The sequence below is a fragment of the Achromobacter spanius genome (assembly GCF_003994415.1).
Taxonomy (GTDB): Bacteria; Pseudomonadota; Gammaproteobacteria; order Burkholderiales; family Burkholderiaceae_B; genus Achromobacter; species Achromobacter spanius_C.
On the sequence record NZ_CP034689.1, the window covers coordinates 4,828,403 to 4,886,073 of the forward strand.

Genomic DNA, 57,671 nt, shown 5'->3' on the forward strand with positions numbered 1-57,671 from the left:
GGGGCGTGAACCGACTGCGTCGATGGTAGCGAAAGGCATGCGGGCAAGGAACGCCCGGCGTGAGCATTCCCGCCAAGCGGAATCAGCGATTTCGCCATTGGTTCGCTGCAAAGCCCCGCCTAGACTGGCTTTTGCCTTTGGCCAGCCGCCTCTTCGTATTTACCGGAGTCCCTCTTTGGATACGCCGAACACCGCTCCGCTTGCGGGCATCAGAGTCCTGGACCTGTCGCGCTTGCTGCCCGGCCCGCTGGGCGCGCAGTACCTGGCCGACCTGGGCGCGGACGTGATCAAGATCGAAGACACGCAGGCGGGCGATTACGCGCCCCCCGCACTGCGCGCCGTGTGCAACCGCAACAAGCGCGGCCTGCGGCTGAACCTGAAAGACCCCGATGGCCAGGCCGCGCTGGCGGCGCTGGCGCGGCAGGCCGACGTGGTGATCGAGAGCTTTCGCCCCGGCGTGGCCGCGCGCCTCAAGGCGGACTACCCCACCCTGTCGCAACACAACCCACGCCTGGTGTATTGCAGCATCACCGGCTATGGGCAGGACGGCCCGCTGCGTGATGCCGCGGGCCACGACCTGAATTATTCGGCCTACGCGGGCGTGGCCGACCAGATGGGATGCGGACCGGATCAGCCGGCGCTGTCCAACCTGCCGGTGGCGGACATTCTGGGCGGCTCGCTGACGGCGGTAATGGGCATACTGGCGGCGCTGGTGGACACACAACGCACGGGCCAGGGACGCTATGTGGACATCGCCATCACCGACGGCCTGCTGGCCGCCGCGGTCGTGCCGCTGGCCACGCTGAATGCGCAAGGCGACACCTGCCCGGCGGGCGCCGACACGCTCTCGGGCGCGCTGGCCTGCTACGGCCAGTACCGCGCGCAAGACGGACGCTACCTGGCGGTGGCGGCGCTGGAACCAAAATTCTGGGACACGCTGTGCCGGCGAATCGAACGGCCAGACCTGCTGCCGCTGCACCGCGATGGCAACGCCGAACGACAAGCCTGGCTGCGCTCAGAACTGCAAGCGCTGTTCGCCTCGCGACCGCTGGCGCATTGGCTGGACTTGCTGGATGGCGCGGACTGCTGCGTGTCGCCCGTGCTGAAGCTGTCTGAAAGCCTGGCGCATCCGCAGTTCACCGCGCGCGGCATGGTGCATGCGTCGCGGCACCCGGCCTGCTGGCCAGCCGCGCACGTCGCCAGCCCGGTGAAGATGTCCGGCTTTCAGTTCGCCATCCACCGCCAGGCGCCGTTGCCGGGCGAACACACCGCCCAGGTCCTGCGCGAAGCCGGCTATGACGACGCCGCCATCGCCAGCCTGGCGCAGCGTGGCATCGCGCTGTAAGGCCCTGCCCACTCTTGCCGTACCCATAACAAGCCTGTGCCCATCACAATCAGGACGGAGACAACCATGACGGATCACCCTTGCAGCATTGCCTTGCCCCGACGCCGCAGCCTGCTCAAGTTGGGGCTTGGGTTGGGCCTCACCCTGCCGGCCGCGCTGGCGCTCAGCCCCGCCGCGCGCGCCGCCACGTTTCCCGCGCGGCCCATCACTTTGATCGTGCCCTTTCCCGCTGGCGGCGCGACCGATACACAAATGCGCGCGCTGGCCGTGGCGGCCTCGCGCGAGTTGGGCCAAAGTGTCGTCATCGCCAACCGACCGGGCGCGGGCGGCACGCTGGGGCCGGCCGCCATGGCGCACAGCGCCGCGCCGGATGGCTACACGGTATCGGTGGTGGTGGGCACGCTGTTTCGTTACCCGTTCCTGCAGCAGGTAAATTACGACCCCGTCCAGGACTTCACTTACATCGCCTGCATGACGGCGTATTCCTACGGCATTGTGGTGCGCCAGGACGCACCCTGGAAAACGCTGGACGAACTGATCGCCGATGCGCGCGCTCATCCCCAGAAAATCAGCTACGGCGCCACGGGCGCGGGCGGGTCGGGCCGCATCGCCATCGAACGGCTGTCCAGGCTGACCGGCACGACATTCAATTTCATTCCGTACAAGGGCGCGGCGGAAGAAACCACGGCGCTGTTGGGCGGCCACATCCAGATGGTGGCGGACGCGGGCTGGGGACCGATGATCGACACCGGGCGGGCGCGGCTCTTGGCCATCATCGGCGATGCGCGCGCCAAGCGCGTGCCCGAGGTGCCCACCATGACCGAGCTGGGTTACCCCATCGTGGCGACCAACCCCGTGGGCATCGCCGGCCCCAAGGGCATGGACCCGAAGACGGTGGCCGTGTTGCAAAGGGCTTTTCATCGCGCCTCGCGCGACCCCGAGTACAACCGTGCCCTGGAAACGGCGGACCAGCCGCACATGCTGATGGACAGCGCCGCGTATACGGAATTCGCCGTCAAGCAGGTGGCGGAGGAAAAGCGCTTTGTGGCCGAGCTAGGCCTGAAAACGCAATAGCGCGCGGCGTTGCGGTGCTGCTGCACGCCGCACCCTGCGCTGCCGCGTGCCTGCCTTAGCGGCCCGCGGCCTTGGCGCTGATGCCGTTGGCCACGCCCATGTCCACCTTGGGCACGTCGCGGATCAGCACCCGCACGTCGTCGCCCGAGATGTCGATACTGGTGCAGACGGCCTGGTTCAGGGCGGCGATGAGCGCGGCCTTCTTGGCTTCGTCGCGCCCTTCGATCAGCGCGACGTCCACGCGCACCATGCGCTTGCCGATCTCGCCCGCCACGATCACGTTTTCGGCGGGCACCTCCTGCAAGACGATGCGCACGCTGGGCAGCGGCGCGGCAATGCTCTCAACCACCGCGTTGGACGCGGCCGTAAGCAAGGCGGCCTTCTGGGCGGCCGAGTGGCCTTGCAGGATCTGGACGTTCAAAATGGGCATGGGGCTTTCCGATGATTCGAATGGGGAACGCCGGGCCAACTGACCGGCCAGCCATCATAAAACGACTTTGCCCGCGTGCAAGCGATTGCACGCGGGCAAAGTTCAAATGCCGGACGCGGCGAAAAACGGGGCGCGCCATGCGTGGCGCGCCGCCGCGATCAGGCCGCTTCGCCCCGATGCTCGGGGGCGGGTTGGCCTTCAAGTTCGGCGGTGGCCGGCTCCGCCTGCGCGGTTTCCGTCAAGGCCGGGGTCACCAGCTCCACGACCTTCTTGCGCGACAGCATGCCCAGGAATTCGTCGTCCTCGCCGGTGACGGCCACCGGCTGGTCGCTATGCACCAACTGCGCCAGCACTTCGCCCAGGCCTGCCGTGGCGGGCACCGATGCCAAGTCTTCGACGAAGCGCGACACGTCGCGCACGCCTTCCTGGATGGCCTGCTCAGCCGCTTTGGCGGTCAACACGCCGGCCAGGCGCTTGCCGTCCAGCACCGGCGCGTATTCGTAGTCCATGGCGCGCATGCGGTCCAGCGCGTGCGCCGGACGCGAACGCATCGTCAGGGTCAGGCGCGCCGGGTTGACGGCGTGCGTGGCATTCAGGACCTTGGTGCGGTTCACGTCTTGCAGGAACGACTGCACGTAGTCGTTGGCCGGGTTCAGCAGAATGTCTTCCGGCGTGCCTTCCTGCACCAGTTCGCCGTCCTTCAGGATGGCGATGCGGTTGCCCAGGCGCAGCGCTTCGTCCAGATCATGCGTGATGAACACGATGGTCTTGTTCAGCTTGGCCTGCAATTGCAGCAACTGGTCTTGCATTTCGCGGCGGATAAGCGGGTCCAGCGCCGAAAACGCTTCATCCATCAGCAGGATTTCGGCATCGGTGGCCAGCGCGCGCGCCAAGCCCACGCGCTGCTGCATGCCGCCAGACAGTTGATGCGGATACTGGTTTTCGAAACCAGCCAGGCCCACTTGTTCCAGCCAGTCCTGCGCCCGCTTTTCGCGTTCGGCGCGGCCCACGCCCTGCACGGTCAGGCCGTAGGCGGCGTTGTCCAGCACGGTGCGGTGCGGAAACAGGCCAAAGCGCTGGAAAACCATGCTCATCTTCTTTTGACGGAAGACTTCAAGGTCGCGCTTATTCAGGCTGACGACATCCACGCCATCGACCAGGATGTGGCCGGCGCTGGGTTCGATCAGGCGGTTGAAATGGCGGATCAAGGTCGACTTGCCCGAGCCCGACAAACCCATGATGACGTAGATGCTGCCTTCTTCAATCGACAGGCTGATGTCGCGCAGGCCCAGCGTGTGGCCGCTTTCAGCCAGCAGCTGTTCCTTGCTCATGCCGCCCTGGGCGGCTTCCAGCCACTTCTTCGGGTGCGATCCAAAGACCTTGTAGATGTTCTTGACTTCGATCTTGCTCATCGCTGGCCTCCCATGCGCATGCGCTGTCCATACGATTGCGTGATCCGGTCGAACAGCACGGCCAGCACCACGATACCCAGGCCCGCCAACAGGCCACGCCCCACTTCCAGGCGGTTGATGCCCAGCAACACTTCATAGCCCAGGCCGCGCGCGCCGATCATCGAAGCGATCACCACCATGGACAGCGCCATCATCGTGGTCTGGTTGATGCCCGCCATGATGTTGGGCAGCGCCAGCGGCAACTGCACGCCAAAGAGCTGCTGGCGCGGGTTGGCGCCAAAGGCGCGCGACGCTTCCAGCACTTCGCGGTCAACCAGGCGGATGCCCAGGTCGGTCAGGCGGATCAGCGGCGGCACGGCGTAGATCACGGTGGCGATGATGGCGGGAATCTTGCCCAGGCCAAACAGCATCACGACCGGAATCAGGTACACGAAGCTAGGCATGGTCTGCATCACGTCCAGCACCGGCAGCATGATGGAACGCAGCCAGTTCACGCGGGCCATCAGCACGCCCAGCGGAATGCCGATGATCACCGACAGGCCGGCGGCCATGATCATCAGCGCCAGGGTCTGCATGCCGGCGTCCCACAGGCCCAGCACGCCAATCATGCACAGCAGCGCGCCCATGGCCAGGCTCAGGCCGATGCGGCGGCTGACGCCCCAGGCGATCGCGACGGTAACGGCCACCACGGCCCACCAGGGCGAACTGCGCAGCAATTGCTCCAGCCACACCAGGGCGTGGAGAACCGGCTGAGACAGGGTCTCTAGCGTGTCGGCGTAATTGGTGACCAGGTGATCGACGAAGCCGTCGATTGCCGCCCTGACCTGACGGGCGGGAATAATTTCAGGAAACATAGTTTCGACTCCATTCTTGGGCGCTTCCGGCGGCAGTGGCCACCACGCATTCCGGATTCCGGATGGGCATGCGGCCAGCGGGCTTTCTCGACGAAAGCAGGCTGCATGCGGTGCAACGCCTGTTGCTGGCGGCCGGGCGCAAGCGCCCTGCCAGCGGCCATCTCAGGGGAAAAAACCCTAGGCCTGAGTCCGCCATGGGGCTTTTTCCCTTAAGGGCATTTTCTCTTCTCTTAAGGACTTTTCCCTGAAGGACTTTCCCTGAAGGATTTTTCTCTTCAGCGGGCCCGGCCCACCAACGCGAGTGGCAAACCGGGCCGGCCCGCGCCATGACAGCGCGAGGCCAACTCCTGCGACGTTACAGCGCGCTTTGAACGCGGCTGGCGACGTCGGCGGGAACCCACTTGGTCCAGACGTCGGGCTTGTTCTTCAGGAACCACTTGGCCACGGCGCTGGAATCATCGCCAGACTCTTCCATGTGGGCCAGGGTTTCATTGATGACCGGCAGCGGCACCGAGACCTTGGACAGGAACGCGGTCAGCGTCGGCGCTTCTTCCGAGAACTTGGTGTTCACGGCGGTGAAGACGGGGTTGTCGGGGTAGGCGCTGGGCTGCGGGTTGGCGCACTTGGTCGACGTCAGGCACTTGTGCTTTTCGGCGTCATAGGGCGGCATTTCCAGCTTGACCAGGTCCATGGCGCCAACCAGCGGCGTGGGCGACCAGTAGTAGAAGACCACGTCCTGCTTACGCTTGTAGGCCGACATCAATGCGGCTTTCTGCGCGGCGCCCGTGCCAGGCGAATACAGCGTGTAGGTGTCGCCCAGCTTCAAGGCATGGAACAGGTTGTTGCTGGTGACTTCGCAACCCCAGCCCGCCGGGCAGCCATAGAAACGGCCCTTGTTGGGTTCTTCGGGGTCCTTGAACTTGTCCTTGAACTTCGGCAGGTCGGCGGCCGACTTCAGCTCGGGCAGGCGTTCCGCCGTGTAGCGCGGGATGTACCAGCCTTCGGCGCCCATGTAGAGATCACCGATGCGCTTGACCTTGCCGGTCTTTTGCGCGCGATCCCAGGGGTCGGCCACGCTGTTGAGCCAGATCTCGGTATTGATATCCAGGTCACCGCGCTCAAGCGCGGCCAGGGCGGGCAGGGTTTCCGTCGGCAGGGTTTCGGTCTTGCAACCGTAGCCCTTTTCCATGATGAAACGTTCGACATCAACCAGAACCAGGTTGGATTCCCAGTTCATGGCGCCGAAATTGACCGGGCGCTTGATTTCGCATTCAGGGGCGTCGGCGGCTTGGGCCGCTCCGGCAAATGCAAACAGGACGGCCGCGGCGGCCAGGGTCTTGACAGGGGTAAAACGCATTGGCTTTTTGCCTCCATAGGTTCAAGGACACACGCCAGGGCTGACCTGGAAGTGCCGTGGAGCTAAGGGGGTTGTGCGGAAGACGGGCAGAACCGCCAATACAAACCGACACTAGCGACAAGAGGAACCGCAAGGGCGCGGTGTCTTGCAAGACAGGAGTTTCAAAAAAGGTGATTCTTGAAAACCCACAGAAATTGAACAAACTGAACGAAGAAGGCAGCATCTTAAACGAAATTACTGCGCCACCCAAGCCCAAGGCTGAATAAAACCGATACATTCGGTCCGAAAAACCCTGGGGATTACCCTGAAATATCTGAATGGAACGGGCGATTTTCCCTAGGGAGAATTGGTTTCAAATAGATGATTCATTTAGTAAACATTTTTAGCGTATTTGTACATTCTGGCTGTTTCAAAGCGGCCTGAATGCAGCAAGCGGTCGAATCCAGGGCAGATTACCCGCGTCTCATTCAGCTTATATTCAGGAGTTATTCAGCTTTCGTTCAGAAAATGCCTTAACTGCGCCCACCTTGCGCGCCCTTCGCATACATGTAATCGCGCCGCCAGGGGTAAGACAGATCGGACGGATTATCCAGTTCGTCCCCCCGTCCCACCGCGGGCGTCTGGCCCAGAACCTGATGCAGGGCAATCCAGCCGTGCTCGAACGCCATGGCGCAGCCCGCCAGGTACAGGCGGTAGGCGCGCAAGGACCGCGCGCCCTGCTCACCGCTCAGTATTTGCGCCGCTTCGGGCAGGCGGGCCTCCAGCGCATCGCTCCAGGCCCACAGCGTGCGCGCGTAATGCGGCCGCAGGTTTTCAACGTCCACCTCTTCCAGCCCGCCGTTGGTCATGGCTTGCATGACCACGCTGATATGCGTTAATTCACCGCCGGGGAAGATGTATTTTTCGATGAATTCGCCCATGCCATTACCCAGCTCGCCGTTGTAGACGCCGGCAGCGGTAATGCCGTGGTTCATGATCAGCCCGCCCGGCCTGAGCAAGCGGCGCAGCTTGGCGAAGTAGCCTTCCAACTGGGCGCGGCCCACATGCTCGAACATGCCCACCGATGCAATCTTGTCGTAGGGCATGGACTCGTCCAGCTTGCGGTAATCCAGCAGTTCCATGCGAACCCGGCAGGCCAGACCCTTTTCCTGGATCAACCTCGTCACATGCGCGTGCTGGTTGCGCGACAGCGTGATGCCGGTGGCGTCCACGCCATAGTGCTCGGCGGCCCATAGCAGCAGGCCGCCCCAGCCCGCGCCCACATCCAGAAAACGCTCGCCAGCACGCAGGCGCAGCTTGCGGCAGATGAGGTCAAGCTTGGCTTCCTGGGCTTCTGCCAGCGTCATGTCCGGCGTGCGGAAATACGCGCAGGAATAGACACGGCGCGGGTCCAGCCACAGCGCATAGAAATCATCGGACAGGTCGTAATGGAATTCGATCTGCTTGGCGTCCCGCTCGATGGAATGGCGCCACACCGACATCACGCGGCGCACCAGTTCGGTCAGCCATCCGCCTTGCGCCGCCTCTACGGGCGACCCCGGCAACAGCGCCGATGCCGCCGCCATGACGTCGCGCATATTGCCTTCGATATTGATGCGCCCTTCCACGTAGTCCTGCCCCAGCACGCCCACGGCGCCTTCGGCCAAATGGGCGAGCGCCCCCTTGTCATGCGTGACGAAGCGCACGCGCGGGTCGGGCGGCCCCAGCACCGCGCCATCAGGCAGAACCAGTTGGACCGGCACCGGCAGGCCTTCAAGTTTGCGTTCCACGACAGACAACAAAGGATTCACGGCTTCTCCTCTGAACATGACCGGGTCGTCGGCGACTTTATCGGATAATTCCCGACACTTCGCTGTCAGGCGGACCGTGATAAAGTCGCTGGCTTGGCGCGCGACTGGCGGGTAACCGTTGGCGCGCCCTGTCCCCTGCGTTTTACCGCGACCACCATGTCCCCATCATCTGTTTCCCGTAGCGGCCTGCCCGGCTGGCTTATCCTCATGGGCGCGCTGACCGCGATCGGCCCGTTCGCCATCGACATGTACCTGCCCGCGTTCCCGACCATCGCGGCAAACCTGGGCGTGCCGCGCGGCGATGTCGAACGCACGCTGGCCGCCTACCTGATCGGTCTGGCGCTGGCGCAGGTGTTCTACGGGCCGATGGCCGACCGCTTCGGCCGCAAGCCGCCGCTGATGGTGGGGCTGGCGCTCTTCATGGTGGCGTCCCTGGGTTGCGCGCTGTCCAGTTCCGTCGAAGCGCTGACCGGCTGGCGCGTGGTGCAGGCCATGGGTGGGGCGGCGGGCATCGTGATCCCACGCGCAGTCATCCGCGACCACTACGAAACGCACGAGGCAGCGCGCGCCATGTCGCTGCTGATGCTGATCATGGGCCTGGCCCCGATCCTGGCGCCGCTGGCGGGCGGGCAATTGCTGGCCATTGCCTCGTGGCGCAGCCTGTTCTGGATCATGCTGGCTGGCGGCGCGATGCTGATGTTCGCGGTGGCCAAGATCATGAAGGAATCCCTGGCGCCCGAGCGCGTCGTGCCGCTGCGCTGGAGCACCATCCTGCGCAACTACCGCGACCTGTTCGCGCATCGCGGCTTCATGGCGCACAGCCTGGCGGGTGGATTCGGCCAGGCCGGCATGTTCGCCTACATCATTGGTTCGCCGCGCGTATTCATCGAACTTTATGGCGTCGCGCCCCAGTATTACGGCCTGCTGTTCGGCACCAACGCGCTGTCGCTCATCATCTGCTCGCAAATCAGCGCCCGCCTGTTGCGCACCTATACCCCCCGCCAGTTGCAGCACAAGGCGCTGATCTCGCTGGCCACGGCCAGCCTTGTGGCGGTGGCCCTGACATTGGCCGGCTGGATGACGCTGCCTCTCTTGATGATGTGTTTGATTGGCTACATGGGCAGCCAGGGCTTTGTGAACCCGAATTCGGCGGCGCTTGCGTTGTCGGAACAGGGTAAGCGCCTGGGGGCGGCGTCGGCATTATTGGGGACGCTGCAACTGTCCTGCGGCGCGCTGGCCGGATTCGCCGTCAGCGCCTGGCAAACGGACAGCGCCTTGCCCCTGACCACCACGCTGGCGGCCTGCGCCTGCCTGTCCTGGGTTTCTGGGCGTGTCGCGCAAACGCACACCGCGCAAGCTTGACCGCTTGATCTGCCAGCAATTTTCGTATTAGAATCTCGGTCTTCACATGAAGTTTCCCGTGCGGGACTACTATGCTTTGTAGTTCAGCACTCTGACCCCAACCGCGCATTTCGGTATTTTGGTGCATGCCTTGGTACATACCTCGGTAGACCTCAGTACAAGGCGGATGGCAGGCAGCGGGTATAAGCACGGGGCAGGTTTCACTTGCCCCTCATCCACTAAGACTGGGTGGCCGGCAACGCAGCGCAATACAACGCGCACCAATGCGAACTACACAGCCCGGCGGCTAAAACCCTGTCTACCTCCCCCAAGCGATGCGCGACAAGAACGACATAAAGAGGTGCATCCATGGCACGCGTATGCCAAGTGACCGGCAAAGGCCCGATGGTGGGCAACAATGTTTCGCACGCGAACAACAAGACCAAGCGTCGCTTCCTGCCGAACCTGCAATCGCGCCGGTTCTGGGTTGAAAGCGAAAACCGCTGGGTTCGCCTGCGTGTTTCGGCTAAGGCCATCCGCACGATCGACAAGAACGGCATCGAAGCCGTGCTGGCCGAAATGCGTGCCCGCGGCGAAATGGCCTAATCGGCCTCCCCGCCAATCTACATACTAGGAGCACGACATGGCCAAAGGTATCCGCGAAAAGATCAAGCTCGAGTCGACTGCCGGCACGGGTCATTTCTACACGACCACCAAGAACAAGCGCAACATGCCCGAGAAGATGCTGATCAAGAAATTTGATCCGGTCGCTCGCAAGCACGTGGACTACAAGGAAACCAAGCTGAAGTAATTCAGCCGGTTTCCGGTGAGTCGAAAAAGGCCCTGCCGCAACGCAGGGCCTTTTTCATTGCAGGATCATAAAAGAGCATGTTTCAATTGGCCGCTACCGGCTGCGCGCCGCGCGCCTGGCCCCGCTTGAAACCCCTACGCCTGCGATACCGCCATGCTCCCCTCCTGCCTTACCTTGCTGCGCCGCGCACTTGCGCCCGCACTCCTGGCCCTGGCGCTGACGCCCGTCGGCGCTGCCGTCGCCAAGGACAAGCAACCGCCAATACGCATTGGCGAGATCAACAGCTACAAGGCCATACCCGCCTTTCTGGGGCCGTATAAGAAAGGCTGGCAGTTGGCGGTGGAACAGGTCAATGCCGAAGGCGGCGTGCTGGGCAGGAAGCTGGAAGTCATCTCACGCGATGACAACGGCAACCCGGGCGATTCGGTGCGCGCCGCGCAAGAGCTGATTGCCCGCGAAAAAGTGGAACTGCTGTTCGGCGGCTTCCTCTCCAACACCGGCTTGGCGCTGACCGACTTCGCCAAACAGCAGAAAGTGTTCTTCCTGGCCGCCGAGCCGCTGACCGACAAGATCACCTGGCAAGAGGGCAACCGCTACACCTACCGCCTGCGCCCTTCCACCTGGATGCACGTGGCGGCGCTGGCGCCCAAGGCGCTGGCCTTGCGCAAGAAGCGCTGGGCCATCGTCTACCCCAATTACGAATACGGGCAATCCGCCGTGGCCACCTTCAAGGCCATGATGAAGTCGTTCCAGTCCGACGTGGAATTCGTGGCGGAACAAGCCGTGCCGCTGGGCAAGGTGGATGCCGGCGCGGTGGTGCAGGCCCTGGCCGACGCCAAGCCCGACGCCATCTTCAACGTGCTGTTCGCCGCCGACCTGACCCGCTTCGTGCGCGAGGGCAACACCCGTGGACTGTTCGAGAACATGCCCGTGGTGTCCGTGCTGTCGGGCGAACCGGAATACCTGGAACCGCTGGGCGCCGACACCCCCACGGGCTGGATCGTGACCGGCTACCCCTGGTATGCCATCGACACGCCCGCCAACACCGCCTTCGTCGAGGCCTACAAGAAGCGCTACAACGAAACGCCCAAAGTGGGGTCAGTGGTGGGCTATGCGTCGCTGATGTCCATCGCCCAAGGCCTGAAGGCCGCCGGCGCCGTGGACACCGAGAAGCTGGTGGACGCCTTTGCCGGCCTGAAGGTGGACACGCCCTATGGCCAGATCCAATACCGCAAGATCGACCATCAATCGACGATGGGCGTCTACGTGGGCGTGACGGCCCTGGAAGACGGCAAGGGCATCATGAAAGACTTCGCCTATATCGACGGCGCCCGCCTGCAGCCGCCCGATGAGCAAGTCCGCAAGATGCGTCCCGCGCACTGATGAGCCTGTCGGGGCTGCTGTCGCAGCTGCTTAACGGCCTGGCAGACGCCAGCGCCTTGTTCCTGGTGTCCGCGGGCCTGTCGCTGATATTCGGCGTGACCCGCGTGGTGAACTTCGCCCACGGCTCGTTCTACATGCTGGGCGTCTACCTGGCCTGGACATTCACCACCTGGTTCGGCAACGGCCCCGCGTATTGGGCGGGCCTGTTGCTGGCCGCGCTGGTGACCGGCCTGATCGGCGCCGCGGCCGAATGGCTGGTGCTCAAGCGCCTGTACCGGGCGCCTGAATTGTTCCAGTTACTGGCCACGTTTGCGCTGGTGCTCATCATCGGCGATGCGGCGCTGGCCATCTGGGGCCCCGAGGATCTGTTCGCCGCGCGCGCCCCCGGCCTGTCCGGCGCGGTCCAGATCCTGGGCCGCCGCTTTCCGCAGTACGACCTGCTGTTGATCGCCGCCGGCCCCATCGTGCTGGGCCTGTTGTGGCTGCTCTTGATGCGTACGCGCTGGGGCCGTTTGCTGCGCGCCGCCGCGGAAAACCGCAGCATGCTGGCCGCGCTGGGCGTGAACCAGGCCTGGCTGTTCACCTCCGCTTTTACCTTGGGCGCCTTCCTGGCCGGGCTGGGCGGCGCGCTTGCCGCCCCGCGTGTCCCCGCCACCCTGGGGCTGGACCTGGAGATCATCGCCAGCGCGTTCGTGGTGGTGGTGGTGGGCGGCCTGGGGTCGATACCCGGCGCCTTTCTGGCCGCGCTGCTGATCTGCTGCGTCAAAGCCGTGTTCGTTTTCCTGGGGCAGGTGCACATCGGCCCCTGGGTGTTCAACCTGTCGAAACTGACCTTGCTGGCCGAGTTTGCCGTGATGGCGGTAGTGCTGGTGGTGCGCCCTTGGGGCTTGCTGGGCAAGCCGCCTGCCCCCAGCGCCCACGCCAGTGCGCCCGAACGCCCCATTGCGCCCGCCGGCCGTCGGCTGCGGCTTGCCTATGGCCTGTTGCTGCTTCTGCTGGCGCTGGTGCCCGTCGCAACCTTGCAGTGGCCGTACCTGGGCATCTTGATGACCGAGATCCTCATTGCCGCCCTGTTCGCGGCCAGCCTGCACTTTTTGACCGGCCTGGCGGGCATGACCTCTTTTGGCCACGCCGCCTGGTTTGGCTTGGGCGCCTATGGCGCCGCGCTGCTGCTCAAGCTGGCGGCCGTTCCCATGGAGGCCGCCCTGCTGCTGGGCCCCTTTGCCGCCGCGTTCGGCGCGCTGCTGTTCGGCTGGTTCTGCGTGCGCCTGTCCGGCGTGTACCTGGCCATGCTGACGCTGGCCGTTGCGCAAATACTGTGGGCGCTTGCCTATCAGTGGGATGACGTCACGGGCGGCAGCAATGGCCTGATCGGGCTGTGGCCCGCGCCATGGCTGACGCAAGGCCCCTGGTTCTATTACGTGACGCTGGCCGTGTGCGCGGCCGGCATCGCCTGGCTGCGCCGTCTGGCTTTTTCACCACTGGGTTATGCGCTGCGCGGCGTGCGCGATTCGCCCTTGCGCGCCGAGGCGCTGGGCGTGGAGACCCGGCGCGTACAGTGGGCAGGCTTCGTCGCGGCGTCCTTCGCGGCGGGCATGGCGGGGTCGCTCTATGCGTTTTCCAAAGGCAGCATCGCCCCCGACGTGATGGCGGTGAGCCGCTCGGTGGACGGGCTGGTGATGGTCTTGCTGGGCGGCTTGCAGACGCTGGCGGGGCCGTTGGTGGGCGCGGCCGCCTACACCTGGCTGCAAGACGCCGCCGCGCGCAGCACCGAGTACTGGCACGCCGTGCTGGGCCTGGCCATCCTGGCGCTGGTCATGGTCTTTCCGGACGGCTTGGCGGGAGCCGCGGCGCGGCTACGCGGGAGGCGTGCATGACGTCCACCGGCGCCCTGCTGCAAGTGGAAGGCTTGCGCAAATCCTTTGGCGGCATCGACGCGCTGGCCGGCGTGTCCTTCACGCTTGAAGCGGGCCGGATGCTGGCCTTGATTGGCCCGAATGGCGCGGGCAAGTCCACCTGCTTCAACGTGCTGGGCGGCCAGCTACGGCCGGACGCCGGATCCGTACGGTTGGACGGCCGCGAACTGGTGGGCCTGTCGGCCGGCAAGATCTGCCGGCTGGGCGTGGGCCGCACTTTTCAGACCGCCGCCACGTTCCGGTCGATGACAGTGCGCGAAAACGTGCAGACCGCCCTGCTGGCGCGCGACCGCCTGCTGTTTCGCCCCTGGCGCCGCGCGGACCAACACGCGGCCGACGAAGCCATGGCCTTGTTGTCGCAAGTGCAAATGGCCGACAAGGCCGAGTCGCCCTGCGGCACCTTGGCCTATGGCGACGTCAAGCGGGTTGAGCTTGCCATGGCGCTGGCGCACCAACCGCGCCTGCTGCTGATGGACGAACCCACAGCCGGCATGGCCACCAACGAAAGGCACGCGCTGATGCGGCTGACGCGTCAACTGGCCGACACTCAGCGCATCGCGGTGCTGTTCACCGAACACAGCCTGGACGTGGTGTTCAAGCACGCCGACCACATCGCGGTACTGGTGCGCGGCGCGCTGCTGGCCGAAGGCGCCCCCGCCGTCATCGCGGCGGACGAACGAGTGCGCGCGGCCTACCTGGGCACCGAAGCGCCCTGAAGCCCGGCGCGGCAATCCGGCTTGAACTCGGGCTTCAACTCGAGCTTCAACCCGTGCGTTGACCCGTACCGCTTGACCCATGCGGATCAACCTCGTCCTGCGCATGGGGCGCTTGGCATTCCCAGAAAATCCTGGCCTGGCAGCCCGCGCATATATCGCGGTCCAGCCGGGCGTAGATCGAGCGCAGGGCCGTTGCCTTGTCGGGGTAGATATGGTCGGCGCCCAGCCGATCCAGAAAGCCCGTGCGCCGCCACATGTCCAGCACTTCAGGCCGGGGGCGGTGGAAATACAGGTCGCCTCCCATCGCACGCCGGGCCGCAAGCTCGTCTTCCCAGACCTGCGCGCCGGCCAGGTCAATGAAGTTCATGCTCTTGGCCATCACCAGCAGGTGGCGCGGCGCATCGGGTGCGGCACGCAGCTCGTGCAAACGTTGCGCCACATGGGCCGCCGCCCCAAAGTAGATAGAGCCTTCCATGCGCAACAGCTTCAGTTGCGGGCATTCGGGCAAAGCGTCTGGCTGATGCGCAAGTACGACAAAACGCCGATCCGGGCCACGCGAATCAAACCCCATCGTGCGCATCGCCGGGCGCGAGGTGCGATGCAGATACGCCATCAGCGACAGCACGGTGCCCAGCAGAATCGCCACTTCCATGCGAATGGTGACGGTGGCGGCCAGCGTGGCGGCGGCAATCGCGCATTCGCCGCGCTGCATGCCGATCAGTTGCCGCCAACGCGGAATATCCAGCAGCGTCCAGGCCACCAGCAACAGCAGCCCGGAAATGGCGGCGTTCGGAATCATGGCCAGCAAGGGGGCCGACAAGGCCACCAACACCACCAGCAGCACGGCGGAAAAAACCGCCGCCAGGGGCGTTCTGGCGCCCGCTTCGAAATTGGGAATGGACCGGTTCAACGACCCGCACGACAAGTAGCAGGAAAAGAAGCCGCCCACGATGTTGGACAGCCCCTGGCCCACGAATTCGCGATTGGCGTCGATGCGCTGACCTGATCGGGTAGCCACCGCCTTGGCGATGGAAATGGATTGCGCCAGCGCCACGATGGTCAGCGCGAACGCCAGGCTGAGCAGGTCAGGCAAGGCGCGCCAATCCACGCTCGGGACATGAAACGGCGGCCACGGTTGCGCGATGGCGCCCACCACCGACACCGGATCCCCGCCGTGCCTGGCGACCCACGAATTGAATGCCGCGGCCGCCAGCGCACCGGCCACCAGACCAAACAGCATGTAGGGCTTACGCTTGTCCAGCCGGCGCGTCAGCAAGGCCACGCCCAAGGTCACAAGCGTCACCATCACCGCGCCCGGGTGTATCTGGTCCAGATGCGTGCCCACGCTGACCAGCAAGGCGCCCGCGCCATGAGAGTCCGGCGACGGCACGCCCAGGCCGTCCTTCAAGGCATGCACCGCGATCAGAATGGCCGCGCCGCTGGTAAAGCCGAACAGGGCCGACGGTGAAATGAAGTGCGCCAGCGACCCCAGGCGCAGCGTGCCCACCAGCCACTGCATCAGGCCAACCAACACCGTGACCGCCAGCGCCAGCTCGATGTAGCCAGGGCTACCGGCCACAGCCAAGGGCGTCAGCACTGCGAACAAGGCCAGCGAATTGGCATTGGTGGGGCCCGACATGACATGGCGACTGGACCCGAACAGCGCCGCGACAATACAGGGGATGATGGCGGAATACAGGCCGTATTCGGCGGGCAGCCCGGCCAGCGTGGCAAAGGCCACGCCTTGCGGCAGCACCAGCAGCGCGCCCAACAGCCCGGCGGACAAATCCGCGCGCAAGGTCACGCGGCTGACGTCGTCCACCCACGAACCGAATAGGCGGCTCGCCAGTTTGCTTGCCCCACCCGTCATCTTGTCGCCTGCTCCCTCTTGTTGCCCGCGCCGTCTTCTCGTCGGCGGCTTGATGTGTGGAAAGCCGTCTAGCGTAATCCCTCACGGTGGCGCACGCAACGCAAACGGGCTGCGGACGGCTCAGGCCGCCCCGCCGCCGCGCCGCGCACGCATGGCGTGCCCGATGGCCATCAGCACGTCGTCGGACACCAGGCGCGCCGCCATGGGCAAGAGTTCATCTTCTTCACGCTGGATGTGGGCGGCATAGGCCTGCGTGAATGCCTGGACCTGCTCGGGCGGCAAGCTCGCCGGCCGGCCGGCCGCCACCTGGGCCAGGGTCTGGCGCAATGGCGCCCACAAGCGTTCCAAGCGGCGATGCTCGTCCATCAGGCCCTGCACCAGCGCGTGCAGGCAGCCCGCGTCCGACCCCGCCATGGATTCGATCAAGGCAGGAAACAGGTCTTGTTCTTCGTCTTCATGATGATGCGCGGCCGCGGTCTCGAAATAACGGGACACGCTGGCGGCGGCGGTTTGCGCGGCCTCGTCGCTGCCATGCTGCGGAAGGTGCGCGGCCAGCCGCGTCAGCGTGGCGCACTGACGCGCGATGCGCCCGTGACAGGCCGACAACAGCGCCAGCGGATCATCCGCCCCCGGCGCGGGCGCCGGACCACCAGGAAAGCTCACCGCCATCGCACACCTCCCAAGCATGCCCCTTAACCGGAATGGCCACGCCACCACATTCGGACCGAGTCCCAGGCGCGCCCCGCGAATCCCGCTTCGGCCACGGGTTCCAGCGCCACCACCGGAAACTGCATCGCCGGCTTGCCGTCCACCATCACGCGCAAGGCCCCCACCGTTTGCTGGGCCGCGATGGGCGCCACCAGCGGCTGCTGCGGCGTCCACACGGGTTCGACCTTGGCGCCAGCCGGCACGGTCACATAGGCATCCCGCGCGAAGCCCGCCTTCAAGCTGTCGCTTGCGCCTTTCCAGACTTCGGGCGTGGCCACCTCCTGGCCGCGCGCGTACAGCTTGATGGTATTGAAACCCTGGAATCCCCACTCCAGCAACTGCCGGCTTTCCTGCGTGCGCAGCTTGTCGGACGCCGTGCCCACCACCACCGTGATCAAGCGCCGCTGGTCGGCGCCATTGGGTCGGCGCGCGCTGGCAATGATGCAATAGCCGGCGGACTCGGTATGCCCCGTCTTCAACCCGTCCACGCTGGGGTCCAGCCACAGCAGACGGTTGCGGTTGGGCTGCGTGATCTTGTTGAACGTGAACTGCTTGGCCGAATCGTAGGTCTTGTACAACTGCGGGAAATCGCGGATGAAGCGCGTGGCCAGAATGGACAGGTCGCTGGCCGTGGAATAGGTGCCCGGGTCGGGCAAGCCATGCGGGCTGGCAAAGTGCGTGGCGTGCAGGCCCAGCCTTGCCGCCGTGTCGTTCATGCGCGCGACGAAGGCTTCCACGCTGCCGGAAACGGCTTCCGCCAAGGCAATGGCCGCGTCGTTGCCGGACTGGATCATCAAGCCGCGCAGCAAGTCATCCACCGTCACTTTCGAGCCAGGCTCCAGGAACATCTTCGAGCTGCCCGCGGGCACTTTCCAGGCCCGCGTCGAAATAAGCACCGTTTGGTCCGGCGTCAATTCCTTCTTGTTCAATGCCTCGAACACCACGTAGGCCGTCATGATCTTGGTCAGCGATGCCGGTTCAATCCGGGTGGTGGCCGCGTGCGACGCGATCACCTGTCCGCTGGTCTCATCCAGCAACAGCCAGGCCTTGGCCGACAACACCGGTTCGGGCATCGATTGCGCCATCGCGCTGGACAGGCATGCGGTTGCGACGAGCAAGCTCGCCGCCAGTTTCTTCATCAGCATAGGGGTACGTTGCATTCCTGCATTCTGGTTTTTCGCACGCAATTGGAACACGGCGGGCAGCATTGGTTCAGCGTCGCGCCGCGCTGCAAATACAGGGCTTTCCGACACGGCATTTCCGGCGGAACCCTTGCAGCAAGCACTTTTCTGCGTCAAAACAACAAACAGCGGCTTAAATCCCGGCGAAAAGCCGCTTAAACGACGCGTCTTCCGCTATCATCGGGCGCGTGGCGTTCAATGCCGATACCCGGCGCGCGCTGCCTCATGTCCTCAACTACGGATTTTGACCATGGCCACGAAAGCAAAAGCTCCTGCCAAGAAAGTCACCAAGCCCGCCGTCAAGGCGCCCGCAAAGAAGGCAACCGCCGCCAAGACTGCTGTGAAGCCCGCAGCAAAGAAGGCCGTCGCCGCCAAGAAGGTCGCTGCTGCACCCAAGGCCATCAAGGCTGCCCTGAACAAGACCCAACTGGTCGCTTACATCGTTGAGCAATCCGGCGTTGAAGCCAAGGCCGTCAAGGCCGTTCTGGCCAGCCTGGAAACCTCGGTGCTGGGTTCCGTGGACAAGAAGGGCGTCGGCGAATTCACGCTGCCCGGCCTGTTCAAGGTTGCCGTGCAGAAGGTTCCCGCCAAGGCCAAGCGCTTCGGCAAGGACCCGTTCACTGGCGTTGAGCGCTGGTTCCCCGCCAAGCCGGCTTCGGTCAAGGTGAAGGTTCGCCCGCTCAAGAAGCTGAAGGACGCCGCGCAGTAATTCGCGCGACCATCCGGTCAAGCCGGAAAGGCCCGCCTCGAAAGAGGCGGGCCTTTCTTTTTTTGCCGACCATTTTGCGTGACTCCGAATCGGCGGTTAGAATTTATCTTAACGTTAAGAAACTTCATATCAAAGTATTACACCATGCCTACGACTGACCTTGTCGATCTGGTGATCTCGCAATGGAGCACGGAATGTCCCACGCAGGACTTTGCCGCCATGGCCGTCATCACCCGCGTGTTCCGCTTGAACGCCTTCGCCACCCGCAACGTGAATCGCAGCTTTCGCCGCCACAACCTGCACCAGGGCGAATTCGATGTGCTGGCCACGCTTTACCGCACGGGCGCGCCGCACGCCATGAATCCGCAGAAGCTGGTTGACGCGCTGCTGCTTACCTCGGGCGCCATGACCAACCGGCTGGACCGCCTGGAGCAAGCCGGCCTGCTGGTGCGCAACCCCAACCCGGACGACCGCCGCGGCATCATCGTGTCGCTCACCGCGGAAGGCCTGCGCGTGATCAAGCTGGTGCTGAAGGACTATTTGAAGGACCTGGGCGAACTGCTCGACCCACTATCCCCCACGGAACGCAAGCAACTGGCCGGGCTGTTGAAAAAACTGCTGCTCAAACATGATCAGGAAACTCCGGGAGGCATCGGCGCCTGACACGCAGTACCCATCCGGCCGATTCGATTTCGCCGCCTGCCTTACCCGCCAGACTCTTACCCGCCCGACTCGCCTTACCTCTTATGACTTCCGCTTCCGCCCCCACCCCGATGCCGGTGCTGACCGCGCCCATCATCCTGTTGATGTCCGTGGCTACCGGCCTGGCCGTCGCCAGCAACTACTACGCGCAGCCTCTGTTGCACACGATCGGCCAGCAATTCGGGCTGTCAAACGCGGCGGCCGGCGCCATCGTCACCACCGCTCAACTCAGCTATGCGCTGGGGTTGATGCTGCTGGTGCCATTGGGCGACCTGTTCGAACGCCGCGGCCTGATTGTGCTGATGACGCTATTGTCCGCAGGCGGGCTGCTGATTTCGTCCTTTGCCAACAACATCATCGTGCTGCTGGTGGGCACCGCGCTGACGGGCCTGCTGTCCGTCGTCGCCCAGATTCTGGTGCCGTTCGCGGCGACCCTGGCCGCGCCGCATGAGCGAGGCAAGGCCGTGGGCACCGTCATGAGCGGCCTGTTGCTGGGTATTTTGCTGGCCCGCACCGTTGCCGGCGCGCTGGCCGACCTGGGCAGTTGGCGCACGGTGTACTGGGTGGCCGCCATCCTGATGCTGATCATGTCCGCCGTTCTTTGGCGCGTGCTGCCCCGCTATCAGAGTCCGACGTCGATGAGCTACCCCCGCCTGCTGGGTTCGATCCTGCGCATGTTCGTCGAAGAGCCGCTGTTTCGCGCCCGATCGCTGCTGGGCTTTCTGTTGTTCGCCGCGTTCAGCATGCTGTGGACGCCGCTGACCTTCCTGCTCGCCAGCCCCCCTTATGCGTTCAGCAATACCACCATCGGCCTGTTCGGGTTGGCGGGAGCGGCGGGCGCCTATGCCGCCAACCGGTTTGGCCGGCTGGCCGACCAGGGCCTGGGCAACCTGGCTACCCGCGTCGGGCTGCTGTTGTTGCTGGGTTCCTGGGGCTGTTGGCGTTTGGCCAGATGTCGATGCTGGCGCTGCTGGCGGGCATCGTGGTGCAGGACCTGGCGATCCAGGGCGTCCATGTCACCAATAGCAGTTCGCTGTATCGCCTGCGCCCCGAAGCCCGCAGCCGCCTGACCGCCGGCTACATGACCAGCTACTTCCTCGGCGGCGCCTCCGGTTCACTGGTATCGTCCTGGCTTTACGCCCATTTCGGCTGGCCCGGCGTGGTCATCGCGGGCGCTGTTCTGGGCGTGGTTACATTGGCCTATGGCGCCTTGGCGCCCAGTGCGCGCATCCCCGAAACAGCCCCGCCCCCGCGCCGCGTCTAGCACCTCCTATAATCAGGGGTTTTGACCGCCACCGCGTCAGGCCGCCCCCGCGTCCACGCGGCGGGGCGGCTCACCCTTTTTTGCCACCGTGCCCGAGCCCATGCAGGAACGTTACCTCCCCACTACCGTCGAAGCGGCCGCCCAACAAGACTGGCAGGCCCGCGACGCCTATCTGGTCCATGAACACGCGAAGAACGCCGACGGCTCCGAAAAGCCGAAGTTCTACGCCTGCTCGATGCTGCCCTACCCCAGCGGCAAGCTGCACATGGGCCACGTGCGCAACTACACCATCAACGACATGATGGCGCGCCAGTTGCGCATGCGTGGCTATAACGTCCTGATGCCCATGGGCTGGGACGCCTTCGGCATGCCGGCGGAAAACGCCGCCATCAAGTCCAAGGTGCCGCCGGCCAAATGGACCTACGACAACATCGCCTACATGAAGAAGCAGATGAAGGCGATGGGTCTGGCAATCGACTGGACGCGCGAAATGTGCGCCTGCGATCCCCAGTACTACAAGTGGAACCAGTGGCTGTTCCTGAAAATGCTGGAAAAAGGCGTGGCCTACCGCAAGACCCAGGTTGTGAACTGGGACCCGGTTGACCAAACCGTGCTGGCCAACGAACAGGTCATCGACGGCCGTGGCTGGCGCTCGGGCGCGCTGGTTGAAAAGCGCGAGATTCCTGGCTACTACCTGCGCATCACCGACTACGCCGACGAGCTGCTGGGCGCCGTCCAGAACGACCTGCCCGGTTGGCCCGAGCGCGTGCGCCTGATGCAGGAAAACTGGATCGGCAAGTCCGAGGGCCTGCGTTTCGCCTTCCCGCACAAGATCGCCGGCCAGGACGGCCAACTGATCCAGGACGGCAAGCTGTATGTCTTCACCACCCGCGCCGACACCATCATGGGCGTGACCTTCTGCGCCGTGGCGCCGGAACACCCGTTGGCCACGCACGCCGCGCGCAACAACCCCGAGCTGGCCGCCTTCATCGAACAGTGCAAGCTGGGCGGCACGACCGAGGCCGAGATGGCCACGCGCGAAAAGGAAGGCATGCGCACGGGCCTGACCGTCACGCACCCGATCACGGGCGCGGACGTCGAGGTCTGGGTGGGCAACTACGTGCTGATGACCTACGGCGACGGCGCCGTCATGGGCGTGCCCGCGCACGACGAACGCGATTTCGCCTTCGCCAAGAAATACGACCTGCCCATCGCGCAGGTCGTGGACGTGGCCGGCAAGGAATACTCCACCGCCGCCTGGCAGGAATGGTATGGCGACAAGCAGTCGGGCCGCACCATCAACTCCGGCAAATACGACGGCCTGTCGCACAAAGAAGCCGTGGACGCCATCGCCACCGACCTGGGCGCGCAAGGCCTGGGCGAAAAGCAGACCACCTGGCGCCTGCGCGACTGGGGCATCTCGCGCCAGCGCTACTGGGGCACCCCGATCCCGATCATCCACTGCGCCGATTGCGGCCCGGTGCCGGTTCCCGAAAAAGACCTGCCCGTTGTCCTGCCCGACGACCTGATCCCCGATGGCAGCGGCAACCCGCTAGCCAAGAACGAAGCCTTCCTGTCCTGCGCCTGCCCCAACTGCGGCAAGCCCGCGCGCCGCGAAACGGACACGATGGATACCTTCGTGGATTCGTCCTGGTACTTCATGCGCTATACCTCGCCGGGCAACGACAACGCCATGGTCGACGCGCGCAATGATTACTGGATGCCGATGGACCAGTACATCGGCGGCATCGAGCACGCCGTGCTGCACCTGCTGTATGCGCGCTTCTGGACCAAGGTCATGCGCGACATGGGCCTGCTCAATTTTGACGAGCCCTTCACCAAGCTGCTGTGCCAGGGCATGGTGCTGAACCACATCTATTCGCGCAAGACGGCCCAGGGCGGTATTGAATATTTCTGGCCTGAAGATGTTGAAAACGTCTACGACGAGCGTGGCGCCATCACCGGCGCCAAGCTGAAGTCGGACGGTTCGGCCATTACGTATGGCGGCGTGGGCACGATGTCCAAGTCCAAGAACAACGGCGTCGACCCGCAATCGCTGATCGACACGCTGGGCGCCGACACGGCTCGCCTGTTCGTCATGTTCGCCAGCCCGCCCGAGCAGACCCTTGAATGGTCGGATTCCGGCGTGGAAGGCTCCAACCGCTTCCTGCGCCGCCTGTGGTCCATCAGCTACGCGCGCCGCGACGCCGTGGCCCGTGGCCTGGCCAATGGCGCCGACTGGTCGCAAGCCACCGCCGCCGTCAAGGATCTGCGCCGCGAGGTCTACACGCTGCTCAAGCAGGCCGACTACGACTACCAGCGCATCCAGTACAACACCGTCGTGTCCGCCTGCATGAAGATGCTGAACGCCATCGACGACGCCAAGCTGCCCGAAGATGCCGCCGCCGATGCCGCTTATGCCGAAACGCTGGGCGTGCTGCTGCGCGTGCTGTACCCGGTGGTGCCGCACATCACCTGGCATCTGTGGCAAGACCTGGGCTACGCAAAAGAGCTGGGCGACCTGCTGGACGCACCGTGGCCGCATGTGGACGAAGCCGCCCTGATCGCGGACGAAATCGAGCTGATGCTCCAGGTCAACGGCAAGCTGCGCGGCTCCATCCGCGTGGCCGCCGGCGCCGCCAAGGAAGACATCGAAAAACTCGCAGCCAGCCAGGAAGAGGTTTCCCGCTTCCTGGAAGGCCGTCCGCCCAAGCGCGTCATCGTGGTGCCGGGCAAACTGGTCAACGTCGTAGGCTGATGAGGTCAAGCATGTACACCGCCGGGCAACTCTCGCACTCCCCCCGCCAATCCTGGCTGCTGCGCAGCGCCTGCCTGGCGCTGTTCATGCTGCTCTCCGCTTGCGGCTTCGCGCTACGCGGCGTCACCCCGATGCCGTTCGACACGATGTACATCGGCATGCCGGACAACACCCAGTTCGGCGCCGACGTGCGCCGCGCGCTGCGCGCGGCGTCGCCGAACACCAAGCTGGTGGATACGCCCAAGGAAGCTCAGGCCATCCTGCAACAGGTGAGCGATACCCGCACGCTGCGTGAAGTGTCCTTGAACGCACAAGGCCGGGTCGAGGAATACGAACTGGGCATCAACTACACGTTCCGCCTGATCGATAACCAGGGCCGCGCGCTGATCTCGGACACCACCTTGTCCATCTACCGCGAAATGCCGTATGACGACCAGGTCGTGCAGGCCAAGCAAGGCCAGATCGAAACCTTGTACAAAGCCATGCAGCGCGACCTGGTGTCGCGCCTGCTGCGCCGCTTGACCGCCCCCGACGTGCATCGCGCCTACGAAGAGGCGGCTGAGCGCGGTGAAAACGGCGAGATCCCGCTGTTCGACCCGAACGCTCCGCAGCAAAGAAGAACGCCCACGCCTTGGCAAACGCCGTCCACCACGGACCCGGCGATCCTGCGCTAGGCCATGGCACAGTCTCTGGACGCTGACCGGCTTGCCGAACATCTGCAGCGGCCCGGCAACCGGCTGGCCCCGCTGTATACGGTGTCGGGCGACGAGCCGTTGCTGGTGACGGAAGCGGTCGACACCTTGCGCGCGTCGGCGCGCAACGCGGGCTATACCGAACGGCTTTCCATGGTGATGGATGCCCGCAGCGACTGGAGCAGCGTTCTAGCCGCCACCCAGAGCGTGTCGTTGTTCGGCGACCGCCGCATCCTTGAAATCAAGATTCCCACCGGCAAGCCTGGCAAGTCAGGCGCCGACACCTTGACCAAGCTGGCCGAGCAAGCAGAAAAGCAGGCCGATGCCGACACGCTGATCCTGATTGCGCTGCCTCGGTTGGACAAAGCCACCCGAGAAAGCCGCTGGATGCAGGCGCTTGCCCGTGCCGGCATGATGGTGGACATCGCCAATATCGAACGCGGCAGGCTGCCTGCCTGGGTCGGCATGCGGCTGGCCCGCCAGAACCAGCGTGCAGACGGCGCCACCCTGCAATGGATGGCCGACAAGGTCGAAGGCAACCTGCTGGCCGCCCACCAGGAAATCCAGAAGCTGGGCCTGCTGTACCCGGAAGGCCAACTGGCCGCCGAAGACGTGGAACGCGCGGTGCTGAACGTGGCGCGCTACGACGTTTTCGGCCTGCGTGACGCCATGCTGGCCGGCGACATTGCGCGCACCATCCGCATGATCGATGGCCTGCGCGCCGAAGGCGAAGCCCTGCCGCTGGTGTTGTGGGCAGTGGGCGAAGAAATCCGCCTGCTGGCCCGCGTGGCCGAAGCGCGCGCGCTGGGCCAGGACGTCAATGGCCTGATGCGCAGGCTGCGCATCTTCGGCGCGCATGAACGCCTGGCGCTGCAGGCGCTGAACCGGGTGCAGCCCGGTGTCTGGCCTGCCGCGGTTCAACACGCCCATGATGTCGACCGCCTGATCAAGGGCCTGTCGGTTGCCGGCCGGCTATCGGACCCCTGGGAAGAAATGACCCGCCTGGCCCTGCGTGTCGCGGCCGCCGGCGGACGACCGTGAAGGCGGCAGCGCCGCCAACCTTCGCCTTGCTGTCCCTTTCGCCTTCCGTCTCTGGCTTTGCCCTTCTTGCTTTGCTCCCGATGTCCGGCCTCGCGGCCGGAGATACACTGAATCCCCTGGACCCCTGGCTTTCAGGTGGCCGCCACACCGCCACCCGAAGCTGCCCCCAAACACTCCATGATTGACGCCGCCATGTCCTCGTCCTCCATCGAACACGCCATGCTTACCTTGGGCGAAAACGCCCGGCGCGCCTCGCGCGCCATGATGCGCGCCAATAGCGCCGCGAAGAACAAGGCGCTGCTGGCAATGGCTGACGCCCTGGCCGCCAGCCACGACGAGCTGAAAGCCGCCAACGAAAAAGACGTGTCCGCCGCCCGCGCCAACGGCCTGGAACCGGCCCTGCTCGACCGCCTGACGCTGTCGGACAAAACGCTTGCCCACATGGCCGAAGGCTTGCGCCAGATCGCCGCCCTGCCCGACCCCATCGGCAGCATCACCGCCACCACCGTGCGCCCCAACGGCATGCGCGTGGCCCAGATGCGCGTGCCGCTGGGCGTCATCGGCATCATTTACGAATCGCGGCCCAACGTCACGATCGACGCGGCGGCGCTGTGCCTGAAATCGGGCAATGCCGCCATCCTGCGCGGCGGCAGCGAAGCGCTGCACTCGAACATTGCCTTGGGCCGCGTGGTCCAGACCGGCTTGGCAGCTGCCGGCTTGCCGCCGCAAGCCGTGCAGGTCGTGGCCACCGCCGACCGCGCTGCCGTTGGCAAGCTGATCACCATGACCGAGCATATCGACGTGATCGTGCCGCGCGGCGGCAAGGGCCTGATCGCGCGCCTGTCGCAAGAAGCCCGCGTGCCCCTGATCAAGCATCTGGACGGCAACTGCCACGTCTACATCGACGCGGCAGCCGACCCGGACAAGGCGCACACCATCGCGTTCAACGCCAAGACCTACCGCTATGGCATCTGCGGCGCCATGGAAACACTGTTGGTCGACGCGGTTGCGGCCGTTTCCATTTTGCCGACGCTTGCGGCGGCCTTGATCGAACACGGCGTGGAGCTGCGCGGCTGCCCGCGCACGCTGGCCTTGCTGCCCCACATTACGCCGGCCACCGAAGCCGACTGGGGCACCGAATACCTGGGCCCCATCCTGGCGGTACGCATCGTGGACACGCTGGACGACGCCATCGAGCACATCGCACGCTGGGGCTCGGGCCACACCGACGCCATCGTCACCGAAGACTTGTCGGCCGCGCAACGCTTCCAACGCGAAGTGGATTCCAGTTCGGTCTATGTCAACCTGCCGACCTGCTTCGCGGACGGCTTCGAATATGGGCTGGGCGCAGAAATCGGTATCTCCACCAACCGCCTGCACGCGCGCGGCCCCGTGGGCCTGGAAGGCTTGACCACGCTAAAGTGGGTACTGAACGGCGAAGGTCAGGTGCGCGGCTAAGCCCCACGGGGCGCGCTCCCCGCCGCGCACGCCAGGGCTGACGCAGCCCTGAACACGCGGCGGCGCCAAGCCTTCTACAATACGGCCTGCATTTTCTGCTCTGCCTTCTTATCATCCCAACGCGGCGCGCCGCGCAATCTTGAGATCCCCCCATGCATTCACCTGTCATGGCCATGGCCTTCAGCCTATTCGTGCTTTGCTTCATCACTTGCACGCTCAGCGGCATCGTCTTGTTCTTCTTCAAGTGCAAAGAAATCAACGCCACGCTGAAGCATCCGTACTTGCAGCATCGCCCATGGAAGCAGTACCCGCTGTCGATCCAGGCCGCCATCATGCTGGACTATTTTTTTCGGCTGATGTTTCCCGGCACGCGCTTCTGGCTGATCGGCAACGCCAACGACTTGCTGGGCCACGTCGATCCCAAAAAAACGCCGCTGTCGCTGAAGTGGCCCATTGTCGGTTTCTGGGGTTCGTGCTGGCTCGGGCTGATTGCAATGATCGTCCTGTGGATCATGCTGTTCCTGGGAAGCTGATCCCATGCAGATCCGCATTGAAGACTATCCCGGCAGCGAGCAAGCCGCCCGCATCCTGATCGCGGCGCGCGACGCCGGTGTGGCGGGCCCACGCTTGCCCGCCGACTGCCGGCCACAATCGCTGGCACAGGCCTTTGCCGTTCAGCAGCGCACCGCGCACTGGCTGCAAGCCACGCGGCAGGATCGCATTGCGGCCTGGAAGAGCGCGCTGCCGTCGCCAGAAAAAACCGTGGTGGCGCCCATTTATGCATCCGGCACTGCCTACACCGACGCGGGCCCGATTGCCACGCGCACGGACGTTGTGCGGGTAGAACCCGAAATTGCGTTTGAGCTTGCCCACGACCTGCCCGCCCGCGACACCCCTTACACCGACGCCGAGATAGATGCCGCCGTGGGCAGCGCCCGCTTGGCGCTTGAAGTGCTGGGCTGCCGCTACGCGGCGCCGGAACACGCCAGCCTGCCTGAATTGCTTGCCGACCATATGTTCAATGACGGCCTGGTGCTGGGCCCCCGCCTAGCCTCGCCGGATGCCGCCCCGGCCAGCATGACACTGACCTTGTCGATCAACGGCCGCGAGGTCGAGCAACACCCCGGCCTCCATCCCAACGACCATCCCAAGGCAGGGCTGTACTGGCTGGCCAACTTCCTGCGTGAACAAGGCCTGGGCCTGTCCGCCGGCCAGCACGTCATCACCGGTTCTTACGCCGGATTCCTGGACGTGCCCGCGCATCAGGACATCGAACTGGTCTACGGCGATCTGGGCGTCTTGCGCGTGCGCTTTGGCACGTAGCGGATAGGCGCGCGGCGCCAGCAAGCCTTGCCGCGCCGCCCCATCCGCACAGGGCAGGCCCCTGGTGACTCAGCGTGCCACGGGGTCGGCGATGGTGACGGGGTCGCCGCCCGCTTCGATGATTTCGCCAGCGGCCAGGCACAAGTCTTCGCGATAGCGGCCCGCCACGATCTGCACGCCGACCGGGCTTGGACCCACGCTGCTCATGGCTTGACCCATTGCCACCGACAAGCCGGGCAAGCCCATGAAGGGCACGCCGATCTGCGTCATTTGAGCGCGCCACACGCGGGCGTACGCGGCGTCGCCTTGTAAATCAAGCTTGTCCGGAAACGGCAGTTCAGCCGATACCGGCAACAACAGGATGGGGTAGTCGGCCAGGAACACTTCCCACATGCGGGTCAACGTTGCCCGGCGCGTCAACACGGCGGAAAAATTATTCAGATTGGCGTCGGCCGCCTTGTCGCGCTGGCCGCGCAACGCGACCAACGCCCCTTGGTCGCCCTCTTTTTCCGCGGCTGCCACCATGGCGTCATAGCCGTCAGCCATCCACATCCGCACCTGAAGGTCGGCCGCTTCCTGCATGGGAGGCACCGCCTCCAGCGTATCCACCGTCCAGCCGGCTTCGGTCAGGCGACGCGCGGCCTCCTGTAATGCCTTGACGACCGCGGGTTCGGTGTCCATGCCATCAGGGTTCAAGCACAGCGCGGCCCGGCGCGGCACGTCCGGCCCCACCAGCGGAGCCGGCACCCACCACGGGTCGCGCGGGTCGGGGGCGGCCAGCACGGCAAGCCCCAGGCGCACGTCGGCAATGGTGCGGCCCAAGGGTCCGGACACCGCCGTCAGTTGTCCGCCGATGGAGCGTTCGGGCAGCGCCGCGTTGTAAGCCGCCACGCGGCCAAGCGACGGACGCAAGCCGTGCACGCCGCAGGCGTAGGCCGGGTAGCGGATGGACCCGGCAATGTCGGTGCCATGAGCCAGGTGGCCGATGCCCGCCGCCACCGCCGACGCCGCGCCGCCCGACGAGCCTCCCGGCGTCAGTGCCGCATTGCGCGGGTTGTGGGTATCGCCATGCAGCGCATTGCCGGTGAACCAACGCAGGGAAAACGCCGGGGTGTTGGTGCGGCCCAGGATGACGGCGCCAGCCCGCAAGAGGTTGTCGACGACAGGGCTGTTCGTGGCGGCGATCAGGTCTTTTTGCAGATTCACGCCATTGGTGGTGGCATGGCCCGCCTGATCGACGTTGACCTTGACGGTAACGGGTACCCCCGCCAGCACGCCAGGATCTTCGCCGCGCGCAAGCTGCGCATCCACGTCGGAAGCCCGCGCCATGACCTCGTCAGGACGGTGGTCCACGACGGCGTTCAGCGCGGGGTTCACGGCATTGAGCCGGTCCAGTGCACTTTGCGCGGCCTCGACGGCGGACACGTCGCGGTTACGGATGCGGGAGGCAAGCTCAACCGCGGACAAACGCCAAAGATCGGACACGCGTCACTCCTGAGATCGTGGTTATTTCGGGCCAAGCAAACCTTAGCGCCAGTCGCGCCCGTCCACAAGCCACCGCTTACCACTGGCGTGCCGCTATTTGTCCTCTTCGAACACCTCGACAATCGCGTCCGCCACGGCTCGCACGCGCGCGGTGCGGTTCAGGTCGCCATGCATCACCAGCCACAAATCGTAAGGCTCGCTGCGGTTGGGCCAGATGCGCACCAGGTCGGGATAATCCGGCGCCATGTGCGTGGGCAATTCACCGATACCCAGCCCCGCCGCCACCGCCGCGATGATCATCAGCCCCGAATTCAGTTCGATGGCGATACGGCCGTTGCCCGTGGGTTCACCGCAAAACGTATCGGACCATCCCGGCAGCACCGCCTGCTGGTAGGTCACCAGCGTATGGCCGGCGAACGCCGTGCCCGGCCGGGGTTCGCCATGCGCGGCAAGGTAGGCGCGCGACGCATATAGCCCCACTTCCTTGCGGGCCAGATGGCGCTGGATCAGGTCGGGATTGTCCGGCTTGATGTTGCGGATGGCCAAGTCCGCCTCGCGGCGTGTCAGGTTGCTGATCTGGATGGATGCCGACAGCGCCACTCTTATGTCGGGATGCTGGGCATGCAGCCGGCGCACGGCCTCCATGACGAAGTAGCTAGCCACCGTTTCGGATGCGGCCACGCGCACCACCCCGGACAAGCGGTGATCCAGCCCCTGCATCTGCCGCTGCAACTGGTCGGCCGCCTGCTCCATGCGTTGCGCGGCCGCAAAAGCCAGTTCGCCCGCCGCCGTGGGCACATACCCGGTCGGCGTGCGCAGGAACAACCGCGCGTCCAACGAGGCTTCCAGCGCGGCCAGACGCCGTCCCGCCGTTGCCTGGTCAATCTGCAACAAGGCCGCCGCCCCGCGCAGCGTACCAACCCGATAAATAGCCAGGAATATTCTGGCGTTGTCCCAATCCATCGCACCCGTCCCTGTGGTCCATGCCGAATATCGTGATGCATTTTCGCATCACAACAAAGCAATTATTCGGCTTTTTTGCACCAGCGAAAAGCCCTAAGCTGCCTTCCTCAACATGCCGCAATCGTCACCCTTCATGACCACCGCCTGCCCGCAAGCCCCCTGCCCCACCGCCGCCAGCCCGCAAGTCCCGCGCCCCACCATTGACGGCAAGCCCCTGACTGGCTGGCTGCCGCTTGTCACCCTGGCCATCGGCTTTGTCATGGCGATGCTGGACGTTACGGTGGTCAATGTTGCGCTGCCCAGCATCGCCTTGCAGTTCGTCGTCCCGCTGACTGACCTGGTCTGGATTGTGGACGGCTATACGCTGACCTTTGCCGCCTTGCTGCTGGTGGCCGGCGCGCTGGCCGACCGATACGGCGCCAAAACCATCTATCTGGCAGGGCTGGCCGTGTTCACCCTGGCCTCCTTGCTATGCGGCCTGGCGCCAAACGCCAACACGCTGATCGCCGCGCGCATGCTGCAGGGCCTGGGCGCCGCCTTGTTCATGCCAAGTTCACTGAGCTTGCTCACACACGCCTATGAAGACGAACAGGTGCGCACCCGCATGCTTGCCGCCTGGTCCGCCATCGTGGCGGTGGCGGGTGCGGCCGGCCCCTTGATGGGCGGCGTCCTGATCCACCAATTCGGCTGGCGCGGCATTTTCCTCATCAACATCCCGCTTGGCCTGGTGGGCCTGTGGCTTGCCCGCCGGCGCATCCAGAGCGCGCCACGCCGGCCCCGCGCGCTGAACCCCTTGAGCCACCTGCTGGGCGTGATTGCGCTGTCCTCACTTTGCTTCGTGCTGATCCAGGGCAACGCTTATGGCTGGACATCCGCCCGCATTGCCGGCGTCGCCGCGCTGTGCGCCGTGGCGCTTGTACTGCTGGTGCGGCGCGAACGCCGCCACGTCGAGCCCATCCTGCCGCGAGCCCTGTTCACCACTGCGCATTTCGCCGCCGCCAATGGCGTGGGGTTTCTGATCAATCTGGCCGCCTACGGCCAACTGTTTCTGCTTAGCCTGTTCCTGCAACACGCCCGGGGAACCGACGCACTTCAAACCGGTATCCAGTTGGTGCCGATGCTGGCGGTGTTCTCGATCGGCAATATGATTTCGGCGCGCGTTTCCGCCCGCTGGACCGTGTCGGCCTCGCTGTTGGGCGGCTTGTCGCTGGCGGCGGCCATGAGCGCCGCCGGCATCGTCGTGTTCTCGCCCCACATGGCGTATTGGCCGTTTGCGGTTGTGGTGGCGCTGGCCAACCTGGGCGTGGGAATCGCCGTGCCCGCGATGACCAGCGTCGTCATGCAGGTTTCAGGCAAGCACCATGCCAATAGCGCGGCGGCGGCGTTGAACGCCAACCGCCAGTCCGGCGCCTTGGTGGGCGTGGCCGTAATGGGCACCATCCTGCATGCCTTGCCCGATTGGAATGCAAGCCTGTCCCTGGCGTATTGCGTGATCGCGGCCAGCTACGTGGGCGCGGTTGTGTTGGTCTGGCGGCACCTGCGCAGCACGCACAATATGTGACCGGTGGTATGCAGGCGCCCGGCGTTTGCTTCACAATGTGGCCGAACCCTAGACCCAGGAGAGCCGCATGTCCCACACCGCCGCGCCGCAACGGTCCATTCGCCGTATCGCCATCGTTGGCGCGGGCACGATCGGCGCCAGTTGGGCGGCGCTGTTCCTGGCGCGCGGCATGGAAGTGGTGGTCAGCGACCCCGCCGCCGATGCCGAAGCGCAAACACGGGCCCGAGTACAAGCCGCGTGGCCCGTGCTGCTTGAATTGGGACACATCACCGAAGGCGCCTCGCCCCGGGCTTTGCGATTCGAGCCGGATCTGGCCCAGGCGCTGGCCAACGTGGACTTTGTGCAGGAGAACGCGCCCGAACGCGAAGACTTCAAGATCGACCTCTTCGCGCGCATGGATGCGATGCTGCCTTCCCATGTCATCGTGGCATCCAGTTCGTCGGGCCTCATCATGAGCAGGCTGCAATCCCGTTGCCAGCATCCCGAGCGCTTTGTCATCGGCCACCCCTTCAACCCGCCGCATCTGATTCCGCTGGTGGAAGTGGTGGGCGGCGACAAAACCTCGGCTGACGTCATCGACCGAAGCATTGCGTTCTACAAGGCCATGGGCAAGCATCCCATTCGCCTGAACAAGGAAGTGCCGGGGCATATCGCCAACCGGCTGCAAGCCGCCATCTGGCGTGAAGCCATCCACCTTGCCGCGGAAAACGTGGCCAGCGTCGCGGATATCGATGCGGCCGTCTCGCAGGGCCCGGGCCTGCGCTGGGCATTGTTTGGTCCGCATATGACCTTTAATCTGGGCGGTGGCGCGGGTGGCCTTGCGCATTTCATGCACCATCTTCTGGGCCCCGTGCAAACCTGGTGGGACGACCTGGGCGCACCCGAGGTCACGCCAGCGCTGCAGCGCAAACTGATCGACGGCGTCAACGCCGAGGCCGGGCACCGCAGCATTGCCGATCTCGTGGAAACACGCGACGCCCAGCTCACCGCGCTGATCAAGGCCCTGCGCCGATAAGCCCAAGCGCCTGCTTACAAGGAGTTTATTGAATGACCGAAGTCACCCATGAACCCGGCCAATCCCGTTTCACCGCCACGGTCGATGGCGTGCTGTGCGTGCTGGACTACCAGTTGCAAGGCGACGCCATGGTTATTGTTCACACAGGCGTCCCAAGCCCGGTCGGTGGACGCGGCATCGCCGCGGAATTGACCAAAGTCGCACTGGAAACCGCGCAGGCCAAAGGCTGGAAAGTGCGCCCCGTGTGCTCGTATGCCGAGGTCTACATGCGCCGCCACCCCGAATACAACGACCTGCGGGCCTGATTCCCGTCTTCTGGCACGCCGTGACAAAGAAATCCGCACCCTCTCCCGAAACCGCGCCCTGCCCCTGCGGAGGCGTAATCTATTCCCGTTGCTGCGGCCGTTGGCACGACGGCCCGCTGGCCATGCAGGCGCCCACCGCCGAAGCGCTCATGCGATCGCGCTACAGCGCTTTCGTGCTCGACAAGCTACCCTATCTTTTGGCCAGCTGGCATCCCACCACTCGGCCCGCCACGCTGGAACCCAATCCGCCTGACCTGAAATGGCTACGGCTATCCATCAAACAAGCGCGCGACCAGGACGCCGACCACGCTACCGTGGAATTTGTCGCACGCAGTCGCCAAGCCGGACGCGCGCATCGCCTGCACGAAGTCAGCCGCTTCGTGCGTGAAGGTGGGCAGTGGTACTACGTGGACGGCGATCTGAACTGAACGCCCGCAAGGATCAGGCAGCGAACGAAGTCTGCGCATCGGCCTCCACGGCCTGGCTTACCGCCGCCACCAATTGCCGCTCAATTTCACCAGGCGCGCGCTGGTTGCTGACGATCGCCAGTTCGGTCGGGGGAACCGCAGCGAACCCATCCTCGGCGCCCAACACATCGTGCGACGCCAATTGGGCAAATGCGGGCAGCAGGCTCACGCCCAGCCCCGCCGCCACAGCCGCCTGCACCCCGGCCAGGCTATGGCTGTGGTAGGCGGCATGCCAGGATCGGCCCGCAGTTTCCAAGGCATAGATCATGCGCTTGCGATAAATGCAGCCCTGCGGAAACATCACCAGCGGCACCGTGGCAACGCCCCTCAGATGCTCTTTGTTGCCCACCCAGACCAAGCGCTCCGGCCAGGCGGCCAGACAAGGGCCATCGCCCGGCTCGCGCTTGATCAAGGCCACGTCCAGATCCCCTGCCCCCAAGCGCCCGCGCAAGTCGGCGCTCATGCCGCTGGCCGTTTCCAGGCGTACCTCGGGATGGCTGGCCGCAAACCTCACCAACAGAGCCGTCAGCCGGACCACGTCGAAATCCTCTGGGATACCCAGGCGCAGCACGCGCAACGCGCGTGGCGCCGTCAACGCCAGTTCTGCCTCGTCGGCCATTGCCAGCAGGCGGCGAGCGTAAGCCAACATCAGTTCGCCGTCCTCGGTCGCGACCACGTTGCCGCCCGCGCGGTCCCGCAGCAATAGCGTCTTGCCCATGGTCTGCTCAAGCTTGCGCACCTGCTGGCTGACCGTCGACTGGGTACGATGCACGCGACTTGCCGCGCGCGTAAAGCTGCCTTCATCGGCAACGCATACCAACGTACGTAAGAGTTCCAGATCGAGCATGGAGTTTGATAGTTGAAGATCAACTAAGTGGAGTCTGATTATTAATTTTACGACTTTGCGGTGTGAGTTCTAAGCTGCCTATTCAAGCCTCTAACTGCCCACTCATCTCGATAAGGACACCGCAATGCCGCTGAACCAACGTCCCCGCCCGCAGTGGCTCACCTTTGACTGCTACGGCACCCTCATCCAGTGGGACGAGGGCCTGCACGCCGCGGTCAGCCGCATCCTCGCCTCCAATCCGCAAGAACGCGCTTTGCCCACTCCGGCGAATTTTCTGAATATCTACGACCAGCACGAGCATCGCCTTGAACGCACGCCGCCTCATCGCAACTTTGCGGATATCGCCCGCGAGGCGCTGCGCCTGACCATGCAGGAGCTTGGGCTGACCTACCGTCCGGAAGACGCCAACATGCTGATAGACAGTATCTCGGCCATGCCTCCTTTTCCCGAAGTCGTGGACACATTGTCCGTGCTGAAACAGGCGGGCTTTCGGCTATGCATCATCTCGAACACAGACGATCAGATCATTGCGGGCAACGTCGCCCAGTTGGGCGGACATATTGATCGCGTCATCACCGCGGAACAAGCCGGCGCCTACAAACCGTCTGGCAAGATTTTCGCCCATGCTTACAACAGCCTGGGCGTGACGGCGGACGACGTGGTGCATATTTGCGCCAGTCCGCATCTGGACCATGCCGCCGCGCGCGACATTGGATTCCGATGCGTCTGGATCGACCGTGGTACAGGTCGTCAACGCTTGCCGGACTATCTTCCGGACGCTACCGTACCGACGTTGGACCGCGTGCCCGATCTGTTCCGGAACGCCGGTTGGCTATGACACGCCGTGATGGCCTGTGGCAGTCGATGCCGATCGCCCAATACCGAGCGTGCGATACCGGCGCTACCGGCCGTCCGCTACCGGTCGTCCGCTACCGGCCGTCTTTTCCTCTTGCCCAATAACCGAACCTTAGATTGAAGGTAAACATGAACCAAGATCCCCATTTTGCCGACGCACTCTTTCACGCTGAACCCGTGGCAGCGCTCCGAGCTGATCTGGCACTGGCGCTACGCGCGGCGGCGGCCCACGGTTTGGGTGAGGGGGTCTGCAACCATTTCAGCGTGGCATTGCCTGGCGACCCGGACCATTTCCTGCTGAATCCGCGTGGTCTCATGTGGAGCGAAGTCCAAGCCGATGACATCGTATTGATCGACGCCCAAGGCAACAGACTTGCGGGCCGGCACGCCGTCGAGCCCACGGCCATGTTCATCCACGCCGCCATACACCGTATTGCGGGTAAAACCTGTGTCTTGCACACGCACATGCCCTACGCCACGGCGCTAACGCTCACTTCCGATCGTGGTCTGGACACCACCCTCTCGCAGAACGCCATGCGTTTCCATGGCCGTCTGGCCATCGACGAAAACTACAACGGGCTGGCGTTGGACGTCAGCGAAGGCGAACGCATCGCGCATGCCATGCAGGGTGCCGACATCGTATTTCTTGCCAATCACGGAGTCGTGGTGTGCGGAGAACGCTTGGACTACGCCTACGACGATCTCTTTTTCCTGGAACGCGCCTGTGCGGCACAGGTGTTGGCCCAATCCACCGGCCGTGCGCTCAAGCCGGTAAACGCCGGCCTGGCCGCCAAAGTCGCAGCGCAGATCCAAGGCGAACGCCTGCAATCGGAGTTGTTCTTCCAAGCGCTGCGCCGCCAATTGCCTTAGCGTCAGATTTTAATTTTTTAAGCGCGCATCAAACAAAAACGCCTCGCGGCATCAGCCGCGAGGCGTTTTCCAATTCATCAGTGCTGCAAAGATAAAATCTACAGGCAGAACATAAAAACATAACCCCAAAAACAAAACCCCACAGGATTACCTGTGGGGTTTTGCGCAATAAAAGCCTGACGATGACCTACTTTCACAGACGTCCGTCCACTATCATCGGCGCGAAGGCGTTTCACTGTCCTGTTCGGGATGGGAAGGAGTGGTACCACCTTGCTATGGTCGTCAGGCGTAACGGGTTGAGCGGCTGCGGGTTAGCGCAACGGCTCCAATCTTGGAAGAAACACAACGTGTGGGTGACCAGAGGCAAGCTCGATGGTCACGCACAAGGGGTATGTAATTGGTGTTGGCTGGCTGCTGACGGGGCAGCCAGATTTTGTATTGAACGACACTTGGAACGCTATATCACCAGGTCATAACCATCAGTGTTATAGGATCAAGCCTCACGAGCAATTAGTATCGGTTAGCTTAACGCATTACTGCGCTTCCACACCCGACCTATCAACGTCCTGGTCTCGAACGACTCTTTAGGGGGATCAAGTCCCCGGGATACCTAATCTTCAGACGAGTTTCCCGCTTAGATGCCTTCAGCGGTTATCTCTTCCGTACTTAGCTACCCGGCAATGCCATTGGCATGACAACCGGTACACCAGAGGTACGTCCACTCCGGTCCTCTCGTACTAGGAGCAGGCTCCGTCAAGTATCCAACGCCCACGGCAGATAGGGACCAAACTGTCTCACGACGTTTTAAACCCAGCTCACGTACCTCTTTAAATGGCGAACAGCCATACCCTTGGGACCGGCTACAGCCCCAGGATGAGATGAGCCGACATCGAGGTGCCAAACACCGCCGTCGATATGAACTCTTGGGCGGTATCAGCCTGTTATCCCCAGAGTACCTTTTATCCGTTGAGCGATGGCCCTTCCATTCAGAACCACCGGATCACTATGTCCTGCTTTCGCACCTGTTCGACTTGTCAGTCTCACAGTCAAGCACGCTTATGCCATTGCACTATCAGCACGATTTCCGACCGTACCTAGCGTACCTTCGAACTCCTCCGTTACACTTTGGGAGGAGACCGCCCCAGTCAAACTGCCCACCATGCACTGTCCCCGATCCGGATAACGGACCAAGGTTAGAACCGCAAACAAACCAGGGTGGTATTTCAAGGATGGCTCCACGTGATCTAGCGACCACGCTTCAAAGCCTCCCACCTATCCTACACAGGCCGGTTCACAGATCAATGCAAAGCTACAGTAAAGGTTCATGGGGTCTTTCCGTCTAGCCGCGGGTAGATTGCATCATCACAAACACTTCAACTTCGCTGAGTCTCAGGAGGAGACAGTGTGGCCATCGTTACGCCATTCGTGCAGGTCGGAACTTACCCGACAAGGAATTTCGCTACCTTAGGACCGTTATAGTTACGGCCGCCGTTTACCGGGGCTTCGATCAAGAGCTTGCACCCCATCACTTAACCTTCCGGCACCGGGCAGGCGTCACACCCTATACGTCGACTTTCGTCTTTGCAGAGTGCTGTGTTTTTAATAAACAGTCGCAGCCACCGATTCTCTGCGACCCCATCATGCTAAGCGCGCAGGCGCTTCACACTACCGGGGTATACCTTCTCCCGAAGTTACGGTATCAATTTGCCGAGTTCCTTCTCCTGAGTTCTCTCAAGCGCCTTGGAATATTCATCCCGTCCACCTGTGTCGGTTTGCGGTACGGTCTCGTACAGCTGAAGCTTAGAGGCTTTTCTTGGAACCACTTCCAATCACTTCGCAAGCAATGCTCGCTCGTGCCATACCCTTGATTTACGCGCCCGGATTTGCCTAAGCGCCATCTTCGATACAGCAACAGGGACATCCAACACCCTGATGATCTTCCGCGATCCGTCCCCCCATCGCACTGTACGACGGTACTGGAATATTAACCAGTTTCCCATCAGCTACGCATCTCTGCCTCGCCTTAGGGGCCGACTCACCCTGCGCCGATGAACGTTGCGCAGGAAACCTTGGACTTACGGCGAGGGGGCTTTTCACCCCCTTTATCGCTACTCATGTCAGCATTCGCACTTCTGATACCTCCAGCAGCCTTTACAAGCCACCTTCGCAGGCTTACAGAACGCTCTCCTACCGCGTGCACTAAAAGTGCACACCCGCAGCTTCGGTTTATCGCTTAGCCCCGTTACATCTTCCGCGCAGGACGACTCGATCAGTGAGCTATTACGCTTTCTTTAAAGGATGGCTGCTTCTAAGCCAACCTCCTGACTGTCTATGCCTTCCCACTTCGTTTCCCACTTAGCGATAATTCGGGACCTTAGCTGGCGGTCTGGGTTGTTTCCCTCTTGAGTCCGGACGTTAGCACCCGGTGCTCTGTCTCCCAAGCTGTACTTGCGGGTATTCGGAGTTTGCCATAGTTTGGTAAGTCGCCATGACCCCCTAGCTATAACAGTGCTCTACCCCCCGCAGTAATACTTGAGGCACTACCTAAATAGTTTTCGGAGAGAACCAGCTATTTCCAGATTTGTTTAGCCTTTCACCCCTATCCACAGCTCATCCCCTAATTTTTCAACATTAGTGGGTTCGGTCCTCCAGCACGTGTTACCGTGCCTTCAACCTGGCCATGGATAGATCATCTGGTTTCGGGTCTACACCCAGCGACTGAATCGCCCTATTCGGACTCGCTTTCGCTACGGCTTCCCTATTCGGTTAACCTTGCCACTGAATGTAAGTCGCTGACCCATTATACAAAAGGTACGCAGTCACCCCACAAGGAGGCTCCTACTGTTTGTATGCATACGGTTTCAGGATCTATTTCACTCCCCTTCCGGGGTTCTTTTCGCCTTTCCCTCACGGTACTGGTTCACTATCGGTCGATCACGAGTATTTAGCCTTGGAGGATGGTCCCCCCATCTTCAAACAGGATTTCACGTGTCCCGCCCTACTTGTCTTACGCTTAGTTCCACACACAAGATTTCATCTACAGGGCTATCACCTGCTACGGCCGGACTTTCCATTCCGTTCGACTATCTTGCGTGCTAAAACGTAAAGGCTCTTCCGATTTCGCTCGCCACTACTTTCGGAATCTCGGTTGATTTCTTTTCCTCGAGCTACTGAGATGTTTCAGTTCACCCGGTTCGCTTCCACTAGCCTATGTATTCAGCTAGGGATACCGCATTGCTGCGGTGGGTTTCCCCATTCGGATATCTACGGATCAAAGCTTGTTTGCCAGCTCCCCGTAGCTTTTCGCAGGCTACTACGTCCTTCATCGCCTGTGATCGCCAAGGCATCCACCATATGCACTTAGTCGCTTGATCCTATAACGCTGTAGGCTATAGGACCTGAGTATTAGCGTTTGTGCCGTTCATAAGTTTCAAAGCAGTCTGAGGTTATTCACCCCAGTCTTGAGAACTTGGAACAAAATAATGCAATCACAACCCGTACTTATCTTCCTCGGCTTGCGCCAAGTACTTAATAAGTACATTTCGTTGTGCTTCTTCCAGATTGTTAAAGAACGAATATAGCTGTTGAGTAAAACCCAACGCATAGCGCTGCAAGCAGCGCTATGCGTTAACTTCTACGCCGGGCCAATCAATATTGACCCCAGCTACAAAAAACAACCGATAAGAGTGGACGCTTAACACGAGCACTTAAGCTCTGAAAGGAGGTGATCCAGCCGCACCTTCCGATACGGCTACCTTGTTACGACTTCACCCCAGTCATGAATCCTACCGTGGTAATCGCCCCCCTTACGGTTAGGCTAACTACTTCTGGTAAAACCCACTCCCATGGTGTGACGGGCGGTGTGTACAAGACCCGGGAACGTATTCACCGCGACATGCTGATCCGCGATTACTAGCGATTCCGACTTCACGCAGTCGAGTTGCAGACTGCGATCCGGACTACGATCGGGTTTCTGGGATTGGCTCCCCCTCGCGGGTTGGCGACCCTCTGTCCCGACCATTGTATGACGTGTGAAGCCCTACCCATAAGGGCCATGAGGACTTGACGTCATCCCCACCTTCCTCCGGTTTGTCACCGGCAGTCTCATTAGAGTGCCCTTTCGTAGCAACTAATGACAAGGGTTGCGCTCGTTGCGGGACTTAACCCAACATCTCACGACACGAGCTGACGACAGCCATGCAGCACCTGTGTTCCGGTTCTCTTGCGAGCACTTCCAAATCTCTTCGGAATTCCAGACATGTCAAGGGTAGGTAAGGTTTTTCGCGTTGCATCGAATTAATCCACATCATCCACCGCTTGTGCGGGTCCCCGTCAATTCCTTTGAGTTTTAATCTTGCGACCGTACTCCCCAGGCGGTCAACTTCACGCGTTAGCTGCGCTACCAAGGCCCGAAGGCCCCAACAGCTAGTTGACATCGTTTAGGGCGTGGACTACCAGGGTATCTAATCCTGTTTGCTCCCCACGCTTTCGTGCATGAGCGTCAGTGTTATCCCAGGAGGCTGCCTTCGCCATCGGTGTTCCTCCGCATATCTACGCATTTCACTGCTACACGCGGAATTCCACCTCCCTCTGACACACTCTAGCTCGGTAGTTAAAAATGCAGTTCCAAAGTTAAGCTCTGGGATTTCACATCTTTCTTTCCGAACCGCCTGCGCACGCTTTACGCCCAGTAATTCCGATTAACGCTTGCACCCTACGTATTACCGCGGCTGCTGGCACGTAGTTAGCCGGTGCTTATTCTGCAGGTACCGTCAGTTTCACGGGGTATTAGCCCATGACGTTTCTTTCCTGCCAAAAGTGCTTTACAACCCGAAGGCCTTCATCGCACACGCGGGATGGCTGGATCAGGGTTTCCCCCATTGTCCAAAATTCCCCACTGCTGCCTCCCGTAGGAGTCTGGGCCGTGTCTCAGTCCCAGTGTGGCTGGTCGTCCTCTCAAACCAGCTACGGATCGTCGCCTTGGTGAGCCGTTACCCCACCAACTAGCTAATCCGATATCGGCCGCTCTAATAGTGCAAGGTCTTGCGATCCCCTGCTTTCCCCCGTAGGGCGTATGCGGTATTAGCTACGCTTTCGCGTAGTTATCCCCCGCTACTAGGCACGTTCCGATACATTACTCACCCGTTCGCCACTCGCCACCAGACCGAAGTCCGTGCTGCCGTTCGACTTGCATGTGTAAGGCATCCCGCTAGCGTTCAATCTGAGCCAGGATCAAACTCTTCAGTTTAATCTCTGTATTTGTTTCGTATTCTTGGTCCGAATAAATTCGAACCAGGTCATACGTCGCTACTCAAAGGAAGTGAGGTATGTTCTTAAACTTGACGTCTAAGGTACTTCACTTCTAGTGAGCACTTGATTTCATTGTGCTTGTGAAGCAAGCCAAGGTTTGACCCCAGACCTGAATCACAGTGCATCGCATCAAGCGCCCACACTTATCGGTTGTTTAATTGTTAAAGAGCGGTACTGCTAAATTCTGTACTACCAACTGCTTGCTGCTACCTACCAAACTTGCCAGCTTCGCTGCGGCTTTCGCCTTGCGTTGCTCGCTGTTTTCAGCAGCAGAGAGGCGAGATTATGAAGAAGTTTTTATCGCTTGTCAAGTCAGCTTCGTTCGCTTTCGCGTCACCGCCTTCTTGCTTGCGACCTCTTCAGGTCACCCTCTCTTAGCAGTTATCGAAACATCAGAACACCCATCCGGGTTAACCCTAAGTTTTCGGCAACTGCCAAGCCTGAGACTATAACACGACTTTTGCAGATTATGCAACCGGCTCTTGCCTAATTTGCATCCCATCTTGCAACCCCGCCGCTCGCTTTCGCTTTGCTTTGGCTCTGAAAACCAGAGGTCAGTCATCACTTCAGGTGGCTTGCAATATTGATTCGGGTAAACCCTGAATCGCCATCACCAGCCAAGCCCAAGACTTTAGCACGATTTTTGCAATTTGCGCAACTGGCTTTTGCCTGATTTGCTGCAATCCTTGCAATTACCGCTTGGCTGCCAGACATCTATCTACTGGTGGCTTTGCGGCAGGCCGGGTAGGTTTCCTTGCGGATCGCCTGCTTGTTGGCCTGTTGCGCTACTCCTGGCTTCGCGGTTCAAAAACTGCCTGAACTGCGAAGGAGCGAGACTATAGCACAAGTTTTCTACCTGTCATCGCGGGGAAGCAAAATTCTGAGCTAAGCCTGCGCCTAACGCCCTCATTCACTCCTTGCCTCTATATATAGAGGGCCGTGCATCATCAAAACGCCTTCTATATATATAGAGAGAGAGCCAGAGGAGCCGATGACCATTGAGGAACCGCTACACCTCTACCAGCGCAGGTAGTCGGCATTGCGCATGCGCTCCAGTTGGCGTTGAACCGTGCTTTCGTGGATCAGCCACTCTGGAACGCCCATGTCTTTCATGATGTGCGGATCCATATCAGCGGCGAGATTGCGCAGACGAGACTGAAGCCGCCATTGGCAGTACGCCGCCCACAACAGGCTAAACAATCCAGCCTGGCCCGGCGCGGGCATGTGGTGCTGCTGGGTTGATGCGGCGGCGGGGAAGGAATACGGAGTAGAAATTTGGGCAGACATGAGCGCCTCCTTGTGACGTTCGACCTTTTGGTAAGCGTAATCGCCCAAAGCGGGCATGAAAATCCAATTGTTTTCCGCTTATTGGTCAGTTACGCTAACCAAATGTTTTTCGCCCTGGATAGCTCACCATGCGCCTGCCCCTGAATACCTTGCCCGCCTTTCGCGCGGTGGCCGAACTGCAGAACTTGCGCGCGGCTGCCGAAAGGCTGCACTTGACGCACAGCGCGGTCAGCCAGCAGATCAAAGGGTTGGAAGAGCAACTGGGCTTTCCGCTGTTTGAGCGCAGTGGACGTGGCATCGTCTTGAACAGCGCGGGCGCGGCGCTGCTGTGCAGCGTGCAGAGCGCACTGGCGCTGCTGGATGAGGGCGTTATGGCTGCGGCGGCGTCAGCCACGGGCAGTGAGCAGCGGCTGCGGGTGTCGGTGTTGCCCTCGTTCGCGCAGCGTTGGCTGTTGCCTCGCATGGCACGCTGGCGCGCGCGAAATCCGGGGCTTTCGCTAGAGATTGAAACGTCTCAGCAAGTTGTCGATTTGGTACGCGACGGCTTTCATGCGGCCTTGCGATTTGGGCGCGGCCCCTGGGCGGGGGTGGAGTCTGAGCCGCTGTTCGACATGCCCTTGCCATTGATCGCTTTAGCCTCGCCGGAGACCGCGGCCCAACTTGAAGACGATAGTGCTGAAACGTTGGCTCGCCAGCCGCTCCTGGGCGAGCGGGAAATGTGGCAGCACTGGTTCAACGCGGCGGGGTTGCGCACGCCCGTTACACCGGTCGCGACGTTCAACGACGCCGGCATGATGCTGCAGGCCGCCGAGCAAGGACTGGGCATTACGCTGGGCCGCGAGCTACTTGCCGCCGACGCACTGTGTGCCGGGCGCCTGGTGCGCGTGTCGCCCATGAGCGTGCACTACGAGCAAGCGCAGACTTACCACCTGGTTTATCCGCCGAGCCTGCGGGACTGGGCGCCGCTGGTTGCGCTGAAGCAGTGGTTGCATGACGAGTTGGAGCTGTCGCGCTGCGCGCTTGTCACGCCGCAGCAGCAACAGCCCACAAACTAAAGATCGCTCAGGCCGCCTTGCGGGCCGAAGGCTTGGCCGGCAGCATGGAATCCGTTTCGTTGAAACGTTGATGCCACGAAAACGCCTCTTCCAGAAGGTGCGGCGTTTGCCCGCCACGTTCGCAGGCGCGGTCGAAATAATCTTGCAGGGCCGCGCGGTAGGACGGATGCACGCAATGCTGGATGATGGCGCGCGCGCGCTCGCGGGGAGCCAAGCCGCGCAGATCAGCCAGACCGCATTCGGTGACTAGCACATCCACGTCGTGCTCGGTATGGTCCACATGAGACACCATTGGCACAACGCTTGAAATGTCACCGTTCTTGGCCATCGACTTAGAAACGAAGATAGCCAGATGGGCGTTGCGCGCAAAATCGCCCGAGCCGCCGATGCCGTTCATCATGTGCGTGCCGCCAACGTGCGTGGAATTCACGTTACCGTAAATGTCGAATTCCAAAGCCGTATTGATTGCGATAACACCCAGGCGGCGGACGACCTCAGGCGCATTGCTGATTTCCTGCGGCCGCAGCACGATGCGTTCGCGGTAATGCTCCATGTTCGCCAGAATTTTGTCGTACACCGGTTTGGACACGGTGATGGACGAGGCCGAGGCGAACGCAAGCTTGCCCTGGTCCAGCAATTCAATGGCGCTGTCTTGCAGCACTTCGGAATACATGGTCAGCGCATCGAAGTCCGACGATTCGAAGCCGTGCAGTACGGCGTTGGCGATGGTTCCAATACCCGCCTGCAGCGGCAGCAGCGAATTGCTCAGGCGGCCAGCATCCACTTCACCCCGCAGGAACGTATTGATATGACCGGCGATGGCGTTGGTCTCGTCGTCCGGCGGCAAGGCGTTGGACGGACTATCCGGCTTGTCCGTGATGACGATCGCGGCAATCTTGCCCGGGTCGACCTGAATGAAAGGCTGGCCGATACGCTGGTCCACTGACATCAGGCCGATGGGCTGGCGCGCGGGGCGCTCGGCCGGCACGTAGATGTCGTGCAGCCCTTCGATGGCGGCGGGCACACCCACGTTCAGCTCGATGATGATCTTGTCGGCCTGCTGCGCGAACGATGCCGAATTGCCCACCGACATCGTGGGCACAATCGCGCCGGTTTCGGTGATGGCGGCGGCTTCGATGATGGCCACATTGATCGGTCCGATATGGCCGGCCCGCAATTGCTCCACCGTTTCAGACAGATGCTGATCGATGAAAGCGATGTCGCCCTGGTTGATCTTGCGTCGCAGCGTGGTGTCGACCTGAAACGGCATGCGGCGTGCCAACGCGTTCGCCTGGGCCAGCATCTTGTCGGTATCGTGGCCCAAGGACGCGCCCGTGATCAGCGTGATCGACAGCGGCTCGCGCTCGGCGCGGCTGGCCAGCGCCGCCGGCACGGACTTACAGTCGCCCGCGCGGGTGAACCCGCTCATGCCAACGGTCATCCCATCCTGGATCAACAATGCCGCCTGGTCGGCGGACGTGATCTTGGTGAGCAGGCCAGGATGGCGGATACGGTCGAGATGCATGGAGTCTCCAGATTTAAAGGCCAACGGCTCGCGGCCGGGCGTGGCGATACCGCGCAAGCACCCGGACACCGTCTGACGCGGCGTTTCCCGATATCCCGCCGCAGACGTATCAAGCCCGCGCCGGAAGAATTTTCCGCAGTATAGAAACGCGCGCTTGAATCTCGTAATGACTTAAAATCATCCAATTCAGTCGTTTTTTTCATAGTTTGAATTGCCTTCACGCGCACTGCGCCATAAGGAACCCGCCGCCATGGACGTGCGCGCATTGCGGTATTTCGTTGAAACCGTCAGACATGCCAGCTTCACGCAGGCGGCCAAGACGCTGTTCGTGACGCAGTCCACGGTCAGCAAAATGATTCGCCAATTGGAAGATGAGGCCGGAACGCCGCTGCTGATTCGCGACGGCCATACCGCCCGGCCCACCGACACCGGCCGCGTCATGTACCAGCGCGGTCTCCAGGTGCTGGAGACCATGCGCCAACTCAGCGAAGAAATGCGCCAGACGGCCGACTTGCGGCGCGGGGCGCTGGAGGTGGGCATTCCGCCCATGATCAACCTGCTGTTCACGCCGGTGGTGAAGCGCTTTCGCGAACTGCATCCCGGTATTCATCTGACGCTGCGCGAGGGCACCGGCCAAGCGGTTGAAGGCCTGGTCGCCAGCGGTGAACTGGAAGTCGGCGCCACCATCCTGCCCATTGCGCCCGATGGCGGGTTGGCCGCGCAGCCGTTCGGCAACTACCCCATCTGGGTGATCGGGCCGCCCGACGCGCCGTGGGCCGGCAAGACGTCTCTGCCCTTAAGCGCCTTGCGCGACGCGCGCCTGCTGATTCCGACCGACGACTTCGCCATCACTCGCCGCTTGCGCCAGGCCTTCGCCGACGCGGGCTTTCAACCTGGCATCGCCGCCCAAAGCGCGCACTGGGACTTTCTGGTCGCGATGGCGTCCGCTGGGTTGGGCGTGGCGCTGCTGCCCGAACCCCTGATGCAGCGCATGAAGACGCGCGGCCTAAGCACCGCCAAGCTGGCGAAGTCGGGCATGCAATGGGAGGTGGGGCATATCTGGCTGCAATCGGGCTACCTGTCGTACGCCGCGCGGGCATGGCTGGACGTCTGCGATGCGGTGCTGGGCAAACCGAAAAAAGCCGTGCCACGGGGTATGCCGGCGCGGCCGAGTTGATTCCAAACGTTGGGCTCGTAAAGAGGGATTGCGCGCCGCACGCCAGGCAAAGCACCACCGAACCGCTGAAACTGATCCGCCCCTGTTTATAACCCTGACGGCGGTCTGCTGGGCGGCCATCAAGAGCGGTCGATATACCGGGGACACAGCACTATTTTTGTTGCAACGGGCAGAGCAAGGCCTTGGTATGCTGCCGCCTCGACGCGAGTATCTCGCCCCCGGATAATGAACTACACCGCCCCCCTCCTGCTCTTTTGCAAGCGCCGTTCACGCATGCCCGCCTTCGCGGCGCTGATCGCAGCATTGCTGCTGACATTCTGCCTGATGCCCGCCCTTGCGGCGCCACCTCAGAACCCGGCGGAATTCGAAACGCAGTTGGCCGCCGCCCGCAAGCAGATCGACGACATGCGCAAGCGTGTCGCGGACGAAACCGATGACGCCACACTGGTCAAACAACGTGGCGACGCACTCGACATCCAGTCCAAGGCCGACGCGGTCAGCGAGGCGTTGACCCCCCAATTGGCCAGTGTGACCGCCCGGTTGAGCGAACTGGGTACGGCGCCGGATGGCGCCAAGGAAGCGCCCGACGTGGCGGCCCAGCGCGCGCAGTTGGAGAAGAACAGCCGTGCGCTGGATGCGCAGATCAAGCTGGCCCGGCTATTGTCGGTGGACGCGGGCCAGACTGCTGAACAGATTTCGGCACAGCGGCGCACACAATTCCAGGCGCGCCTGGGCGAACGCCGCGATTCATTCCTGTCGGGCCAGTTCTGGACCGAATTCCAGGAAGAGTTTCCGCGCGACCTTCAGCGCCTGGAAGCCTTGGGCGATGACCTGACGACCGCCGTCGGCCAAACGCCGAAGTGGGGCTGGCTGCTGCTGGGCGGCGCCGCCGCGCTGACCATTGCGCTGCGCATCTGGATCGGCCGGTTGATCCTTCGGCTGACCGCGACCCGCGTGCCGCCCGGCCGCCTGCGCCGCTCGTTCCTGGCCGTGGCGCAAGTGATGCTGTCGGTGGCCACGCCCGGCATCATCGCCTTGCTGATCCACACCGGCCTGGATTGGGATTCGCAACTGTCCGACAACACCGTCTCGCTGCTGGCCACCTTGGTCGCCACCGTCTGTTTCGGTGGGTTCGTCTCGGGCCTGGGCAATGCACTGCTGTCCAGAAGCCGCCCTTCCTGGCGCTTGCCGCCCATCAGCAATGCCGCCGCCACGCGGCTGCAATGGTTGCCGAATCTGCTGGGCACGCTGGTGGTGATGATCTGGCTGGCGGAACGCCTGCCGGTATTGCTCAACGCCAGCCTGACCACGACGATCACGCTGACCGGCATCGTCGCCGCCCTGATCATGGCGACGATGAGCGCCGTGCTGGTGATCGGCCGGCGCTTGCGGCAAAAGCTGATCCAGGAAACCGAGGCGCCCGCGCCCTTCTGGATTTCGTTGCTGCTGGGCATCCTCTGGACGGTGCTGGTCCTGAGCCTGGCCTGCTTGCTGGCGGGCTATGTCGCGTTCGGCGCCTTCCTGGTCAAGCAGGCGTTGTGGGTGCTGATCGTGCTGGCCTCCGCCTACCTGATGTCGATACTGATCGAGGACGGGTTCAGCACGCTGCTGGGCACAACGCACCGCGAAGGCGAAAGAGAAGGCGCCAGCCTGCGCGACCAAGCGGCCGTTTTACTTTCCGGCATTGGGCGCGTGATGGTCGCTTTGCTGGCCATCATCTTGCTGGTGGCCCCGTTTGGCGAGGGTCCGATGGACCTGGTGCAACGCTTTGACCAACTGCACAAGGGCCTGGAGATCGGGGAAGCGCAGATCCGCCCCGGCGCCGTGCTGCAAGCGCTGTTGGTGTTGGCCTTGTCGCTGCTCAGCGTCAAATTGCTCAAGCGCTGGCTGTCGAACCGCTATCTGCCCACCACGGAACTGGATCCGGGCATGCAGCTATCCGCCGCCACCTTGTTCGGCTATGCGGGCTTTGTGATTGCTTTTGCGCTGTCGTTGTCGGCCGCCGGCATCGGCCTGGAGCGCGTGGCTTGGATCGCCAGCGCCCTATCGGTGGGTATCGGTTTCGGCTTGCAAGCCGTGGTGCAGAACTTCGTGTCGGGCCTGATCCTGCTGGCCGAACGGCCGGTGAAAGTGGGCGACTGGGTATCCTTGGGCGGCGTCGAAGGCGACATCCTGCGCATCAACGTGCGCGCCACCGAAATCCAGATGGGCGACCGCTCCACCGTGATCGTGCCGAACTCTGAATTCGTGACGAAAACCGTGCGCAACGTGACCCATTCGAATCCGCTTGGGCTGGTGCAGATCAAGTTGCCAATGCCGCTGTCGACAGACGCCGAGGCGGTGCGCGAACTGATCCTGCAAGCCTTCAATGACCATGAGGATGTGCTGGACACCCCCGCCCCCAACGTGTTTCTGGACGGCATTGAAAACGGGCATCTGATCTTCAACGCCAGGGGCTATGTGTCGTCGCCGCGCGCCGCCTACGGAGTACGCAGCGCCCTGCTGTTCACCGTGCTCAAGCGCTTGCATGACGCCGGGCTGGAAGTGTCGTCGCCGCCCACGATGGTGCTGTCGTCGCCGTCGCCGTCGCCGTTGAGCGGCGGGCAGGAGACCAAGGGAGTGGCGCCGCCGCCCCCGGCGTAGGCGCCGCTCCGCTGCCTTCAACCGGGCGAATACAAGTCGGCGAACTGCTGGCGTTCAAGCCGTGGGTTACGCAAGGGCGGCGACGCCAGCGCGGTGGCCTGCGCGGTTTGCACCGGATACGGTTGCACCGTGGCCACGGCTGCGGCCGGTGGCGCCAGGACCCGGCTCTGCATCGGCGCAACTGGCACGGTGGCCGCCGTAGAGGCCGGCGCGGCCTGCGCCACGGCCGTGGTATCGAAGCGGTGGTCCGCCGTCGTCAAGGCGGGATTGGTGCACAGGCCCTGCGCCACCAGCGCGGCCTTGGTGCGGTCGTCCGTCTGGCACAGGATGTCGATGGCCGCCGTTTCCAGGCGTCGCGAACGGTCGGCATCCTTGGTCGAGGCCGCCGCCTGCATCGTGCGTTCGAAATTGCGCCGCAAGCTGCACTTCTGGTCTTCGATCGGCACCGCCACGTTCATGCCGAAGCCGATGACCGAGCCGCCGCCACCGGCGGACACCATGCAGCTATCCGACGAAAACGAACCGTAGAAACTCTGGCCGCCCACCGGGGGCACGGTCTTCACCGAGCTGGAGCCGTCGTTGCTTGAGTTGAACGTAATGCCCTGGTTGTTGCCGGCGTTGGTCGACCCCGACGTTGCAGAGGTAGTGGAACTTGAATTGCTGGTCTGCGCGAAGGCCGAGCCGGCCACCAGCGACAGCGTGATTGCAAACACGATTTTCTTCATGATGTCCCCTCGCCCGGACGGCCGAAGCCGTCCGGATAATTGGGTCAGCGATTGAAGCCGCCAACGTGGCCCACCGATCCCACCCCGCCAATCGCCCCGAATGCGCCAATATTGGCGGCCTTGAAGGTCCCCGCGGCCGAGGCCACGGTTTCCGTCTGTCCGAACGTGGCGCCGCCGTTGGCGATGCTTTCGCCGACCATGATCGGCGCGTTGCCCGACACACTGCCGTAGGTTTCGCTGGTGGCGTACTGGCGGGTGCTGGTCACCACCGTCGTGCCTTCATGGTTGAACGATCCGCCGACTTGCGCGACGCCGCCCGTTTCGCCGAACGACGTCTGGCTGGAAGAGCCGTAGCCGTTGACTTGGGTGGCCACCACCGAACTGCCGTTCGAGATGGATGACGCCGTGCCATTGATCGTGCCGGCGTGGCCGGTGATCGACACGGAAGATATGTTTGGCCCACCGGCATAAGCCGATGCGGCAAACAATGACAGGGCTGCGACTGCTGCGAGCTTTTTCATTTGAGCTCCTCCTGATCCGCTTGATGCGGATGCACAGGCACCGGAGGCCGACCGGCGCGGACCGCTACGTCCTGCCTCGCGCCGTGGCAACCAGGTTGGGCGAGAGACTTTCGTATTGGTACGGAATGATTGCTCCGTCCTAGGCAGGTCGATATCGGCTAAACGGGGGACCGCATCTTTGTGGACGAGCGCAACGCATGACGCGCATGACGAAAATGGCGAGCCACCTTGCGCCAAGCCATGCATATGGCCGATGAAAGTCGCAGACGATGCCGCCGCGCGCACACGCCAGGTCAACTTTAAGGATGGCAAGCGGCGCGCACGGCTCAGGCAAGGCGCCTAGCGCGCACGCCGGGGGCAGCTGGCGGTGCTGGCCTATAGGATTACTGTTGCGTTTGCGAAAGCCGCACGATGTGGATCAGTTGCGCGGACTCGCGGCGTGCCAGCGCCAGGTCGCCGCCTACCAACAGCAGCAGAAAACCGCATTCCGCCAAGGCGGGATGCGCCAGCAGGTGGTAACCGGCCAGCAGCGCAATCCCGAACGCGCCGGCCAGCCATGCAGGCCAGGCCGAGGGCAGCCCTGGCCGGGCCGGGGCGACACGGCCAATGCTGAGCCACGCCATGAGCGGCAGGCACAGCATCGACAACGGGATGTAAATGGCAATCGCGGACAACACCACGGCCACGCTGAACTGCGTATGCAGCGTCAGGGCCATGAGTGCAATGGCGCCGATACCCACGTACCACAGCAGGCGAACGGCAATCAGGCGAGTCAGAACGGCGGCTCGGGTATTCATCGGGTCAGGCTGATATCAGAAATTTCAGCCATACTACTCCGGCCGGCCAGGACCCACCTGGCCCCAATTAATTGGAGACACCGACATGATCCAGGAAATTGCCAGCATCCATGTGCGCGAAGGTCAGGAAGCGCTATTCGAAGCAGGCGTCGCGCAAGCCAAGCCCTTGTTCCTGCGCGCCCGCGGATGCCACGGCATGGCACTGCACCGCAGTATCGAACAGCCCCAGCGCTACACCCTGGTGGTTGACTGGGAAACGGTGGAAAACCACATGGTGGACTTCCGCGAATCGCCCGACTTCCAGGAATGGCGCAAGCTTGTCGGCGGATTCTTCGTAGAGCCGCCCCTGGTGCATCACGAACAAAAAGTGATCTGACGCTTACGCCGGCGCGGCTTGCCCCAAGGCCAGGCGCGCGTTGGCCGCCAACGCCACGGCGACCGTGGTGCGCACGTCAGCCAGCGCCCGGTGCGTGGGGGTTGATGCGCCCACATGGCGGGCCAGGATGTCCAACTTGTGCGACGGCAATTCCGGCCAGGCGCGCCGGGCCAATGCCAAGGTGCAATGAGTAGGATTCAGAAACGGCAAACCCGTCCGATCCGCCGCCGCACCCAAGAAACGCCGGTCGAACGAGGCATTGTGAAAAAACACCGGCAGGTCTTCGACAAAATCCAGGAAGGCCGAAAACGCCTGCATCACCGGCACCCCATGCCGGTCCACTTCCGCCTGCGTGATGCCGGTAAGCCGGGAAATGAAGGACGGCACGGGCGACGCCGTGCGCACGACCTGGGTGTATTCGCGCGCCAAGGTGCCGCACGTCTCCACCCGCACCGCCGCAAATTCCAGGATCTCGCAGGTGGCAGTGGACAGCCCGGTCGTTTCCAGGTCGGCCACGATGAACGGGCCGCGCAGGGCCTGCAAGGCCGAGGTCAAGGCCACAGAAGCCTGGCTGCGGCTGCCCGGTTGGCGTGACGCCGCGGTGCCCGTGCGCGGGCGCCGGTTATAGAACGTCACGGCGTCACAGCCCCGCGCCCAAGGGCGCAAAACGCGGCGAGCCATCGGCCAACTGGCCGAAGAACAGCGACGCCGGTCGCACCCACAGGCCACGCTCGTGCGGCCACAGATGTTCGTAGACCACCATCGACTCTTCGGTTTCGGAATGGCGGGCCGTGCCCACATACAAGTAAAGGCCGCCCTTGTAGTGGCGGTGCGAGGCAAGAGCCAGGGCTTCGGATTCAGTCATGGACGGTGGCCACAAAAAAAACGACCTGGGCGGTAAGGTTCCGGCCCAGGCCTGGGATTCAGACAGAAGCGTCTTTATAGCGCACTCGCGCGCGACTCGGTGCGGCACGCTCAGTACCGCACATACTCCAGCACCGGCGCGGGAGGCAGTGGCGTATTGGCCGCCTGCCTGGCGCGTACCGAGGCCGCAACCGGTTTGACCAAGGGCGGCGGCTGGCGGCTCTGGCGCGCCGCCTGCGCATCAGCGGCTTCCTGAGTGGCGCGCAGGGTCTGCTCGGCTTCGGCCGTCATCTTGGTGATGTCTTCCGTCACGCCCCCCAGCTTGGCCGACTGCGCCAGCGACACATTCACCACCTCGGCCATGATCTCGGTGACCCGGCGCGACGAAGCCACTATGTCTTCCATCGTGGCGCCCGCCGATTGGACCTGGCCCGCCCCGCTTTCAATCTGCTCGACCGACGTGGTGATCAGGCCTTTGATTTCCTTGGCCGCCGCCGCGCTGCTTTGCGCCAGGCTGCGTACCTCGGCCGCGACCACGGCAAACCCTTTGCCGTGCGCACCGGCCCGCGCGGCCTCCACGGCGGCATTCAGCGCCAGGATATTGGTTTGAAACGCCACGCCGTCCATCACGCCGATAATCTCTGAAATACGCCGCGAGCTTTCCGTAATGGCGCTCATGGTGTGCACCACGCCCTGCACCGTTTTACCGCCCTGCTCGGCAATCTGGCTGGCGTCCAGCGCCAGCGCATTGGCCTGACTTGCGCGCTCCGCATTTTCCGTCAAACCCTGTACCGCCACCCTTAATGTTTGCGCGGCGGTAAAGCGCGTGGTGATGTCAGTGGCGAATTTCACCACTTTGAATGGCCGGCCCTCGGCATCGAAGATCGGGTTATAGCTGGCTTCGATCCACACCTGGCGGCCGTTCTTGCCGATGCGCAGATACTGCCCGGTATCGTATTTGCCGGCGCGCAGCTTGCGCCAGAATTCCTTATAGGCCTCGCCGCGTGCCTCTTCCGGACGTACAAACATGCTGTGGTGGCGCCCTTCCACCTCGCAAGCTTGATAGCCTACCGTTTTCAGAAACAGCTCATTGGCGCGGATGATGGTGCCGTCGAGTTCAAACTCGATAATCGCCTGCACTTTGGATATAGCCGCCAACTGCCCTTCGGTGTCCGCCTGGCGTTGTTGCTGATCGGTAATGTCTGTCGCGTACTTCACTACCTTCAACGGCCGCCCGTGCTTGTCGAAGATAGGGTTGTAGGACGCTTGCAGCCAGACATCGCGGCCATCTTTACGGACGCGGCGATAGCGCCCCGCGTCGTAAGCCCCCTGCCCCAGCTTGTGCCAGAACTCGGCGTATTCCGCGGATTCGCGTTCAGACGGATCGATGAACATCGCATGATGCTGGCCCAGCACTTCGTCCAGGGAATACCCCATGGTGTCCAGGAAATTCTGATTTGCCCTCAGCACATGGCCCTGGAGATCGAATTCGATCACGGCCTGCGCCTTGTGTATGGCGGATATCTGACCGTGTAGGTCCGCCTTCTGCATACCGCGATTTCGACGGAACAGCCGGCTTAGAGTGATCCATTGCATAGTGGCTTCTCCTGCCAAGGATGGGACGAAGTTGCTGACAATGACCAGAAGGTATTTCAAAGCAGAACTGAATGGCGCGTCCCAACCCAAGCCCAAGCAATGCACACCGCGCCGCATGCACTACCCCGTTTGCTCGTCGCCCCAACGGCGACGAAAGCTGAATAAGAAGATAAACCCTGCAGAATGTATCCAGTCGAAAATATTAATCCTATAAATGTACGTTCCTCAACCTATTGGCGTGACTGTCGTGAAAAAAAATCAAATCTCATGACTTATTAGTAATTTCCAGGTGAAACACTCTCGGTATAAACCCGGTGTCACCTAGGGCGTAAAAGGGTTACCAGCAAGTCACCATGCGGCTGCCCGGAATTAATAAAAAGGCCAGATCCGCACATGGAACTGGCCCTAATTATTAATGCAAATAAGAATGCGTTGATTCAGGGGGCATCCAGTTCCCGATATTGGCGGAATATGCACTCACCAAAGGGCAGACGCCTGCCGCTGGAAAAATAGGGTTGCAACGCGGGCAGCACCGCCACGCGGGCGTGCAACGCCATGACGTTCGGATAATGCGAAGCCACCGTGCCCATGCGCTTCGGAAATGCGTACAGCAACCCGTCCACCAAATGGAACAGCGAGAGGTCCACGTAGGTCCAGCGCTCGCCGCCAGCCAGCCACGCCGACGGCCCGGCCAACACACGCTCGAAATACGCCAGGAACTTTGGAATGCGCTCTTCCCGGAATCGCCGGGCGCGGCGAGCCGCTTCCTCTTTCTGGTCTTCGTAGTAATCGTTTGCCGAAATCGGATGGTGGGTGTCGTGCGCCTCAGTCACCATATCTGCGATGGTCAATTGCAATTGGTTCACCCACAAGCGGCCTTCCAGGGAATCTGGCGCCAGGCCATGCTTTTCCCCCAGGTAAAGCAGGATATTGGCGGTTTGGCCCAGCGTGATGCTGCCGGCCACCAGATACGGCGGTGCGAACGGGGGCTGCGCACGCGGGGCGCGCATGTCTGCAATCAGCGCATCATCCGAGGCGCCCGGCTCGCGCACCCTTTCCCGGTACGGAATGCCGCCTGCTTCAAGCGCCAGGCGTACGAACTCGCCGCGTCCGGGAATGGTTTCCCAATACCAAAGGTCATAGGTCATGCCGTCTCCTTGCGTCGGGGCGAGGGTCAGGCGGGAGAATCCTCGACGCCGCCCTCTCGGCCCCCGGCCAGCAAGCCGCGCGCCTGTTGATACTGCCGGGGGGACACACCAAAATGCGCGCGAAAGTCGCGCGAGAAATGCGCGCCGTCCGCAAAACCGCAGTCCAGCGCAATCTGCGTAATGCTGCAAGCGTTATTCAGCAACAGCCAGCTTCCATATTCCAGGCGCAGTTGCCGCTGAAACGCCATGGGCGACTTGCCGGTGGCCAGCCGGAAGGCCCGTTCCAACTGGCGGCGCCCCACCCCGACGTAGCGCGCAATCGCGTCCAGCGGTGGCGGGTTGTCGATGCGTTGTTCGATAAAGTGCGCGGCCTGTCGCACCCGCAGGTCCTGGATGCCGGACAGATCGGTGCGGAAATGCGCTTGCGGCACGCGCCCGGGGCGCACGCCTTGCAGCATCATGTGGCGCATGGCCTGCTGCGCCTTGTCGCGTCCGCAATGCCTGGCTACCAGGTACAAGGCCAGATCGATGGCGGCCGTGGAACCCGCGCAGGAAATCAGGTCGCCTTCATCCACGAACAGGCGGTCCACCACCGCGCGCGTCTGCGGAAAGCGTTCGCGGAAGGCATCCAGCACATTCCAATGCACGCAGACGGTGCGAGGCCCGACCACGCCAGCCTGCGCCAAGGCGAAGGTGCCCGTGCAGATGCCCAGCAAGCGCACGCGCCGCGCCGCCGCCAGCCGCAGCCAATCGCGCAGGGGCTCCGGCATGCGGCCGTTTTGGTAGTCGTTGCCGCCGCACACCGCCACGTAGTCGAACTCGGCGGGGTCCGCCGGCAGGCCGTCGGCCACGTCTATGGTCAGCCCGGCGCTTGCGCAGCGCGGTTTGCCGTCCCAGCTCATGACACGCCACGACGTATGGATCTGCCGGCTGCGCCCGCCGTGGTCGGCCGCCAGGCGCAATACGTCCACCAAGCCGGCGAAGGCGGCCAGGGTGAACTGGTCCATCAGCACAATGCCGACGTTCAATGCGGGTTTTTCCCGAGGCAAGGCGTCGGCATCCTCGTCATAGGGGGACGACGCAGCGGGCGGGAAGACGACGGTGTTCATGACGCAATTATTCAAGTTTTTGTCCCGCGCCTTCAAGCTCGTTTTCCCGTGGATCCACCAAGATGCATCCATGGCGATGTCCTGTGCCGCTTCCATTGCGTCAGACTTGCTGGACAAGCCGAAAAATCGACAAGGGGAATCCAACATGGCAACACTTAACCGCAGTGCACTCGGCGCCTCCTTGCTGGGCGCCGGCCTATTGATGGCCGGCACTGCAACCGCGCAGGACAAGAAGATCACGGTCGCCTGGTACGGCGGCAACTGGGGCGACGCCTTCCGCACCTGCGTGGCCGACCCCTACACCAAAGCCACGGGCGTGACCGTGGTGCCGGAAGTGGGCACATCCACCACCACGCTGGCCAAGCTGCAACAGCAGAAGAACGCGCCCACCATCGATGTGGCCTGGATGGACGGCGGCATCAGCGAACTGGCCCAGCAGGCCGGCGTGCTGGACACGCTGGACCCCGCCACCATCCCGAACCTGAATAACGTGATCGACCAGGGCGTGTACCGCGATGGCAAAGCGGCCTACGCCGTCAGCACGGGTTACTACTCGCTGGGCATCACCTACAACACCAAGGAAGTGCCGCAGGCGCCCACCAGCTGGAAAGACTTGTGGAAGCCCGAATACGCCGGCGCGGTGGCCGTGCCCTCGCCCGCGAATTCGTCCGGCGTGCCTTTCGTGTTCTTCCTGGCGCGCGTGTGGGCGGTTGACCCGTCCAATCTTGCGCCGCTCTACACCAAGCTGTCCTCGCTGGACACGGCGCTTTATTTCGATAGCTCGGGCGCGGCCAGCAACGCCTACCAAAGCGGCGAGGCCATCATCGGCGCGCACTTCAACGTGGGCGCATGGGACTTGATCGACAAGGGCCTGCCCATCGGCTTTGCCGTGCCCAAGGAAGGCGCCTGGGCCACCGACGCCCGCCTGCATCTGGTCAAGAACGCCCCCCATGCCGCCGACGCCAAGAAGTTCATCGACACCGCCCTGACGCCGGACGCCGCCGCCTGCCTGGCCACGCGCTTGTACCTGGGCCC

48 protein-coding genes, 3 rRNA genes and 1 pseudogene (1 of these 52 cut by a window edge) are annotated in these 57,671 nt (G+C 62.9%); 28 read left to right on the plus strand and 24 right to left on the minus strand.

All coding sequences use genetic code 11. The annotated features are described in order from the left end of the window. Positions 1-175 precede the first annotated feature (175 nt). Both ELS24_RS22065 and ELS24_RS22070 read left to right on the plus strand, forming a co-directional pair. Positions 176-1,345 carry a CaiB/BaiF CoA transferase family protein gene (locus tag ELS24_RS22065; RefSeq protein ID WP_240669364.1) on the plus strand — a complete coding sequence of 390 codons (1,170 nt, stop codon included), beginning with the start codon at positions 176-178 and terminating at the stop codon, positions 1,343-1,345. 66 nt (positions 1,346-1,411) lie between these two features. Beyond that, positions 1,412-2,419, plus strand: coding sequence for a tripartite tricarboxylate transporter substrate binding protein (locus ELS24_RS22070; RefSeq protein ID WP_127185388.1), 1,008 nt, complete (start codon positions 1,412-1,414; stop codon positions 2,417-2,419). Positions 2,420-2,474: 55 nt separating this feature from the next. Here the strand turns inward: ELS24_RS22070 and ELS24_RS22075 are convergent, their stop codons facing one another. The 5 genes from ELS24_RS22075 to ELS24_RS22095 form a co-directional block, all read right to left on the minus strand. Continuing rightward, on the minus strand, positions 2,475-2,849 hold the full coding sequence (locus ELS24_RS22075; protein WP_100856958.1) for a tautomerase family protein: 375 nt from the start codon (positions 2,847-2,849) through the stop codon (positions 2,475-2,477). Positions 2,850-3,007: 158 nt separating this feature from the next. Continuing rightward, positions 3,008-4,261, minus strand: a complete 1,254-nt coding sequence (locus ELS24_RS22080; protein WP_050447728.1) for a quaternary amine ABC transporter ATP-binding protein — start codon at positions 4,259-4,261, stop codon at positions 3,008-3,010. Next, positions 4,258-5,115 carry an ABC transporter permease gene (locus ELS24_RS22085; RefSeq protein ID WP_050447727.1) on the minus strand — a complete coding sequence of 286 codons (858 nt, stop codon included), beginning with the start codon at positions 5,113-5,115 and terminating at the stop codon, positions 4,258-4,260. The genes ELS24_RS22080 and ELS24_RS22085 overlap by 4 nt, the downstream gene beginning before the upstream one ends. Before the next feature lie 355 nt (positions 5,116-5,470). Beyond that, positions 5,471-6,472 carry an ABC transporter substrate-binding protein gene (locus tag ELS24_RS22090; protein ID WP_127185389.1) on the minus strand — a complete coding sequence of 334 codons (1,002 nt, stop codon included), beginning with the start codon at positions 6,470-6,472 and terminating at the stop codon, positions 5,471-5,473. Between the two features lie 512 nt (positions 6,473-6,984). After that, a complete protein-coding gene (locus ELS24_RS22095; protein ID WP_127185390.1) occupies positions 6,985-8,262 on the minus strand; it encodes a class I SAM-dependent methyltransferase in 1,278 nt (425 codons plus the stop codon). A gap of 207 nt (positions 8,263-8,469) precedes the next feature. Here ELS24_RS22095 and ELS24_RS22100 point away from each other — a divergent pair, with 207 nt between their 5' ends. The 6 genes from ELS24_RS22100 (at position 8,470) to ELS24_RS22125 (ending at position 14,429) form a co-directional block, all read left to right on the plus strand. Beyond that, positions 8,470-9,624 carry a Bcr/CflA family multidrug efflux MFS transporter gene (locus ELS24_RS22100; RefSeq protein WP_050447724.1) on the plus strand — a complete coding sequence of 385 codons (1,155 nt, stop codon included), beginning with the start codon at positions 8,470-8,472 and terminating at the stop codon, positions 9,622-9,624. A gap of 348 nt (positions 9,625-9,972) precedes the next feature. Then, positions 9,973-10,209: a 50S ribosomal protein L28 gene (gene rpmB, locus ELS24_RS22105; protein ID WP_050447723.1), complete on the plus strand. Its 237-nt coding sequence runs from the start codon at positions 9,973-9,975 to the stop codon at positions 10,207-10,209. A gap of 37 nt (positions 10,210-10,246) precedes the next feature. Further along, entirely contained in the window at positions 10,247-10,414 is a 168-nt protein-coding gene (rpmG, locus tag ELS24_RS22110; RefSeq protein WP_003810296.1) for a 50S ribosomal protein L33, read from the plus strand. Positions 10,415-10,567: 153 nt separating this feature from the next. After that, positions 10,568-11,797 (plus strand): ABC transporter substrate-binding protein, encoded by a 1,230-nt coding sequence (locus ELS24_RS22115; protein WP_083447420.1) that lies wholly within the window; start codon positions 10,568-10,570, stop codon positions 11,795-11,797. After that, on the plus strand, positions 11,797-13,674 hold the full coding sequence (locus ELS24_RS22120) for an ABC transporter permease (RefSeq protein ID WP_050447722.1): 1,878 nt from the start codon (positions 11,797-11,799) through the stop codon (positions 13,672-13,674). The genes ELS24_RS22115 and ELS24_RS22120 overlap by 1 nt, the downstream gene beginning before the upstream one ends. Then, positions 13,671-14,429 carry an ABC transporter ATP-binding protein gene (locus tag ELS24_RS22125; protein WP_127185391.1) on the plus strand — a complete coding sequence of 253 codons (759 nt, stop codon included), beginning with the start codon at positions 13,671-13,673 and terminating at the stop codon, positions 14,427-14,429. The genes ELS24_RS22120 and ELS24_RS22125 overlap by 4 nt, the downstream gene beginning before the upstream one ends. A 46-nt stretch (positions 14,430-14,475) precedes the next feature. Here ELS24_RS22125 and ELS24_RS22130 read toward each other — a convergent pair whose 3' ends face one another. From ELS24_RS22130 to ELS24_RS22140, 3 genes are all read right to left on the minus strand, one after another. Beyond that, positions 14,476-16,299 carry a SulP family inorganic anion transporter gene (locus tag ELS24_RS22130; RefSeq protein ID WP_164741283.1) on the minus strand — a complete coding sequence of 608 codons (1,824 nt, stop codon included), beginning with the start codon at positions 16,297-16,299 and terminating at the stop codon, positions 14,476-14,478. Between the two features lie 120 nt (positions 16,300-16,419). Next, complete coding sequence (locus ELS24_RS22135) at positions 16,420-16,968, minus strand: hemerythrin domain-containing protein (protein WP_127185392.1); 549 nt, start codon at positions 16,966-16,968, stop codon at positions 16,420-16,422. A gap of 23 nt (positions 16,969-16,991) precedes the next feature. Next, positions 16,992-18,152 (minus strand): D-alanyl-D-alanine carboxypeptidase family protein, encoded by a 1,161-nt coding sequence (locus ELS24_RS22140; RefSeq protein ID WP_083447419.1) that lies wholly within the window; start codon positions 18,150-18,152, stop codon positions 16,992-16,994. Positions 18,153-18,438: 286 nt separating this feature from the next. Here ELS24_RS22140 and ELS24_RS22145 point away from each other — a divergent pair, with 286 nt between their 5' ends. The 9 genes and pseudogenes from ELS24_RS22145 to ELS24_RS22185 all read left to right on the plus strand — a co-directional run bounded on the left by ELS24_RS22145 (position 18,439) and on the right by ELS24_RS22185 (position 28,135). Then, positions 18,439-18,897: an HU family DNA-binding protein gene (locus tag ELS24_RS22145; RefSeq protein WP_050447717.1), complete on the plus strand. Its 459-nt coding sequence runs from the start codon at positions 18,439-18,441 to the stop codon at positions 18,895-18,897. Positions 18,898-19,041: 144 nt separating this feature from the next. Beyond that, the gene (locus ELS24_RS22150) at positions 19,042-19,560 is read left to right on the plus strand and encodes a MarR family winged helix-turn-helix transcriptional regulator (protein WP_050447716.1); all 519 of its coding nucleotides are present in this window, start codon (positions 19,042-19,044) and stop codon (positions 19,558-19,560) included. 83 nt (positions 19,561-19,643) lie between these two features. Beyond that, positions 19,644-20,863 (plus strand): annotated as a pseudogene (locus ELS24_RS22155) (MFS transporter). Between the two features lie 100 nt (positions 20,864-20,963). Further along, complete coding sequence (leuS, locus tag ELS24_RS22160; RefSeq protein WP_127185393.1) at positions 20,964-23,621, plus strand: leucine--tRNA ligase; 2,658 nt, start codon at positions 20,964-20,966, stop codon at positions 23,619-23,621. Between the two features lie 11 nt (positions 23,622-23,632). Beyond that, positions 23,633-24,295 (plus strand): LPS assembly lipoprotein LptE, encoded by a 663-nt coding sequence (lptE, locus tag ELS24_RS22165; protein ID WP_127185394.1) that lies wholly within the window; start codon positions 23,633-23,635, stop codon positions 24,293-24,295. A gap of 3 nt (positions 24,296-24,298) precedes the next feature. Further along, complete coding sequence (gene holA, locus ELS24_RS22170) at positions 24,299-25,354, plus strand: DNA polymerase III subunit delta (protein ID WP_127185395.1); 1,056 nt, start codon at positions 24,299-24,301, stop codon at positions 25,352-25,354. A gap of 177 nt (positions 25,355-25,531) precedes the next feature. Continuing rightward, positions 25,532-26,812, plus strand: a complete 1,281-nt coding sequence (locus tag ELS24_RS22175; protein ID WP_050447802.1) for a glutamate-5-semialdehyde dehydrogenase — start codon at positions 25,532-25,534, stop codon at positions 26,810-26,812. 152 nt (positions 26,813-26,964) lie between these two features. After that, positions 26,965-27,345: a hypothetical protein gene (locus ELS24_RS22180; RefSeq protein WP_198158181.1), complete on the plus strand. Its 381-nt coding sequence runs from the start codon at positions 26,965-26,967 to the stop codon at positions 27,343-27,345. Between the two features lie 4 nt (positions 27,346-27,349). Further along, positions 27,350-28,135 carry a 2-keto-4-pentenoate hydratase gene (locus ELS24_RS22185; RefSeq protein WP_127185396.1) on the plus strand — a complete coding sequence of 262 codons (786 nt, stop codon included), beginning with the start codon at positions 27,350-27,352 and terminating at the stop codon, positions 28,133-28,135. A 69-nt stretch (positions 28,136-28,204) separates the two neighbouring features. Here the strand turns inward: ELS24_RS22185 and ELS24_RS22190 are convergent, their stop codons facing one another. Together ELS24_RS22190 and ELS24_RS22195 are read right to left on the minus strand one after the other, a co-directional pair. Then, a complete protein-coding gene (locus ELS24_RS22190) occupies positions 28,205-29,620 on the minus strand; it encodes an amidase family protein (RefSeq protein WP_127185397.1) in 1,416 nt (471 codons plus the stop codon). A gap of 93 nt (positions 29,621-29,713) precedes the next feature. Further along, the gene (locus tag ELS24_RS22195) at positions 29,714-30,583 is read right to left on the minus strand and encodes a LysR family transcriptional regulator (protein WP_050447703.1); all 870 of its coding nucleotides are present in this window, start codon (positions 30,581-30,583) and stop codon (positions 29,714-29,716) included. Between the two features lie 133 nt (positions 30,584-30,716). Between ELS24_RS22195 and ELS24_RS22200 the strand changes: the two genes are divergently transcribed. The 4 genes from ELS24_RS22200 to ELS24_RS22215 all read left to right on the plus strand — a co-directional run bounded on the left by ELS24_RS22200 (position 30,717) and on the right by ELS24_RS22215 (position 33,892). Further along, complete coding sequence (locus ELS24_RS22200) at positions 30,717-32,144, plus strand: MFS transporter (RefSeq protein ID WP_164741284.1); 1,428 nt, start codon at positions 30,717-30,719, stop codon at positions 32,142-32,144. 67 nt (positions 32,145-32,211) lie between these two features. Next, the gene (locus ELS24_RS22205) at positions 32,212-33,159 is read left to right on the plus strand and encodes a 3-hydroxyacyl-CoA dehydrogenase NAD-binding domain-containing protein (RefSeq protein WP_127185398.1); all 948 of its coding nucleotides are present in this window, start codon (positions 32,212-32,214) and stop codon (positions 33,157-33,159) included. Between the two features lie 32 nt (positions 33,160-33,191). Further along, positions 33,192-33,464 carry a GNAT family N-acetyltransferase gene (locus ELS24_RS22210; protein ID WP_050447700.1) on the plus strand — a complete coding sequence of 91 codons (273 nt, stop codon included), beginning with the start codon at positions 33,192-33,194 and terminating at the stop codon, positions 33,462-33,464. Positions 33,465-33,484: 20 nt separating this feature from the next. Then, positions 33,485-33,892, plus strand: coding sequence for a YchJ family metal-binding protein (locus tag ELS24_RS22215; RefSeq protein ID WP_164741285.1), 408 nt, complete (start codon positions 33,485-33,487; stop codon positions 33,890-33,892). A 13-nt stretch (positions 33,893-33,905) separates the two neighbouring features. Here ELS24_RS22215 and ELS24_RS22220 read toward each other — a convergent pair whose 3' ends face one another. Then, complete coding sequence (locus tag ELS24_RS22220) at positions 33,906-34,778, minus strand: LysR substrate-binding domain-containing protein (protein ID WP_127185400.1); 873 nt, start codon at positions 34,776-34,778, stop codon at positions 33,906-33,908. A 124-nt stretch (positions 34,779-34,902) separates the two neighbouring features. On the opposite strand from ELS24_RS22220, the gene ELS24_RS22225 reads away from it, so the two are divergent. Continuing rightward, positions 34,903-35,616, plus strand: a complete 714-nt coding sequence (locus ELS24_RS22225) for a haloacid dehalogenase type II (RefSeq protein ID WP_127185401.1) — start codon at positions 34,903-34,905, stop codon at positions 35,614-35,616. Between the two features lie 146 nt (positions 35,617-35,762). Next, positions 35,763-36,503, plus strand: a complete 741-nt coding sequence (locus ELS24_RS22230; protein ID WP_127185402.1) for an aldolase — start codon at positions 35,763-35,765, stop codon at positions 36,501-36,503. A gap of 174 nt (positions 36,504-36,677) precedes the next feature. Here the strand turns inward: ELS24_RS22230 and rrf are convergent. The 4 genes from rrf to ELS24_RS22250 form a co-directional block, all read right to left on the minus strand. Beyond that, positions 36,678-36,790, minus strand: a 5S ribosomal RNA gene (gene rrf / locus ELS24_RS22235). A gap of 202 nt (positions 36,791-36,992) precedes the next feature. Continuing rightward, positions 36,993-39,877 (minus strand): 23S ribosomal RNA (locus ELS24_RS22240). Positions 39,878-40,220: 343 nt separating this feature from the next. Beyond that, positions 40,221-41,751, minus strand: a 16S ribosomal RNA gene (locus ELS24_RS22245). The 16S, 23S and 5S rRNA genes sit together here, the layout of an rRNA operon. A 1,079-nt stretch (positions 41,752-42,830) precedes the next feature. Continuing rightward, a complete protein-coding gene (locus ELS24_RS22250) occupies positions 42,831-43,100 on the minus strand; it encodes an isoleucyl-tRNA synthetase (RefSeq protein WP_230694561.1) in 270 nt (89 codons plus the stop codon). A 128-nt stretch (positions 43,101-43,228) separates the two neighbouring features. Between ELS24_RS22250 and ELS24_RS22255 the strand changes: the two genes are divergently transcribed. After that, on the plus strand, positions 43,229-44,155 hold the full coding sequence (locus ELS24_RS22255) for a LysR substrate-binding domain-containing protein (RefSeq protein WP_050448352.1): 927 nt from the start codon (positions 43,229-43,231) through the stop codon (positions 44,153-44,155). A 7-nt stretch (positions 44,156-44,162) separates the two neighbouring features. Here the strand turns inward: ELS24_RS22255 and ELS24_RS22260 are convergent, their stop codons facing one another. Next, the gene (locus tag ELS24_RS22260) at positions 44,163-45,680 is read right to left on the minus strand and encodes an acetyl-CoA hydrolase/transferase family protein (RefSeq protein ID WP_050448353.1); all 1,518 of its coding nucleotides are present in this window, start codon (positions 45,678-45,680) and stop codon (positions 44,163-44,165) included. Positions 45,681-45,930: 250 nt separating this feature from the next. Between ELS24_RS22260 and ELS24_RS22265 the strand changes: the two genes are divergently transcribed. Together ELS24_RS22265 and ELS24_RS22270 are read left to right on the plus strand one after the other, a co-directional pair. Further along, entirely contained in the window at positions 45,931-46,857 is a 927-nt protein-coding gene (locus ELS24_RS22265) for a LysR family transcriptional regulator (RefSeq protein ID WP_050448354.1), read from the plus strand. Between the two features lie 273 nt (positions 46,858-47,130). Then, entirely contained in the window at positions 47,131-49,500 is a 2,370-nt protein-coding gene (locus tag ELS24_RS22270; protein WP_164741286.1) for a DUF3772 domain-containing protein, read from the plus strand. Between the two features lie 17 nt (positions 49,501-49,517). Here ELS24_RS22270 and ELS24_RS22275 read toward each other — a convergent pair whose 3' ends face one another. The 3 genes from ELS24_RS22275 to ELS24_RS22285 form a co-directional block, all read right to left on the minus strand. Next, positions 49,518-50,225 (minus strand): hypothetical protein, encoded by a 708-nt coding sequence (locus tag ELS24_RS22275; RefSeq protein ID WP_127185404.1) that lies wholly within the window; start codon positions 50,223-50,225, stop codon positions 49,518-49,520. Positions 50,226-50,269: 44 nt separating this feature from the next. Next, on the minus strand, positions 50,270-50,746 hold the full coding sequence (locus tag ELS24_RS22280; protein ID WP_050448357.1) for a hypothetical protein: 477 nt from the start codon (positions 50,744-50,746) through the stop codon (positions 50,270-50,272). Between the two features lie 383 nt (positions 50,747-51,129). Then, entirely contained in the window at positions 51,130-51,543 is a 414-nt protein-coding gene (locus ELS24_RS22285; protein WP_127185405.1) for a hypothetical protein, read from the minus strand. An 85-nt stretch (positions 51,544-51,628) separates the two neighbouring features. On the opposite strand from ELS24_RS22285, the gene ELS24_RS22290 reads away from it, so the two are divergent. Then, positions 51,629-51,919: an antibiotic biosynthesis monooxygenase family protein gene (locus tag ELS24_RS22290; protein WP_050448359.1), complete on the plus strand. Its 291-nt coding sequence runs from the start codon at positions 51,629-51,631 to the stop codon at positions 51,917-51,919. Positions 51,920-51,922: 3 nt separating this feature from the next. On the opposite strand, the gene ELS24_RS22295 is transcribed toward ELS24_RS22290, so the two are convergent. The 5 genes from ELS24_RS22295 to ELS24_RS22315 all read right to left on the minus strand — a co-directional run bounded on the left by ELS24_RS22295 (position 51,923) and on the right by ELS24_RS22315 (position 56,636). After that, positions 51,923-52,555: a 3'-5' exonuclease gene (locus ELS24_RS22295; protein ID WP_127185406.1), complete on the minus strand. Its 633-nt coding sequence runs from the start codon at positions 52,553-52,555 to the stop codon at positions 51,923-51,925. Between the two features lie 4 nt (positions 52,556-52,559). After that, a complete protein-coding gene (locus ELS24_RS22300) occupies positions 52,560-52,784 on the minus strand; it encodes a DUF1653 domain-containing protein (protein WP_127185407.1) in 225 nt (74 codons plus the stop codon). A gap of 110 nt (positions 52,785-52,894) precedes the next feature. After that, positions 52,895-54,379 (minus strand): methyl-accepting chemotaxis protein, encoded by a 1,485-nt coding sequence (locus tag ELS24_RS22305; RefSeq protein WP_127185408.1) that lies wholly within the window; start codon positions 54,377-54,379, stop codon positions 52,895-52,897. 437 nt (positions 54,380-54,816) lie between these two features. Then, positions 54,817-55,527 (minus strand): glutathione S-transferase family protein, encoded by a 711-nt coding sequence (locus tag ELS24_RS22310; protein ID WP_127185409.1) that lies wholly within the window; start codon positions 55,525-55,527, stop codon positions 54,817-54,819. A gap of 26 nt (positions 55,528-55,553) precedes the next feature. Then, positions 55,554-56,636 (minus strand): GlxA family transcriptional regulator, encoded by a 1,083-nt coding sequence (locus tag ELS24_RS22315; RefSeq protein WP_127185410.1) that lies wholly within the window; start codon positions 56,634-56,636, stop codon positions 55,554-55,556. 145 nt (positions 56,637-56,781) lie between these two features. Here ELS24_RS22315 and ELS24_RS22320 point away from each other — a divergent pair, with 145 nt between their 5' ends. Further along, positions 56,782-57,671, plus strand: partial view of an ABC transporter substrate-binding protein gene (locus ELS24_RS22320; RefSeq protein WP_127185411.1) — the 5' portion only. Its footprint extends 163 nt past the window's final position; only the first 890 of its 1,053 coding nucleotides appear in the window; its start codon is at positions 56,782-56,784; its stop codon lies off the right edge, out of view.

Excerpts from the sequence above, each read along its gene's own strand:
- ELS24_RS22070 (WP_127185388.1), top strand. The coding sequence starts at position 1,412 with ATGACGGATCACCCTTGCAGCATTGCCTTGCCCCGACGCCGCAGCCTG.
- ELS24_RS22075 (WP_100856958.1), bottom strand. The coding sequence starts at position 2,849 with ATGCCCATTTTGAACGTCCAGATCCTGCAAGGCCACTCGGCCGCCCAG.
- ELS24_RS22080 (WP_050447728.1), bottom strand. The coding sequence starts at position 4,261 with ATGAGCAAGATCGAAGTCAAGAACATCTACAAGGTCTTTGGATCGCAC.
- ELS24_RS22085 (WP_050447727.1), bottom strand. The coding sequence starts at position 5,115 with ATGTTTCCTGAAATTATTCCCGCCCGTCAGGTCAGGGCGGCAATCGAC.
- ELS24_RS22090 (WP_127185389.1), bottom strand. The coding sequence starts at position 6,472 with ATGCGTTTTACCCCTGTCAAGACCCTGGCCGCCGCGGCCGTCCTGTTT.
- ELS24_RS22100 (WP_050447724.1), top strand. The coding sequence starts at position 8,470 with ATGGGCGCGCTGACCGCGATCGGCCCGTTCGCCATCGACATGTACCTG.
- rpmB (WP_050447723.1), top strand. The coding sequence starts at position 9,973 with ATGGCACGCGTATGCCAAGTGACCGGCAAAGGCCCGATGGTGGGCAAC.
- rpmG (WP_003810296.1), top strand. The coding sequence starts at position 10,247 with ATGGCCAAAGGTATCCGCGAAAAGATCAAGCTCGAGTCGACTGCCGGC.
- ELS24_RS22115 (WP_083447420.1), top strand. The coding sequence starts at position 10,568 with ATGCTCCCCTCCTGCCTTACCTTGCTGCGCCGCGCACTTGCGCCCGCA.
- ELS24_RS22120 (WP_050447722.1), top strand. The coding sequence starts at position 11,797 with ATGAGCCTGTCGGGGCTGCTGTCGCAGCTGCTTAACGGCCTGGCAGAC.
- ELS24_RS22125 (WP_127185391.1), top strand. The coding sequence starts at position 13,671 with ATGACGTCCACCGGCGCCCTGCTGCAAGTGGAAGGCTTGCGCAAATCC.
- ELS24_RS22130 (WP_164741283.1), bottom strand. The coding sequence starts at position 16,299 with ATGACGGGTGGGGCAAGCAAACTGGCGAGCCGCCTATTCGGTTCGTGG.
- ELS24_RS22135 (WP_127185392.1), bottom strand. The coding sequence starts at position 16,968 with ATGGCGGTGAGCTTTCCTGGTGGTCCGGCGCCCGCGCCGGGGGCGGAT.
- ELS24_RS22140 (WP_083447419.1), bottom strand. The coding sequence starts at position 18,152 with ATGCTGATGAAGAAACTGGCGGCGAGCTTGCTCGTCGCAACCGCATGC.
- ELS24_RS22145 (WP_050447717.1), top strand. The coding sequence starts at position 18,439 with ATGGCCACGAAAGCAAAAGCTCCTGCCAAGAAAGTCACCAAGCCCGCC.
- ELS24_RS22150 (WP_050447716.1), top strand. The coding sequence starts at position 19,042 with ATGCCTACGACTGACCTTGTCGATCTGGTGATCTCGCAATGGAGCACG.
- leuS (WP_127185393.1), top strand. The coding sequence starts at position 20,964 with ATGCAGGAACGTTACCTCCCCACTACCGTCGAAGCGGCCGCCCAACAA.
- lptE (WP_127185394.1), top strand. The coding sequence starts at position 23,633 with ATGTACACCGCCGGGCAACTCTCGCACTCCCCCCGCCAATCCTGGCTG.
- holA (WP_127185395.1), top strand. The coding sequence starts at position 24,299 with ATGGCACAGTCTCTGGACGCTGACCGGCTTGCCGAACATCTGCAGCGG.
- ELS24_RS22175 (WP_050447802.1), top strand. The coding sequence starts at position 25,532 with ATGATTGACGCCGCCATGTCCTCGTCCTCCATCGAACACGCCATGCTT.
- ELS24_RS22180 (WP_198158181.1), top strand. The coding sequence starts at position 26,965 with ATGCATTCACCTGTCATGGCCATGGCCTTCAGCCTATTCGTGCTTTGC.
- ELS24_RS22185 (WP_127185396.1), top strand. The coding sequence starts at position 27,350 with ATGCAGATCCGCATTGAAGACTATCCCGGCAGCGAGCAAGCCGCCCGC.
- ELS24_RS22195 (WP_050447703.1), bottom strand. The coding sequence starts at position 30,583 with ATGGATTGGGACAACGCCAGAATATTCCTGGCTATTTATCGGGTTGGT.
- ELS24_RS22200 (WP_164741284.1), top strand. The coding sequence starts at position 30,717 with ATGACCACCGCCTGCCCGCAAGCCCCCTGCCCCACCGCCGCCAGCCCG.
- ELS24_RS22205 (WP_127185398.1), top strand. The coding sequence starts at position 32,212 with ATGTCCCACACCGCCGCGCCGCAACGGTCCATTCGCCGTATCGCCATC.
- ELS24_RS22210 (WP_050447700.1), top strand. The coding sequence starts at position 33,192 with ATGACCGAAGTCACCCATGAACCCGGCCAATCCCGTTTCACCGCCACG.
- ELS24_RS22220 (WP_127185400.1), bottom strand. The coding sequence starts at position 34,778 with ATGCTCGATCTGGAACTCTTACGTACGTTGGTATGCGTTGCCGATGAA.
- ELS24_RS22225 (WP_127185401.1), top strand. The coding sequence starts at position 34,903 with ATGCCGCTGAACCAACGTCCCCGCCCGCAGTGGCTCACCTTTGACTGC.
- ELS24_RS22230 (WP_127185402.1), top strand. The coding sequence starts at position 35,763 with ATGAACCAAGATCCCCATTTTGCCGACGCACTCTTTCACGCTGAACCC.
- ELS24_RS22250 (WP_230694561.1), bottom strand. The coding sequence starts at position 43,100 with ATGTCTGCCCAAATTTCTACTCCGTATTCCTTCCCCGCCGCCGCATCA.
- ELS24_RS22255 (WP_050448352.1), top strand. The coding sequence starts at position 43,229 with ATGCGCCTGCCCCTGAATACCTTGCCCGCCTTTCGCGCGGTGGCCGAA.
- ELS24_RS22260 (WP_050448353.1), bottom strand. The coding sequence starts at position 45,680 with ATGCATCTCGACCGTATCCGCCATCCTGGCCTGCTCACCAAGATCACG.
- ELS24_RS22265 (WP_050448354.1), top strand. The coding sequence starts at position 45,931 with ATGGACGTGCGCGCATTGCGGTATTTCGTTGAAACCGTCAGACATGCC.
- ELS24_RS22270 (WP_164741286.1), top strand. The coding sequence starts at position 47,131 with ATGCCCGCCTTCGCGGCGCTGATCGCAGCATTGCTGCTGACATTCTGC.
- ELS24_RS22275 (WP_127185404.1), bottom strand. The coding sequence starts at position 50,225 with ATGAAGAAAATCGTGTTTGCAATCACGCTGTCGCTGGTGGCCGGCTCG.
- ELS24_RS22280 (WP_050448357.1), bottom strand. The coding sequence starts at position 50,746 with ATGAAAAAGCTCGCAGCAGTCGCAGCCCTGTCATTGTTTGCCGCATCG.
- ELS24_RS22285 (WP_127185405.1), bottom strand. The coding sequence starts at position 51,543 with ATGAATACCCGAGCCGCCGTTCTGACTCGCCTGATTGCCGTTCGCCTG.
- ELS24_RS22290 (WP_050448359.1), top strand. The coding sequence starts at position 51,629 with ATGATCCAGGAAATTGCCAGCATCCATGTGCGCGAAGGTCAGGAAGCG.
- ELS24_RS22300 (WP_127185407.1), bottom strand. The coding sequence starts at position 52,784 with ATGACTGAATCCGAAGCCCTGGCTCTTGCCTCGCACCGCCACTACAAG.
- ELS24_RS22305 (WP_127185408.1), bottom strand. The coding sequence starts at position 54,379 with ATGCAATGGATCACTCTAAGCCGGCTGTTCCGTCGAAATCGCGGTATG.
- ELS24_RS22310 (WP_127185409.1), bottom strand. The coding sequence starts at position 55,527 with ATGACCTATGACCTTTGGTATTGGGAAACCATTCCCGGACGCGGCGAG.
- ELS24_RS22315 (WP_127185410.1), bottom strand. The coding sequence starts at position 56,636 with ATGAACACCGTCGTCTTCCCGCCCGCTGCGTCGTCCCCCTATGACGAG.